General features: G+C 33.2%; 64 protein-coding genes (2 of these 64 cut by a window edge). 54 read left to right on the top strand and 10 right to left on the bottom strand.

Annotated features, from left to right (window positions below; all coding sequences use genetic code 11):
* Positions 1–520 carry the 5' portion of an ABC transporter permease gene (locus BMY18_RS10105; protein WP_092453606.1) on the bottom strand. 251 nt of this gene lie to the left of the window's left edge, so only the first 520 of its 771 coding nucleotides appear in the window; its start codon is at positions 518–520; its stop codon lies beyond the left edge, outside the window.
* Complete coding sequence (locus BMY18_RS10110) at positions 517–1,173, bottom strand: ABC transporter ATP-binding protein (protein WP_092453608.1); 657 nt, start codon at positions 1,171–1,173, stop codon at positions 517–519. The genes BMY18_RS10105 and BMY18_RS10110 overlap by 4 nt, the downstream gene beginning before the upstream one ends.
* 196 nt (positions 1,174–1,369) lie before the next feature.
* Here BMY18_RS10110 and epsC point away from each other — a divergent pair, with 196 nt between their 5' ends.
* The 3 genes from epsC (at position 1,370) to BMY18_RS10125 (ending at position 3,945) form a co-directional block, all read left to right on the top strand.
* The gene (epsC, locus tag BMY18_RS10115; RefSeq protein ID WP_092453610.1) at positions 1,370–2,317 is read left to right on the top strand and encodes a serine O-acetyltransferase EpsC; all 948 of its coding nucleotides are present in this window, start codon (positions 1,370–1,372) and stop codon (positions 2,315–2,317) included.
* Positions 2,318–2,419: 102 nt separating this feature from the next.
* Positions 2,420–3,193 (top strand): 4,5-DOPA-extradiol-dioxygenase, encoded by a 774-nt coding sequence (ygiD, locus tag BMY18_RS10120; RefSeq protein ID WP_092453612.1) that lies wholly within the window; start codon positions 2,420–2,422, stop codon positions 3,191–3,193.
* Positions 3,194–3,222: 29 nt separating this feature from the next.
* Complete coding sequence (locus BMY18_RS10125; RefSeq protein ID WP_092453614.1) at positions 3,223–3,945, top strand: flavin reductase; 723 nt, start codon at positions 3,223–3,225, stop codon at positions 3,943–3,945.
* Positions 3,946–4,177: 232 nt separating this feature from the next.
* Here BMY18_RS10125 and BMY18_RS10130 read toward each other — a convergent pair whose 3' ends face one another.
* Positions 4,178–4,351 (bottom strand): indolepyruvate ferredoxin oxidoreductase subunit alpha, encoded by a 174-nt coding sequence (locus tag BMY18_RS10130; protein ID WP_092453616.1) that lies wholly within the window; start codon positions 4,349–4,351, stop codon positions 4,178–4,180.
* Positions 4,352–4,579: 228 nt separating this feature from the next.
* On the opposite strand from BMY18_RS10130, the gene BMY18_RS10135 reads away from it, so the two are divergent.
* From BMY18_RS10135 to BMY18_RS10165, 7 genes are all read left to right on the top strand, one after another.
* Positions 4,580–5,155 carry a zinc dependent phospholipase C family protein gene (locus tag BMY18_RS10135; RefSeq protein WP_092453618.1) on the top strand — a complete coding sequence of 192 codons (576 nt, stop codon included), beginning with the start codon at positions 4,580–4,582 and terminating at the stop codon, positions 5,153–5,155.
* The gene (locus BMY18_RS10140) at positions 5,133–5,762 is read left to right on the top strand and encodes a TVP38/TMEM64 family protein (RefSeq protein ID WP_242941008.1); all 630 of its coding nucleotides are present in this window, start codon (positions 5,133–5,135) and stop codon (positions 5,760–5,762) included. Before BMY18_RS10135 ends, BMY18_RS10140 begins: the two co-directional genes overlap by 23 nt.
* A gap of 104 nt (positions 5,763–5,866) precedes the next feature.
* Positions 5,867–6,868: a glycosyltransferase gene (locus tag BMY18_RS10145; protein WP_092453620.1), complete on the top strand. Its 1,002-nt coding sequence runs from the start codon at positions 5,867–5,869 to the stop codon at positions 6,866–6,868.
* Between the two features lie 37 nt (positions 6,869–6,905).
* Complete coding sequence (locus BMY18_RS10150) at positions 6,906–8,072, top strand: glycosyltransferase (protein ID WP_092453622.1); 1,167 nt, start codon at positions 6,906–6,908, stop codon at positions 8,070–8,072.
* Between the two features lie 107 nt (positions 8,073–8,179).
* Entirely contained in the window at positions 8,180–8,737 is a 558-nt protein-coding gene (locus BMY18_RS10155) for a phosphatase PAP2 family protein (protein WP_242941009.1), read from the top strand.
* Between the two features lie 207 nt (positions 8,738–8,944).
* Entirely contained in the window at positions 8,945–9,997 is a 1,053-nt protein-coding gene (locus BMY18_RS10160; RefSeq protein WP_092453624.1) for an aldose epimerase family protein, read from the top strand.
* 20 nt (positions 9,998–10,017) lie between these two features.
* Positions 10,018–10,734 (top strand): gamma-glutamyl-gamma-aminobutyrate hydrolase family protein, encoded by a 717-nt coding sequence (locus BMY18_RS10165; protein ID WP_170841370.1) that lies wholly within the window; start codon positions 10,018–10,020, stop codon positions 10,732–10,734.
* 5 nt (positions 10,735–10,739) lie between these two features.
* Here BMY18_RS10165 and BMY18_RS10170 read toward each other — a convergent pair whose 3' ends face one another.
* Complete coding sequence (locus BMY18_RS10170; protein WP_092453628.1) at positions 10,740–11,108, bottom strand: metal-dependent transcriptional regulator; 369 nt, start codon at positions 11,106–11,108, stop codon at positions 10,740–10,742.
* A 240-nt stretch (positions 11,109–11,348) separates the two neighbouring features.
* Between BMY18_RS10170 and BMY18_RS10175 the strand changes: the two genes are divergently transcribed.
* The 7 genes from BMY18_RS10175 to BMY18_RS10210 all read left to right on the top strand — a co-directional run bounded on the left by BMY18_RS10175 (position 11,349) and on the right by BMY18_RS10210 (position 16,963).
* Positions 11,349–11,561, top strand: coding sequence for a FeoA family protein (locus BMY18_RS10175; RefSeq protein ID WP_092453630.1), 213 nt, complete (start codon positions 11,349–11,351; stop codon positions 11,559–11,561).
* Between the two features lie 423 nt (positions 11,562–11,984).
* Entirely contained in the window at positions 11,985–12,206 is a 222-nt protein-coding gene (locus BMY18_RS10180; protein ID WP_092453632.1) for a FeoA family protein, read from the top strand.
* 158 nt (positions 12,207–12,364) lie between these two features.
* Entirely contained in the window at positions 12,365–14,854 is a 2,490-nt protein-coding gene (gene feoB, locus BMY18_RS10185) for a ferrous iron transport protein B (protein WP_092453634.1), read from the top strand.
* Positions 14,855–14,972: 118 nt separating this feature from the next.
* A complete protein-coding gene (locus BMY18_RS10190) occupies positions 14,973–15,110 on the top strand; it encodes a FeoB-associated Cys-rich membrane protein (RefSeq protein ID WP_092453636.1) in 138 nt (45 codons plus the stop codon).
* Positions 15,111–15,163: 53 nt separating this feature from the next.
* Positions 15,164–15,595, top strand: a complete 432-nt coding sequence (locus BMY18_RS10195; RefSeq protein ID WP_242941010.1) for a transcriptional repressor — start codon at positions 15,164–15,166, stop codon at positions 15,593–15,595.
* Between the two features lie 173 nt (positions 15,596–15,768).
* Entirely contained in the window at positions 15,769–16,176 is a 408-nt protein-coding gene (locus tag BMY18_RS10200; RefSeq protein WP_092453638.1) for a flavodoxin family protein, read from the top strand.
* Positions 16,177–16,684: 508 nt separating this feature from the next.
* Positions 16,685–16,963 carry a DUF2325 domain-containing protein gene (locus tag BMY18_RS10210; RefSeq protein WP_092453642.1) on the top strand — a complete coding sequence of 93 codons (279 nt, stop codon included), beginning with the start codon at positions 16,685–16,687 and terminating at the stop codon, positions 16,961–16,963.
* A 96-nt stretch (positions 16,964–17,059) separates the two neighbouring features.
* On the opposite strand, the gene BMY18_RS10215 is transcribed toward BMY18_RS10210, so the two are convergent.
* Positions 17,060–18,448, bottom strand: a complete 1,389-nt coding sequence (locus BMY18_RS10215) for an MATE family efflux transporter (protein ID WP_242941011.1) — start codon at positions 18,446–18,448, stop codon at positions 17,060–17,062.
* Between the two features lie 377 nt (positions 18,449–18,825).
* Between BMY18_RS10215 and BMY18_RS10220 the strand changes: the two genes are divergently transcribed.
* Positions 18,826–20,394, top strand: a complete 1,569-nt coding sequence (locus tag BMY18_RS10220) for a glycoside hydrolase family 18 protein (RefSeq protein WP_207647443.1) — start codon at positions 18,826–18,828, stop codon at positions 20,392–20,394.
* Between the two features lie 112 nt (positions 20,395–20,506).
* Here the strand turns inward: BMY18_RS10220 and BMY18_RS10225 are convergent, their stop codons facing one another.
* Positions 20,507–22,177: a glycosyltransferase gene (locus BMY18_RS10225; RefSeq protein WP_092453648.1), complete on the bottom strand. Its 1,671-nt coding sequence runs from the start codon at positions 22,175–22,177 to the stop codon at positions 20,507–20,509.
* Between the two features lie 235 nt (positions 22,178–22,412).
* Between BMY18_RS10225 and BMY18_RS10230 the strand changes: the two genes are divergently transcribed.
* The 21 genes from BMY18_RS10230 (at position 22,413) to BMY18_RS10330 (ending at position 38,724) form a co-directional block, all read left to right on the top strand.
* Positions 22,413–22,700 carry a hypothetical protein gene (locus BMY18_RS10230; RefSeq protein ID WP_092453650.1) on the top strand — a complete coding sequence of 96 codons (288 nt, stop codon included), beginning with the start codon at positions 22,413–22,415 and terminating at the stop codon, positions 22,698–22,700.
* Between the two features lie 87 nt (positions 22,701–22,787).
* Positions 22,788–23,081: a peptidase associated/transthyretin-like domain-containing protein gene (locus tag BMY18_RS10235; RefSeq protein ID WP_092453652.1), complete on the top strand. Its 294-nt coding sequence runs from the start codon at positions 22,788–22,790 to the stop codon at positions 23,079–23,081.
* Positions 23,082–23,119: 38 nt separating this feature from the next.
* On the top strand, positions 23,120–24,760 hold the full coding sequence (locus tag BMY18_RS10240; RefSeq protein WP_092453654.1) for a motility associated factor glycosyltransferase family protein: 1,641 nt from the start codon (positions 23,120–23,122) through the stop codon (positions 24,758–24,760).
* A gap of 42 nt (positions 24,761–24,802) precedes the next feature.
* A complete protein-coding gene (locus BMY18_RS10245; RefSeq protein ID WP_092453656.1) occupies positions 24,803–25,360 on the top strand; it encodes a hypothetical protein in 558 nt (185 codons plus the stop codon).
* Entirely contained in the window at positions 25,317–25,643 is a 327-nt protein-coding gene (locus BMY18_RS10250) for a hypothetical protein (RefSeq protein ID WP_092453658.1), read from the top strand. Before BMY18_RS10245 ends, BMY18_RS10250 begins: the two co-directional genes overlap by 44 nt.
* Positions 25,640–25,939: a hypothetical protein gene (locus BMY18_RS10255; RefSeq protein ID WP_092453660.1), complete on the top strand. Its 300-nt coding sequence runs from the start codon at positions 25,640–25,642 to the stop codon at positions 25,937–25,939. The genes BMY18_RS10250 and BMY18_RS10255 overlap by 4 nt, the downstream gene beginning before the upstream one ends.
* Positions 25,940–25,950: 11 nt before the next feature.
* Positions 25,951–26,211 (top strand): hypothetical protein, encoded by a 261-nt coding sequence (locus BMY18_RS10260; RefSeq protein WP_092453662.1) that lies wholly within the window; start codon positions 25,951–25,953, stop codon positions 26,209–26,211.
* Between the two features lie 48 nt (positions 26,212–26,259).
* A complete protein-coding gene (locus BMY18_RS10265; RefSeq protein WP_092453664.1) occupies positions 26,260–27,240 on the top strand; it encodes an NAD-dependent 4,6-dehydratase LegB in 981 nt (326 codons plus the stop codon).
* A gap of 102 nt (positions 27,241–27,342) precedes the next feature.
* Positions 27,343–28,389: a sugar phosphate nucleotidyltransferase gene (locus tag BMY18_RS10270; protein WP_092453666.1), complete on the top strand. Its 1,047-nt coding sequence runs from the start codon at positions 27,343–27,345 to the stop codon at positions 28,387–28,389.
* Positions 28,386–29,051 (top strand): acetyltransferase, encoded by a 666-nt coding sequence (locus tag BMY18_RS10275; protein ID WP_092453668.1) that lies wholly within the window; start codon positions 28,386–28,388, stop codon positions 29,049–29,051. Before BMY18_RS10270 ends, BMY18_RS10275 begins: the two co-directional genes overlap by 4 nt.
* On the top strand, positions 29,026–30,021 hold the full coding sequence (gene neuB, locus BMY18_RS10280; protein ID WP_092453670.1) for an N-acetylneuraminate synthase: 996 nt from the start codon (positions 29,026–29,028) through the stop codon (positions 30,019–30,021). Before BMY18_RS10275 ends, neuB begins: the two co-directional genes overlap by 26 nt.
* Positions 30,018–31,172, top strand: coding sequence for a UDP-N-acetylglucosamine 2-epimerase (neuC, locus tag BMY18_RS10285; protein WP_092453672.1), 1,155 nt, complete (start codon positions 30,018–30,020; stop codon positions 31,170–31,172). The genes neuB and neuC overlap by 4 nt, the downstream gene beginning before the upstream one ends.
* A 9-nt stretch (positions 31,173–31,181) precedes the next feature.
* Positions 31,182–31,958, top strand: coding sequence for an acylneuraminate cytidylyltransferase family protein (locus BMY18_RS10290; protein ID WP_242941012.1), 777 nt, complete (start codon positions 31,182–31,184; stop codon positions 31,956–31,958).
* An 86-nt stretch (positions 31,959–32,044) separates the two neighbouring features.
* Positions 32,045–32,485 carry a MarR family winged helix-turn-helix transcriptional regulator gene (locus BMY18_RS10295; protein WP_092453675.1) on the top strand — a complete coding sequence of 147 codons (441 nt, stop codon included), beginning with the start codon at positions 32,045–32,047 and terminating at the stop codon, positions 32,483–32,485.
* A 117-nt stretch (positions 32,486–32,602) separates the two neighbouring features.
* Positions 32,603–34,063, top strand: a complete 1,461-nt coding sequence (locus tag BMY18_RS10300; RefSeq protein ID WP_092453677.1) for an MFS transporter — start codon at positions 32,603–32,605, stop codon at positions 34,061–34,063.
* 166 nt (positions 34,064–34,229) lie between these two features.
* Complete coding sequence (locus BMY18_RS10305; protein ID WP_092453679.1) at positions 34,230–35,045, top strand: hypothetical protein; 816 nt, start codon at positions 34,230–34,232, stop codon at positions 35,043–35,045.
* A 155-nt stretch (positions 35,046–35,200) separates the two neighbouring features.
* Positions 35,201–35,704 carry a GreA/GreB family elongation factor gene (locus BMY18_RS10310; protein WP_092453681.1) on the top strand — a complete coding sequence of 168 codons (504 nt, stop codon included), beginning with the start codon at positions 35,201–35,203 and terminating at the stop codon, positions 35,702–35,704.
* A 150-nt stretch (positions 35,705–35,854) separates the two neighbouring features.
* Entirely contained in the window at positions 35,855–36,316 is a 462-nt protein-coding gene (locus BMY18_RS10315) for a LytTR family DNA-binding domain-containing protein (protein WP_092453683.1), read from the top strand.
* Positions 36,313–37,068 carry a LiaF transmembrane domain-containing protein gene (locus BMY18_RS10320; RefSeq protein WP_092453685.1) on the top strand — a complete coding sequence of 252 codons (756 nt, stop codon included), beginning with the start codon at positions 36,313–36,315 and terminating at the stop codon, positions 37,066–37,068. The genes BMY18_RS10315 and BMY18_RS10320 overlap by 4 nt, the downstream gene beginning before the upstream one ends.
* Positions 37,069–37,209: 141 nt before the next feature.
* Positions 37,210–37,788, top strand: coding sequence for a DUF3793 family protein (locus tag BMY18_RS10325; RefSeq protein WP_092453687.1), 579 nt, complete (start codon positions 37,210–37,212; stop codon positions 37,786–37,788).
* A 153-nt stretch (positions 37,789–37,941) separates the two neighbouring features.
* A complete protein-coding gene (locus BMY18_RS10330) occupies positions 37,942–38,724 on the top strand; it encodes a hypothetical protein (RefSeq protein ID WP_092453689.1) in 783 nt (260 codons plus the stop codon).
* 168 nt (positions 38,725–38,892) lie between these two features.
* Here the strand turns inward: BMY18_RS10330 and BMY18_RS21040 are convergent, their stop codons facing one another.
* A complete protein-coding gene (locus BMY18_RS21040) occupies positions 38,893–39,063 on the bottom strand; it encodes a hypothetical protein (RefSeq protein WP_170841371.1) in 171 nt (56 codons plus the stop codon).
* Complete coding sequence (locus tag BMY18_RS10335) at positions 39,035–39,709, bottom strand: HD domain-containing protein (protein ID WP_092453691.1); 675 nt, start codon at positions 39,707–39,709, stop codon at positions 39,035–39,037. Before BMY18_RS10335 ends, BMY18_RS21040 begins: the two co-directional genes overlap by 29 nt.
* A 173-nt stretch (positions 39,710–39,882) precedes the next feature.
* On the opposite strand from BMY18_RS10335, the gene BMY18_RS10340 reads away from it, so the two are divergent.
* From BMY18_RS10340 to BMY18_RS10390, 11 genes are all read left to right on the top strand, one after another.
* Positions 39,883–40,698 carry an ArsA-related P-loop ATPase gene (locus BMY18_RS10340; RefSeq protein ID WP_092453693.1) on the top strand — a complete coding sequence of 272 codons (816 nt, stop codon included), beginning with the start codon at positions 39,883–39,885 and terminating at the stop codon, positions 40,696–40,698.
* A 244-nt stretch (positions 40,699–40,942) separates the two neighbouring features.
* Complete coding sequence (locus BMY18_RS10345) at positions 40,943–41,716, top strand: ABC transporter ATP-binding protein (protein ID WP_092453695.1); 774 nt, start codon at positions 40,943–40,945, stop codon at positions 41,714–41,716.
* Position 41,717: 1 nt separating this feature from the next.
* Positions 41,718–42,830: an ABC transporter permease gene (locus BMY18_RS10350; protein WP_170841372.1), complete on the top strand. Its 1,113-nt coding sequence runs from the start codon at positions 41,718–41,720 to the stop codon at positions 42,828–42,830.
* On the top strand, positions 42,827–44,080 hold the full coding sequence (locus BMY18_RS10355; RefSeq protein WP_092453699.1) for an ABC transporter permease: 1,254 nt from the start codon (positions 42,827–42,829) through the stop codon (positions 44,078–44,080). The genes BMY18_RS10350 and BMY18_RS10355 overlap by 4 nt, the downstream gene beginning before the upstream one ends.
* A 117-nt stretch (positions 44,081–44,197) precedes the next feature.
* Positions 44,198–45,334: a sensor histidine kinase gene (locus tag BMY18_RS10360; protein ID WP_092453701.1), complete on the top strand. Its 1,137-nt coding sequence runs from the start codon at positions 44,198–44,200 to the stop codon at positions 45,332–45,334.
* A 60-nt stretch (positions 45,335–45,394) separates the two neighbouring features.
* Positions 45,395–46,024: a response regulator gene (locus BMY18_RS10365; protein WP_092453703.1), complete on the top strand. Its 630-nt coding sequence runs from the start codon at positions 45,395–45,397 to the stop codon at positions 46,022–46,024.
* A 454-nt stretch (positions 46,025–46,478) separates the two neighbouring features.
* Positions 46,479–49,313, top strand: coding sequence for a cation-translocating P-type ATPase (locus BMY18_RS10370; protein ID WP_242941013.1), 2,835 nt, complete (start codon positions 46,479–46,481; stop codon positions 49,311–49,313).
* 1 nt (position 49,314) lies between these two features.
* The gene (locus BMY18_RS10375) at positions 49,315–49,965 is read left to right on the top strand and encodes a potassium channel family protein (RefSeq protein WP_092453707.1); all 651 of its coding nucleotides are present in this window, start codon (positions 49,315–49,317) and stop codon (positions 49,963–49,965) included.
* A 13-nt stretch (positions 49,966–49,978) separates the two neighbouring features.
* Positions 49,979–50,635, top strand: a complete 657-nt coding sequence (locus tag BMY18_RS10380) for a potassium channel family protein (RefSeq protein ID WP_092453709.1) — start codon at positions 49,979–49,981, stop codon at positions 50,633–50,635.
* 419 nt (positions 50,636–51,054) lie between these two features.
* Positions 51,055–51,858 carry an ATP-binding protein gene (locus tag BMY18_RS10385; protein WP_092453711.1) on the top strand — a complete coding sequence of 268 codons (804 nt, stop codon included), beginning with the start codon at positions 51,055–51,057 and terminating at the stop codon, positions 51,856–51,858.
* 11 nt (positions 51,859–51,869) lie between these two features.
* Complete coding sequence (locus BMY18_RS10390; protein WP_092453713.1) at positions 51,870–52,202, top strand: cupin domain-containing protein; 333 nt, start codon at positions 51,870–51,872, stop codon at positions 52,200–52,202.
* Between the two features lie 127 nt (positions 52,203–52,329).
* On the opposite strand, the gene BMY18_RS10395 is transcribed toward BMY18_RS10390, so the two are convergent.
* Positions 52,330–53,754, bottom strand: a complete 1,425-nt coding sequence (locus BMY18_RS10395) for a spore germination protein (protein ID WP_092453714.1) — start codon at positions 53,752–53,754, stop codon at positions 52,330–52,332.
* Between the two features lie 213 nt (positions 53,755–53,967).
* Between BMY18_RS10395 and BMY18_RS10400 the strand changes: the two genes are divergently transcribed.
* A complete protein-coding gene (locus BMY18_RS10400) occupies positions 53,968–54,495 on the top strand; it encodes a DUF3877 family protein (protein WP_170841373.1) in 528 nt (175 codons plus the stop codon).
* Positions 54,496–54,568: 73 nt separating this feature from the next.
* The gene (locus BMY18_RS10405; protein WP_092453718.1) at positions 54,569–55,693 is read left to right on the top strand and encodes a glycosyl hydrolase family 18 protein; all 1,125 of its coding nucleotides are present in this window, start codon (positions 54,569–54,571) and stop codon (positions 55,691–55,693) included.
* Positions 55,694–55,726: 33 nt separating this feature from the next.
* On the opposite strand, the gene BMY18_RS10410 is transcribed toward BMY18_RS10405, so the two are convergent.
* Positions 55,727–56,302 (bottom strand): manganese efflux pump MntP, encoded by a 576-nt coding sequence (locus BMY18_RS10410; RefSeq protein WP_092453720.1) that lies wholly within the window; start codon positions 56,300–56,302, stop codon positions 55,727–55,729.
* A gap of 278 nt (positions 56,303–56,580) precedes the next feature.
* Here BMY18_RS10410 and BMY18_RS10415 point away from each other — a divergent pair, with 278 nt between their 5' ends.
* Together BMY18_RS10415 and BMY18_RS10420 are read left to right on the top strand one after the other, a co-directional pair.
* Positions 56,581–57,009 (top strand): hypothetical protein, encoded by a 429-nt coding sequence (locus tag BMY18_RS10415; RefSeq protein WP_092453722.1) that lies wholly within the window; start codon positions 56,581–56,583, stop codon positions 57,007–57,009.
* Positions 57,010–57,151: 142 nt separating this feature from the next.
* Positions 57,152–57,671, top strand: partial view of an undecaprenyl diphosphate synthase family protein gene (locus BMY18_RS10420; protein ID WP_092453724.1) — the 5' portion only. 89 nt of this gene lie beyond the right edge of the window; the window shows 520 of its 609 coding nt (coding positions 1–520); the start codon lies at positions 57,152–57,154; its stop codon lies off the right edge, out of view.

Below are 57,671 nucleotides of genomic sequence, written 5' to 3' on the forward strand. Positions count from 1 at the left end.
TTTCAATAGAGGAGGGTAATATATCTGCGCCAAGCGAAAGCTTAGTTTCAACTTCTTCCCGTTTATTTTTGAAATCGGAGGATATTTGTTTATAACATAACCCTAACGCAACCATCGAATTGCTGATAATCATGCCACTGATAGGAATGATTTGATATGGTTCATATACAATTATCCTAGAGAGAACAAGGATTGTTAAAGTTACGATGGTACCTACTGCTATAGATAAAAAAGATATGATGATTCCATGGTTAATCGCTTTTCCTCTTTTTGCGGCATTATATGCAGCATTAAAGGTCATGAAAAGAAGTAAAAGAGTTGTGAAAATAGGGCTTTTAAAGCCAAAAATGTATTCTAAAACATATCCAACAGCAACAAGCTGAATTACAGCTCGAATTGCACTGATTAGGATTTCTTTTTCAAGCTTAAGTTTTTGCGAATAAGAAAAAACGAGTGTAATGATTACTAGACAAGACACAATAAGTAAAGATGTGATACTGATTGAATTTGGTCCGCTCATTTTAAGGCCTCCAATGATTTTATTTTGCCGCGTTCTATTGTTAAAAGTCTATTTGCGTATTTCCTACTTTGCTCAGAATCATGTGTTACAAATAAAACAGTAACGCCTTCTTTGTTTAGTGACTCTATAACAGTTTCTACTATTTTTGTATTGTCTTCATCAAGTGCAGATGTGATTTCATCTAAAAGTAGAATTTCAGGTTTAAACAGTAAACTTCTAATTAGGGCTATCCTTTGCTTTTCACCGCCAGAAAGATTTGCTACGTCTTTACTTAAAAAATCGGTAGTGATATGAAATAAAGAAAATAATTCATCAACACGATCTTTATCGAAGGCTAACTTTCTGATAGTAAAAGGAAATTTGATATTGTCCATTACGGTAATACCGAAAAGATAAGGCGTTTGGAAACAATACGTTATCGTTTTTCTTAATTCTGTAGGATTATAGTCAATAAATTTTTTATCGCGATATGTAATTTCCCCATTTGTAGGATTGATTAAGTGGCTGCAAAGTTTAAGAAATGTACTTTTACCACTTCCAGAAGGGCCAACAATTGAAATATAATCCCCTGGTTCTATTTTTACCGATATGTTTTCAAGAATAGTTTCACCATCATTTTCAAAAGATACGTTTTCAAGCTCAAGTAATGACAAGATATACACCTCCGTTTTTTGATTCTTACAAATATCAAATTATAGTATAACAGTTATTACTATTTGTATCAATAAATGCAAGGCGTGTTTTTAATACGACACCTATAGGCAAATAATAAAATCTAATGTATAATAAGAATAAATTTTATAAAAAATAGTGTGATTCAAAAATATAAATAAAGGTTGGTATTGGTAAATGAGTAGAGAGTTTGATGAAAATATGTCCCAACTAGTTTCGGAAATTACTGCAAATTATAAACAGAATCCTATTTTCTCATCTTTTGATTCTTCAAATTTAGCAAACAAAGTTGAAATTATCGAAATATTGAATGAGTTAAGACAATTGATATTTCCTGGATTTTTCGAGCAGAAAAAATTAGCAAGCGAAACAATTGGATATTATGTCGGGAATCTTTTGATGAGTATTCAGGAAAAATTGCATAGACAAATTAAATGTGTGCTTTTTTATAAGAATTATATAAATATGGAAATAGAAGATTCGATATTAGAGAAAAAAACAGATGAAATATGTCAATCCATTTTAAAATCATTACCTAAAATACAAGAATATATTACAACTGATGTGCAAGCAACCTATGATGGAGATCCAGCAGCTGTAGATATGGAAGAGATAATATTTTCATACCCCGGAATATTTGCGGTATGTATTTATAGAATAGCACATGAACTCTATAAATTATCAGTACCATATCTTCCAAGAATTATGACGGAATATGCACATAATGAAACAGGGATAGATATCAATGCGGGCGCCGAAATAGGAAAATATTTTTTTATTGATCATGGTACAGGTGTTGTTATTGGGGAAACTTGTATGATTGGGGATAATGTGAAAATATATCAAGGGGTAACCCTAGGTGCATTATCAACAAGAGAAGGACAAAATCTTCATGGAGTTAAAAGACATCCAACAATTGAAGATAATGTTACTATTTATTCAGGAGCCTCCATTTTAGGTGGGGAGACTGTCATTGGTAAGAATTCAGTTATTGGTGGTAATGCGTTTATTACAAAATCGGTTCCGGAGGATACTAGGGTAAGCGTTCAAAATCTTGAATTGAAATTTAAAAACAGTAAAGCCAAAGAATTTGATCAAGAATTCATATCGGATTGGGTTATATAATTATTTGATTGTCATATGCATGGCGTTGATTAATTTTAAGATAATAAGTTTTGATTTGAAATTTTTTAATTTTTACTATAATATAAAAAGGAAGTGAAGCAAATGATGCCAGTAATTTTTATAGGACATGGATCACCAATGAATGCGATAGAAGAAAATGAATATACAAAGGGTTGGAAGGAAATTGCTGATAATATTCCCCAACCTAAAGTGATTCTTTCTATATCGGCTCATTGGGTGACAGATGGAACAAAGGTATCGACAGTTGAAAATCCAAAAACTATTCATGATTTTTATGGGTTTCCAAAAGAGTTGTATGATGTGGAATATAAGGCAAAGGGAAGCTTAGAAAGTGCTATTAAAACAATAGAATTGTTAGATGGTATTGCTAGAGCAGATGATAGTTGGGGACTTGATCACGGTACATGGAGCGTGTTGAGGGTGATGTATCCCAACGCTGATATTCCAGTTTATCAAATGAGCATTGATATGAATGCGACATCCAAAGAGCTTTTTGAGATAGGGAAAAAACTAAAATCATTGCGGGATAGTGATATATTGATTTTAGGAAGCGGTAATATCGTACATAATCTGGGAATTATGGATTATTCAATGGAAGATGGTTTTGATTTGGCTATTGAATTTAATGATTATATTACTAAAAAAGTAGAGCAAAGAGATTTTGAAAGCATTTTCAATTATAAACAATTAGGGAATGCTGCTAGACTTTCAGTTCCTACAACAGAACACTTTAATCCACTACTGTATGTGCTAGGTGCAACCACTGATTTGGATAAAGTAACAATATTTAATAAGTCGTTTATGGCAGGAAGCCTTGCTATGACATCTTTTGTTTTTTCGGATATTGAAAAATAAACTAAAACTTAATGTGAGGTGGAATTACTATGAATGAAAATGCGTTTTATAACTTATCTTATGGAGTTTACATTATTGCAACATGGGATGGTGATCGCCCAACGGGTTGCATAGCCAATAGTGTTATGCAAATCACCGCATACCCTGCTGCGTTTGCAATCAGTATTAGTCATGACAACTATACCAATCAGTGTATTGAAAAGTCAGGAGGATTTGTGATTTCCGTATTGGGGGAGAAGGCAGAGCCATCAATGATTGGAACATTTGGCTTTCAAACGGGAAAAGATGTTAACAAATTCGATTCAGTAGACTATGATGTTCGTGGAGATATGCCTATTGTGAAGGCAAGTTGTGCCTATATTATTTGTAAAGTAATTAGTAAGATGGAGACAGATACACATACCGTTTTTATAGGTCAAGCTGTAGATGCAGATAATCTTATAGAGGATGAAGTTATGACGTATGCTTATTATCATAAGGTCATAAAAGGAAAAAGTCCTAAAAATGCTCCAACTTATAGAGCGGATGCGAAAGCAGCGGAAGCTGAAATAAAGGAAAATGTAGTAAAGGAAGATGTAGTAAAGGAAGATGTAGTAAAAGATGCAATAATAGAAGCGGCTAAGGTTGAAAAATATGTATGCAGCATATGTGGTTATGAGTATACAGGTGATGTTCCTTTCGAAGAATTACCGGCTGATTATACCTGCCCAATATGCAGACAGCCTAAAACAGTTTTTAATAAACAATCATAAATATTGGACTATAAAAATCATGCTGATGAAAAATAAATAATGAAAAGCGAATTATGAATTTATTAGTTCAAACAAATAAAATCCAAGAGAATATAAATTATTTTGCGATTTAATTGAGCAAGTAAAAATCTTTATAATTTACTTTGAGTATATAGCAATTTAATATGATGAGCAAAAAAACTAACGTATGAATAATATAAATTCACACGTTAGTTTTTTATATGTAACATTACTATTGGGCAGATATTGCATGAAAACCACATTCACCTTCACAAGCACCACAATCTAGACAAAGCTCTTCATCCACGCTATAAAATGCACCCACCATTGAAATCGCAGAAACTGGACAGGCACTTTTACAGGCACCGCACATTTCACAGGCATCACTATCAATTTTGTAAGACATTGTATTTCACCTCCACTTTTTTATATATTAAAAATACCATAGTAAAACGATATTATCAATGAGCCAAATCATAGAAAAATACCAATAAATTTGTGCATTTTTTATGCTAAATTACATTCTGATTTTTTTATATTACACAGAATGTACTAACTTTTTACACATCTAAGATAGAACTAAGGTTTAATATAAGATATGCTGAAAGAAATATTAGCATAGGAGGAAATGTAAATGAAAATAAGAACGCATTGTAATATGGCTCGTTTGGCTATGAATGAAATAGAAAAAAAATTAAATAGTTATAAACTGCCGCTATATAAAAAGATTATGTTTTATATAGGTACTATGGAACCAGATTTTAGTATTAAACAATTTAAGTATCCTCATTATTATGTAAAATCCTCAGAATACATTTACAAACAAATTGAAATTTTGAAGAACAAAGTAGAGATAAATGGTAGCTTTATGTATGAATTTGGTAAGGTGGTACATTATTTTAATGATTTTTGTTGCTATGTCCACAGAACAGGTGATGCGGGTAATCTGCAGGAGCATATGGTATATGAGAGAAAAATAAATCGATACTTATTAAAAAAACGAAAAGAAATACATATGGATATTAAGGATAGAGGAAATATTGAGACTTACAATAACATTGTTGACACAATTGAAACAATCCTAATTGAATATAAAACGGAAGAGCCAAGTTGTCAGTTAGATATTAATAAGTCAATAGAAATCAGTATAGTTTTATATAATTTCTTGAATAAAGGAAGAAATAGATATGTTCAAAATGTTTATAGTTAGCATATTTCATGGAAACGGAAGAATAAGTAGAGCGAGTCTATTGAATGGAATTACCATAATTGGTATGATTTTAACCTTTATATTTATAATATATGGAATTCAAAATCATTTATTTTCATCACAAGACTCGTTAAAACAATTTTTAGAATTCTTTGGAATTTGGGCACCAATCATATTCATCTTGTTTCAGATAGTCCAGGTAATATTTCCGATATTACCTGGAAGTATTGGATGCATAGCAGGTATTATTTTTTGGGGGCCAGTTGTAGGTACAATATACAATTATATTGGCATCTGCTTAGGTTCATTTGCTGCATTTTATTTATCAAGAAAGCTGGGTAGTGATTTCGTAAAATCGATTACAAAGCACAAATTATTTGGTAAATATAAATACTTGATTGAAGAAAATAGCAAATTTGATAAATGGTTTGCAATGGCAATATATTTTCCATTAGCACCAGATGATTTTTTATGCTATCTAGCAGGCCTTACAAAGATAACATACCGTAAATTTGCAAAAATAATTTTGCTTGGAAAGCCATTTGGAATTATAGCATATTCATTTGGATTAAATTTTATCGTTACAAAGTTGATAAGTATTATCTAATACGAGAAAAGGTTGAAAGAAAATCTTTCAGCCACAAGATTTGCGCCTGCGGCACAAACTTGTGATTGTGTCTTGCGAAGGCAAGTCACAAGATAAGGGGGATAATGAAAGTCTTATTATATCATGGTGGAATTCGTATTGTGAATAAAAGTGGCATCGGTGTGTCATACGAACATCAAAAGAAAGCCTTGTTCGTAAACCATATTCCTTTTACACTTAAATTTAAAAATGAATATGATATTGCTCAATTTAATACGATATTTCCAGATAGCGCAATTGCTGCATATATATTAAAAAGAAAAGGGAAAAAAATCATATATTATGGGCATTCAACAATGGAAGATTTTAAAAAATCATTTAGAGGTTCTGATTTCTTTGCTCCGTTGTTTAAAAAATGGATCAAATTCTGCTATGGTTTAGGGGATGTTATTATAACTCCAACAAATTATTCTAAAAAACTTTTGGAGAGTTATGGAATTGAAAAACCTATTTATGCTATCTCAAATGGAATTGATTTGGATTTCTATAAAAGAGAAAGTGGAAATGGAAGTAGGTTTAGAGAAAAATATGATATAAAAGATAATGAAAAAGTTATTATTTCGGTGGGACATTATATAGAGCGTAAGGGAATTATAGATTTTTTGAAATTGGCAGGAGAGATGCCCGAATATAAGTTTATCTGGTTTGGCCATACGAACCTAAGAATGATTCCTACGAAGATCAAGGAGGCTATTCATAATAAAACAACAAATGTTTTCTTCCCAGGGTATGTTTCAAATGAAGAACTTAGAGATGCTTATGTTGGTAGTGACTTATTTTTGTTTTTAACATATGAGGAGACAGAAGGAATTGTTTTATTAGAAGCAATGGCAATGAAAATACCTATAATTATTCGAGACATTCCAATATACCAACAAGAATTCATACATGGGAAGTCCCTATACAAAGGAACTAATATTGTAGAGTTTGAAAATTTAGCACAAAACATATTATGTAGTAATATTTTGAATATTACAAACAATGCTTATGAGCTTGTGAAAGAAAAAGAAATCAGTAATGTTGGAAACAAATTAAAAGATATTTACAAAAATGTATTGTTAATGTAGTGATAATATAATCTAATCGTGAAGGGATGTTTTGAAAATGAAAATATTAATTACAACAGATTTATATTTACCCACTCTGAATGGAGTGGTTACATCAATACTTAATTTAAAGCAAGAACTTATAAAAAGAGGTCATGAAGTACGTGTTTTAACGTTACAGCAAGACCAACAGGTAGAAGAGGAACCGGATACTTATTATATTAAATCGATAAGTGCAGGGAAGGTCTATCCACAGGCCAGAATTATGCGCAGTATAGGAAATAAGCAACTGAAGGATATTGTTAGTTGGAAACCAGAAATCATTCATTCACAATGTGAATTTAGCACCTATTTTTTAGCTAAGATTATTGCAAAGCGCGTAAATGCACCAATTGTGCATACATATCATACCGTTTATGAAGATTATACCCATTATTTTTCGAAAAGCGAGATTGTTGGATATAATGTAGTGAAATTATTTTCAAAAATCATTTTAAATCAAACGCAAATTGTAATTGCACCGACGGATAAGGTGAAAATACTATTGTGCAATTATAAAATAAGTAAACCTATATATACAGTTCCAACCGGAATAGATTTAAAAAAATATTTCGTACAGGTACCAATAAGTACAATTTTAGACAAGAAAGAGCAATTGGGAATCCCAGCAGAAAATCTAGTGTTAATCTATTTAGGCAGATTGGCCAAAGAAAAAAATCTCAATGAACTGATAGAATTTATGGATAACCTTGAAATAGATAAAATATCGTTACTTATTGTTGGAGATGGTCCAGAGCGCTATGCGTTAGAAAAATATGCACATAGTATTTCAAACTTCAAGAATATTATTTTCACAGGTAGAGTGAATCGGGATGATGTGAATGAATATTACCAGATGGCGGATATATTTGTAAGTGCATCTACAAGTGAGACACAAGGACTTACTTACATAGAAGCATTAGCAAATGGAGTTCCGCTATTATGCAGGAAAGATGACTGTTTAAATGAAGTATTATACAACTATGAAAATGGATTCCAATACTCCACTTTTATAGAATTCAAAGAATTTATAAAATATTTTATCGAACATAAAGAGTTAAAAATAAAATATAAAAAATGTTCAAGAGAGGTAGCACAAAGATACTCAAAAGAAAAATTTGCGGAAAGCGTTGAAAAAATATATGGGTTATCAATACTATACAAAAATAATTTGTCATATTTATAAATTAAATCATTAGGATATGTATATGTTATGATATAATTACAAATGAAACTGACTACTGCTATAATCATAGTGAAAATAAAATGAATGATGAAAGGTTGAAAGTGAGTATGAAAGTAAGTATGAATATAATTAGAAATTTTGATAATACGGTAATGGAATCAATTCGAACTCACATGAGATGCCGTTTTTTAGACTTTGTTATGCCATTTATAACGAAGCTTGGAAATGCAGCCATTATTTGGATTGTCGTAGCACTTGCTTTTTTGAATAGTGGAAGATATCATACCTATGGATTTGTGCTAATATGTTCCTTATTAGCATGTTTTTTGATAGGAAATCTCACCTTAAAACCGTTGGTGGAGAGAACTAGGCCTTGTGATATGAACACAGTTATATCATTATTGATTGCAAGACCTACTGATTTTTCTTTCCCATCCGGTCATACGATGTCATCTTTTGCAGCTGCGTGTGTGATATTTCAAGCAAATACAAACATGGGAGTTGCGGCATTTATATTAGCTTCTTTAATAGCATTTTCAAGACTATATTTGTATGTTCATTATCCATCTGATATATTGGCAGGAATTATTATCGGAGTGCTTATTAGTGTCGTTGTGATTTGGCTTTTTAATGTTAATTTAGGATATATAAATCATTCTCTATAACTCCGAATTTTGTTGTTTCGGTACTTACATTTGCCGATGAAATTGGGAAATAAAGGAACCGTTTATGTTGACACAGTTAGAAAAAGTGAATATAATAAACTAAACAATGGCGTCCCAACGGTCCCATTGTTTTTTGATATATTAAGAGTGGTGCATATTTTACTTAGAACGAAATAAACTTTAATCTAGAAAGGAAATTTTATACTTATGTTAATAGAAAATTTTGGAGATACGATATTAAACGAACCTGTAAAATTATATACATTAGAAAATCAAAATGGGGTGCAGTTAAAAGTAATGAATTTAGGGGCAACGATGGTCTCTCTTTTTGTAAAAGATAAGATGGGAAAGATGAGAGATGTGATCTTAGGATGTGACAATACGACAGAATATGAAAAGCAAACAAATTGTTTTGGTGCTACGATTGGTCGAAATGCCAATCGAATTGCCTTCGCGCAATGTGTTATAGATGGTCATACATATCAGATAGAGCAAAATGACAATAGAAATAATCTACATAGTGGCAGCAATGGTTTTCATAACGTGATCTGGGATGCGAAAGTAGAAGAAGATAGAAATGATACGATTACGTTTACTTATTATAGCAAAGATATGGAGCAGGGGTTCCCAGGGAATCTAGCTGCAAAAGTGATTTATTCACTTACCGACAGCGATGAACTCAAAATAGATTACTTTGGGGAAACTGATAAAACGACAGTCGCAAACTTTACCAATCATGCTTATTATAATCTTGGTGGTCATGATTCTGGTTCCATTGAAGGACATAAACTTTGTATTCATGCACAGGAATATACGCCTTTTAGCAGTGCAGAGGCAATCCCAACTGGAGCCTTCGAAAAGGTAGCGGGAACACCTCTGGATTTTCGCCAAGAAAAAACTATTGCACGCGATGCAAATGAAGATTTTATCCAATTGACATATGGAAATGGATATAATCATAATTATGTATTAGATACATTACCTGGAAAATTGAAGTTGGCAGCGCAGGTATTTTGTGAAGATAGCGGTATTGCAATGGATTTCTATACCGATACGGTGGGAATCCAATTTTATACGAGCGGTTATATGGAAAAGAATGTTGGGAAAAATGGCGTAATGTATGATTCTCATCATGGTTTCTGTCTAGAACCACAGTACCATCCAAACGCGGTGAATGAGAAAAATTTTCTATCACCGATTTTAAAGCCAGGCGAAATCTATCAGGCGCATACGAAAGTCTCGTTTTTCAATAGAGTGTAGTAAAATGGAAAGAAGGTATATTGAAATTGAAACCATTGATTGGAATAACTGCATATAACTATCAGGATAATGCCTCTTTTGTAACGAAATCAACTTATATCAATGCGATTCTTCTTTCTGGAGGAACGCCGATTCTAATACCTTATACGACAGATTTGATGGAATGTAGAAATATAGTTGAAAAATTGGATGGTTTGCTGCTTCCGGGTGGAATCGATATCTCCCCTCGTTTGTACAAAGAAGAACCACTTAAAGAAGCCGGCATGTCAATCCATAACATAGATTTGTATGAAATTCGATTAATTCTTGAGGCAAAGAAACAGGAAAAGCCAATTCTGGCTATTTGTCGAGGAATTCAAATTTTAAATGTGGCTTTGGGAGGAACACTTTATCAGGATATCGATGCACAGAAGGCTGCAACAATTTGCCATAATCAGAGTATTAGTATTCGAGATGAGATGACACACTCAGTGTCGCTTATTTCAGATAGCGTTCTTTATCGCTTGTATCAGCAAGACAAAATATATGTAAATAGCTACCATCATCAGGCTGTGAAAGATCTTGCAAAAACCTTACTTCCAACAGCCTATTCTTTGGATCACATATTAGAAGCCTGTGAATCGGAAGATGGGCGTATTATTGGGGTACAGTGGCATCCAGAGACGTTAATAAATACTGATAAAAATTCGAAAAAGTTATTTCAATACTTTGTAGAATTATGCCAAGAAAAATGTTGATCTATTTATAAATGAGCTTTTACATGTGTCTTAATCGCTTCGAAACTTTCTTTACTTATAACATGCTCCATGCGGCATGCATCTTCTGTTGCTATCTTAGCATCAACTCCTAAAAATTCTAACCATGCTGAAAGAAGATTATGTCTTTCATAAATCATATCTGCAATTCCCTTTCCTGAGTCGGTAAGAAAAATATATCCGGCTTCGGTAACTGTTATGTATCCATTTTCCCGAAGGCTTTTCATAGCGACGCTTACACTGGACTTTTTAAAGTCAAGCTCAGTTGCAATATCGATTGAGCGAACGGCAGGTAATCGTTGGCTCAATACCAAAATTGTCTCTAAATAATTTTCTGATGATTCATGTATACTCATACTATAATTCCTCTCTTCGCGTTGGATTTACGGTTAGTTGCATATAACTTAGTTAAGAAAGTATAACATATAGAGGAAAATATTTCAAATAAATAAGAATACAACTGATAAAAAATATCAATAAGGTTATTGACAACTAATCCGAGTTAGAATATACTAACTAACGTGAAGAAGTTAATGAAGTTATTATATATAGTCTCGACAGAAGTCGGGCCATTAGACCTAGAAAGAAGATGAGATATGATGCCTTTGACAATGGCGAAAACAGGTGAAGCTAATTTGATTAAAAAAGTTGGCGGTAAAGAAGAAACAAGAAGATTTTTAGAAAATTTAGGATTTGTAACTGGTGGGTTAGTAACTGTTATCTCAGAAATTAGAGGGAATATGATTGTTAATGTTAAAGATTCAAGGATAGCAATTGGGAAAGATATGGCCATTAAGATTATGATATGATTTGGGTGGTAGACCTTAGGTGTGTCGAGTGAATAAGAATTTCTAATTATCCATTTCGCCTTGCCTTTCCTTCAAGCAGTATATTTTTTACAAGCCTCAGAGATGATAAAAAGACTCGCTTCGCTCATTTTTTATCTGAGTCTTGACAAAATATAAGCACTGCTTTCAGCCGGTCTGCGGGGAAATGGATAATTAGAAATTTTTATTCACGGATACGTAATGAGATTTGGTTTGACGCTCAAATCATGATATTGGGGACGTTTAAATGCAGAGATTGAAATGGTAAGGGAAGAAACTTTTACTAAATTGGTGCGGTGGTAGTGGAATAGAGAGATTAGGAAAGTGAGGCGTTGAGAGAGATTAGGAAAGTGAGACATTGAGAGAGATTAGGCTAATATGAGAATGTAGAGAGATGAGGAAACTATGAGAACTTTGAAAGAGATTAAGTGCGGAGAAACTGTGAAGGTTGTTAAGTTGAATGGGGTTGGAGCGATTAAAAGACGTATTATGGATATGGGTATTACGAAGGGCACGGATGTGTTTGTTAGAAAAGTGGCTCCATTTGGTGATCCATTGGAAGTGACAGTGCGAGGATATGAGCTTTCACTTAGGAAAGCAGATGCTGAATTAATTGAGGTTGAATGATTTTTTTTTGCACATCGGTTAGTATAGACTAATTCAAGTAAGAAGAGACGAACTGTTAAAGCAAAAAGCGAAAAATTATAAATGTGAAAAAAATAAATACCATATTTCTAACCAAAATGAATAAAATGCCCATAAAGTAGGCGGATAGGAGTTTAGATATGTCAATTAAAATAGCACTTGCAGGAAATCCAAACTGCGGTAAAACAACATTATTCAATGCCTTGACTGGTTCAAATCAGTTTGTAGGAAACTGGCCAGGCGTTACAGTAGAGAAAAAAGAAGGTAAATTAAAGGGACATAAAGATGTCGTAATTATGGATTTGCCAGGAATTTATTCATTATCACCATATACATTAGAGGAAGTGGTAGCAAGAAATTATCTAATTACTGAAAAACCAGATGCAATACTTAATATTGTGGATGGTACAAATATCGAAAGAAATCTATATCTTTCAACCCAACTTATGGAGTTGGGAATACCAGTGATTATGGCTGTGAATATGATGGATATTATTGAGAAGAATGGTGACAAAATCTATATTGATAAGCTGAGCAAGAATCTTGGATGTGAGGTTGTAGAAATTTCAGCATTAAAAGGGAATGGTATTACACAAGCTGCTGAAAAAGCTGTTAAGCTTGCAAAGGATAAAGCAGCCACGCCTGCGGTTCATAAATTTTCACCAGAAGTAGAGCACGTATTAAACAGCATTAAGGACAAAATCGGCATTGAAGTAGCAGAAGAACAAAAAAGATTCTTTGCAATTAAACTTTTCGAACGAGATGAAAAGATTGCACAACAGCTTAATAATATCACAGATGTAACTGCTGAAATCGAAAAGATAGAAAAAGAGTTGGATGATGATTCTGAGAGCATTATTACAAACGAAAGATATACGTACATAACCTCTATTATAAAAGACTGTTATACAAAGATGAGTAAGAATAAGCTTACGCCTTCAGATAAAATCGATAGCGTTGTAACAAATAGATTTTTAGCACTTCCTATTTTTGCTTTCGTTATGTTTGTTGTATATTATATCTCAGTAACTTCGGTTGGTGCGATTGCAACAGATTGGGCAAATGATGGAGTGTTTGGAGATGGATGGCGTCTATTAGGAATTGGTTCTTCAGCCTATGAAGAAAATGTAGGAGAATATGATACATACCAGCAAGAAATTGATGGGTTCATCGTTGCAGCACAAGAAAAAGGCGTCAATGTTGATTCACTAAAAGAATTAATAGTATCAGATGATGCAAGTGAAATTGAATTAGAAAATGCGATTCTTACATTTTCACAAAATGAAACTGTATCAAATTTGAATGCAGATGTTGAAATTACAGATGAAGCAGGAGCTATTACAGAAACGGTAGTAGTCAACCTATCTGAATTTGAAAATGCGTTAGAAGTTGGGGAACCAGATCCGGCAGCATATGGAGTATGGATTCCAGGAATCCCCGGAGCATTAGAGTCAGGGCTTGATGCGGTTGGTTGTGCAGTTTGGCTAAAAGGACTTATTCTGGATGGAATTGTAGGTGGTGTTGGAGCAGTACTCGGATTCGTCCCTCAGATGTTGATTTTATTTGCATTCCTAGCATTCTTAGAAGCTTGCGGATATATGGCGAGAATTGCATTTATTATGGATAGAATATTTAGAAAATTTGGTTTGTCTGGAAAATCCTTTATTCCTATGTTGATCGGTAGTGGATGCGGCGTTCCAGGAATTATGGCATCACGTACAATTGAAAACGATCGTGATAGAAAAATGACCATCATGACAACAACATTTATACCTTGTGGAGCAAAGCTTCCAATTATCGCATTGATTGCAGGTGCTTTATTTAATGGAGCATGGTGGGTGGCACCTAGTGCATATTTCGTTGGAATTGGAGCGATTATTGTATCCGGTATTATCTTAAAGAAAACAAAAATGTTTGCAGGAGATCCAGCACCATTTGTTATGGAACTTCCATCCTATCATATGCCAACAGTTAGTAATATCCTTAGAAGCATGTGGGAACGTGGCTATTCATTTATTAAAAAAGCTGGGACAATTATTTTGGTTTCTACAATTTTGGTTTGGTTTACATCTAACTTTGGATTTATAGATGGTAAATTTGTTATGGTCGATGATTTGAGAGATGGATTTCTTGCTAATCTGGGTAGTATAATTGCTCCTATATTTGCACCACTCGGATGGGGAGATTGGAAATCAACGGTTGCAGCAATTACTGGTCTTGTGGCAAAAGAAAATGTAGTTGGTACATTTGGTGTATTATTTGGCTTTGCAGATGTCGCAGAAGATGGTTCTCAGATTTGGGGAACACTTGCAGGAAGTATGACAGCTGTTGCAGCTTATTCATTCCTTGTATTTAATCTTCTTTGTGCTCCTTGTTTCGCAGCTATGGGCGCAATTAAGAAAGAGATGAATAATGCTAAATGGTTCTGGTTTGCGATTGGATATCAGACAGGATTAGCTTATGTGGTAGCACTTTGTGTCTATCAAATAGGAACCTTGATTACCGTGGGAACATTTGGAGTTGGCACTTTAGTGGCATTTGCAATAGTAATTGTTTTCCTATATTTACTATTTAGACCATATAAAGATAGGAACGTACTTAAAATAAATGCCAAGGCTTTTGCAAAATAATTTACCAGAGCCTGCATTGATAGAAGGATGCAGGTTCTCACAAATATAACTTCTCGGAGTTAGCATCTACTGGTGCAAATGTAAATTGAAATTTGAAGATATTAGACGGAGGTATAGAATGGGAACATTTATTATAGGAATTATAGTTTTTGCGTTTGTAGCGCTTGCAGTTAGGAGTATGGTAAAAGATAAAAAAAGTGGAAAATCGATTCAGTGTGGTGGTGATTGTAAAGATTGCGGTGGACATTGTCATTAAAATGACATTGTCATTAATTTATATTTGAATTCAACAAGATTGGAGGTATTGTATTGACAGATAATGAAATGAATCAAAAAAGACGAGTTATTCTTGAGAAACTGAAAGAAAAAGGATGCAGAATAACGAAACAACGTATTATGATTATTGATATTATTCTGGAAAATGAATGCTCTTGTTGTAAAGAAATATATCATAAGGCATCAAAATTAGATGCTTGTATAGGGATCGCTACGGTGTATCGACTGGTGAATAGTTTGGAAGAATTAGGCGTAATCAATCGAAAGAATATGTATAAAGTAGCATATGCTAGAAACTGTTGTATGAAAGATATATGTACAATTGTATTAGATGATGATACTACATTTGATTTGTCCGCCCAAAAGTGGAATTCGGTTATTAAAGCAGGCCTAACCACGTATGGGTATCTTAAAGGTCAAAATATTGTGTCGGTTATAGTCAAGGAGATTGAGTGTGAAGGTTGAAATTTCTGATATAATGGAAAAAAATGTGTTTTGAGGTCAATCAGAAATCACTATAAAATGATGTCAATAAGAAATCGTTATAAAATGATTGACTTAACAAAATATATTGTGTACAATAAATTATATAATCATTGCAAGCAATCAAATTGTATACAACCAAAGGAGATAACAAAATGAAAATAGCAGTTAGATATTATTCTAAAACAGGAAATACTAAGAAATTGGCAGATGCAATTGCAAAAGTGGCAGGAGTAAAGGCTGAAACGGTGGATGTTAAGATAGATGAGGACATTGACATTTTATTTTTGGGTAGCTCTGTTTATGCAGCAGGAATCGATCCTAAGATCAAAGAATTTATTGAAACACTTAGCCCAAAAGTTAAAAAGGTAGTGAATTTTAGTACTGCAGCGATTCTAAAGTCAACCTATGGGCAAGTTAGTAAGTTATTAGTTGATCGAAAAATTCAGGTTGAACCAAGAGAATATCACTGTAGAGGTTCTTTTAGCTTATTACACAAAGGTCATCCAGATGCGAAAGACATATCTAATGTAGAAAAGTTTACAAGAGAGATATTGGGTTGATTATTTGTGCGAATTACATACCTTTTATGTAGAAGAAAAAGTTAATGAGAAGATTCCTCATTAACTTTTTTTGCTATGTATTAGCACATTGGATAGAAATTATAGGAGTGTAAAATATAACTTTTTTATGTTTTATGCAAAGGTGGATCGAGAGAAAGCAGAAGTGGATGCTTGTAAAGTTGAACATATTATAAGTCAAGAAACTTTTGAAGGAATAAAAAGGTGTTTGGAAAACAATATAGATGTTATTGATAAAATAAGTTGAATAAGGCTATTGAAAAAACAAGAAGAGCAGTGTATTATAGCATCAGGTTAGCGATGACTAACCTGATAAGGAGGTCTTATGAGCGCAGAAATAATTCAAATAGTAGTTATTCAAGAAGCACCAGACAGTGCTGCGAAACAACGTTGTAAGGATTTAGGAAAAGTATTGGCAGCTTCATAAGGGTAAGTGCAGATTCTTGATTTGAATAATTAAGGATAAAATATAAGAGAGGCAGGATTCTTTATGAGTGTAGTAATTATAGGAGGCCATGACAGAATGGTTTGTCAGTACAAAAAAATATGCAAAGAATATAAATGTAAAGCGAAAATATTTACTCAAATGGCAGGAAATTTAAAAGAGCAAATTGGAAGTCCAGATCTAATTATATTGTTTACAAACACTGTGTCACATAAGATGGTTCGTACTGCATTAGTTGAAGCGCAAAGGTGTAATTCAGAGGTCGTAAGATGTCATACGAGTAGTGGAAATGCATTGTTAGAGATATTGGAAGCGAAGTGTTAATATCTTAAAAATAATGAAACAATAGTATTTAACAAAAGTAAGGAGACAAAAATAAGGAAACAAAAGTAATGAAACAATGAGAATTATATTCGTAAATTAATCAAGTTCATTAAAATCTTGAAAAACGATACTTTTTCTCATCATTACAATTAGTGGGATTACCATCAGAACCCATACAATTGGTTCTGAAATAATGATACCCATATAACCTAACACTGGTGTCAAAAGGACTACTGTAAGAAATTTTCCAATGAGTTCAATTGCACTGGATATAATTGGTGTAAAATTATCTCCAATTCCTTGTAGTGAATTTCTTAAAATGACAATCACCACTGTTACAAAATATAGAAGTGTATTTACTTGCAGATATAGTGTACCCGTATGAATTACCTCTTCCGAATTGGTGGAGGTAATTGCTTTTATTAAGAAAGGGACAATTGTATAGGAGATTATAATCACGATAACACACCATATCCAAGAAAAGAAGATGGATTTTTTTATGCCAGTTCGTATACGATCGTATTTGCCTGCACCAAAATTTTGGCTACTAAAGGAAGCCATAGTCATTGCAAGAACTCCAAATGGTGTCATGAAAATATTCGTTAATTTTCTTGCTGCATAGTGAGCTATAATTGTATTTGTAGAAAATGTATTAATTGAGGTTTGTAAAATCAATGTTCCTAGTGAAACTAAAGAACTCATGAGCCCCATTGAAAAACCACATGCACAGAGTTGTTTCGCCAATCCAGATTGAAATGAAAAGCTGCTTTTAGTAAGATGCAGAATCGGATAATGTCTATAAATATATATAAAGCACAGGATAGCAGAAATCAATTGTGCAATTACGGTTGCTTCAGAAGCACCTTGGATACCCCTATGCATTCCACCGACAAAGGTATACACAAGGACTATATTTATGAATACAGAAATGATAAGGAAAATAAGAGGAGCTATGGTATCACCAATTGCTCTTAGTATACTTGCAAATACATTGTAGAGCATAGATGCAGTCATACCAATTATAAGCACTTTAATGTAAGCACTTCCGGCAGCAGATTCCTCAGGAGCAATATTCATAACCTTTAATATAGAAGGTAAAAAAGCCACGCTTAATACGGTGAATAGGATTGATGTTATGAGACCAAATAATAGTGATCCTCCAAACGATTTATTTAATCCATCATGATCCTTTGCACCATAATAACGTGATGCAATGATTGCAAATCCATTTGTAAGTCCTACTAAAAACCCTATGATCATGTCACCAATAGGGGTTACGGATCCAACAGCAGCAAGTGCGTTATCACCTAAGATATTTCCAATTATCCATGTATCAGTCACACCATATAATAATTGAATGAATTGTCCTAAAAGAATAGGAAGCGCAAATTGTAATATTACTTTATTAATACTGCCTTTGGTTAAGTCTTTCATATTAAGTCCTTTGTATTTACTAAACAGCCTAGATGAATGTTCGACCCCCATTATAGCACACGATATTTTTATTATGCAATAACATTTATAACGGATTAAATATTATTGAGATAAAGAGTTAGAAGATTGATTTTAAGTAGTAAATAAAACTATAATTAATAAATAAAAAAGCAGCTATAATTCAGCTACTTTTTTAACACTTACAGGATTAAAATGTAGTAAGTTCTGGCATATTTATCAGAAATTACCAGGCTTTAGGGGGGACCATATAATATACTTTGATTGTCAAATATGTTACAATTATGTAAACTAAATAAAATGTAAAATTAAAGGGAAGGAGAATTTGTTGAGGCTAGATCAATTATATTGTAAGTTAGAAACGGGCGTATACAATCACTTGCGAAAGCAATATGAGAGAGAGGTATTTCATGAAACAAAATTCGATTTATAAAAAAATATTTGCTATTTTTTTAATGATAGCTATGTTTGTTACTTATTCATCTACGACGATTTTTGCTGCGAAACCAGACAGAATTGTTCCTACAGCACCTAGTAATCTAATGGCAACATCGGTTACAAGTATTTCTGCAACATTGACCTGGAATGCTTCCACAGACAATATTGGAGTTAAGACATACCAAATATATAAAAATAATCTTTTGATTGGAAATTCTTCAACACCAACCTATGTTGTAAGCAATCTTACATATTCAACAAGCTTTCAGTTTTATGTAGTTGCAAAGGATGCAGCTGGAAATATATCAAAGCCAAGTAATATTCTTACTGTTACAACACTGGCGGCAACAATTGAACAACCAACAACAGCACCAACAACTGAGCCAACGACAGTTGTTCCTACTACAACGCAAGCACCAACAACAGCACCAACAACAGCACCAACAACAGCACCTACAACAGCACCTACAACTACACCAACGACATCTAAAACGAAAGTTGTTGGTTACTATGCGGCGTGGGCAGCATATTCAGGATTCACACCGGATAAGGTAGATGTAACTAAGTTGACACATATAAATTATGCATTTGCAAATATCGGTAGTGATTTAAAGATTGCGATGGGTTATCCAGATGTTGATCCAGGTAATTTTGCTAAGCTTAAAGCACTAAAACAGGCTAATCCATCATTGAAAACAATTATTTCTGTTGGAGGATGGAGCTGGTCAGGAAGATTTTCTGATGCAGCACTTACTGATGCTTCAAGAGTAGTATTTGCAGACAGTTGTGTTGATTTCATTATAAAGAACGGATTCGATGGAGTCGATATTGATTGGGAATACCCAGTAAGTGGAGGATTATATACGAATGTAAGAAGACCTGAGGATAAACAAAACTTTACTTTATTACTTCAAAAATTAAGAGAAAAATTGAACGCAAGAGGAGTGATTGACCATAAATCATATATTCTTACAATGGCAGGCGCTTCTGGACAATGGTATGTTAATAATACTGAATTGGGAATTTTACAACAATATCTCGATTATGCTAATATTATGACATATGATATTCATGGAACTTGGGATTCTTACACTGATTTTAATGCTCCATTATACGCAAATACGGATAGTACGATGCAAGATAAGTGGAGTGTGGATCAAAGTGTAAATGCATGGACAAAGGCAGGATTTCCAGCAAGTAAACTTGTGTTAGGCGTTCCTTTCTACGGTTATATATATAAAGAAGCAGCAAATGTAAATAATGGTTTGTATCAAAGATATTCAGGAGGTCAAAGTATAAGCTATGAAAATATAGCTGCAAATTACTTGAATGCACCTGGCTTTATAAGATATTTCCACGCAACTTCTATGGTGCCATGGCTATTTAATGGTTCAACTTTTATTACATATGAAGATCCGCAATCAATGGGCGCGAAGGCTCAGTATATTAAAACAAAAGCGTTGGGCGGAGCGGCAATATGGGAATTAAGTCAAGATCCAAATAGAGTATTGCTAAATGCACTTTATAAAGGAATGCAATAATATTTTAGTTTATTATAATAGAATTATATATGTAAAAACGAAGAGGCAACCATAACGGGGGCCTCTTTTAATTTGGTAACTGCAAATGAAATAAATATTTATTTTTGATTTTTTATAATAAATAGTTTGCTGCAATTTCGTTAATCAGGCTTATAATATTGCTTCTGCTAATGACTTGATTATCAAAAGTAATCAATGAAAAATAATCTATGCAACATTTTTTACATTCTATTATGACTTCATTCCAGTCATTTTCTTTTAAAAGATTTATCTTTAACAGCATGAATGTCTTATGACAGGCTATAACATAGAGATGAAAGCGTGTTAAGTCATCCAGATTTTCGAGGGTGTTGATTAGTTCTATAAATCCTTTTAATTGTAATAATCTTGATTCTTTTGTCTGGTATTCATATTGACCTGATAATGTAGTTGAGTCAGAGTATAAGCAGGAATCCCCACATATAAAAAGCGGAGTGATATCGCTTATAAAGTCATAATGATTGCAAAGATACATATCAAGAAATTCATGCGGATAATGTTTAAACGCTTCATTATTATTATAATTTTGATTAAAATAGAGGCTTAAATCCTCATTTATCACAGAACAATTGTATAGGATTCCTGACATATAGTTGTTGCGGAGAAAAAAATGTAATACGGCATTCTTACCAGCTTTAATATATGCATTTTGCAAACTATTTGGTGTATACCATCTAGTGTCTCCACTGCGAATAACACCTATTTCGGGATGTTTTATGAGAAGACCAAGATAATGAGGAAGCGATGAAAGAACAGTATAATCTTCATCACTCATTAATAATGCATGGTTCGCATTTGACATTAACAGCACTTTCCAATAATTCCCGATGAATTCATGATTAAAATCAAAATGGTTATATGAGATACGGATGTCTTTAGAAGCAATTCTTTCAATATTGAGATAATCCTCAGTTTCTATTGTACTGCCGTTATTGGATATAACAAATTCAATTTCAGTATCATATGTACTTGTAGTTAATTGTTGAACTTTTTCAAGAGCCAGATGGCCTCTATTGTATGTGGGTATACAAATACTCAAGATTGGTTTGTAAGCATGTTTGCATGCTATACGCTGATTGTGTATTTCTAATATAGATTGCTTTATCATGTCTATATCGACGTCAGGTGAATCACATAAGATGCTTTGTGGGATAGGTGCATTTACATTATATGAAAGGCTAGATAAAAAATCAGTAAAGGATGAATACAGTATGAACGCATGCGTTTTATTATAATATTTACGGATAACGGGTAATGATAAAATTGAGGCAAAAGCAAGAAGGCTATAGGTGTCTCCGGGTATCACATAAATACTACCATATCTGTTGCAATCAAAAACATCTTTCATCAAGGAAATATTCCATTCATGATAAATTAGAGTTGGCTCATAAAGTACTTTGAAATCGTCTTCTGATGAAGGAGACAGGGAAAAATCCAAAGGACCATTTATAAGGTTGTTGATTTTATCATAATAAAAGCAAGTATTCTCGTCTAATGGAATAAACAGAAATGGCAATTGGTCATATGGAGGCATCTCTATGGATATTTGGAAATGATTGATATTATTAACGTAATTATTTTGAAATGTTTCTGCTTGAGATGACCAGAATTTCAAGTCTAACAGATTTAATATTTCTTCTTGATTGAAGTTGTTATTATAGCACTCCATGAGTATGAAAATACTAGAAGCTGTGTCTGATGATAACGAATTTAATCCTTGTTGGTAACGTGCTTCGTAATTCATAATGACCTCTTTGATAAACCAAGATTAATATTGTGATATTATTAATCTTTATTCGTGAGGTATGTAACATATGTCTTATTAGACCATAAAATGATAGTTCGAAATAATATTTCATACTATAGACAAGATTAGATACCGTGACTAAATTCGATTCCGAATTGTCACATTATGCAATATTATTACATAATATATATATGAAATATCGATTTTGAAAATTTATTGAGGAGGCCCTATTATGGCTAATTATAAACCAGTGGCAAAATATATACTTGCAGCGTCAACTCACCAGGGAACCATCTTTCCTGCAAATCTTTCAACAGTACCATGGAGTATGCTGATATTACTTGGTACAGCAAGGCATAATGCTTCTATTTTACCCAGCGGTGGAGTATTAGTATGGGAAAATCATACTACTGCTTCAGGTTACACACCAAATCATGAGACTTTTGGAGATGTACATGGTAGGTATGGTGTGACTGTAAGATCAGATGTCGATCTTGTTATTAAGTACTTCGGCAAATAATTTTTGATTAATAGAAACTTATCTTATGCATGATGTATAAGATAAGTTTCTTAAAATAGATTATGATTTCAACTAGGAGGCTAAGTGATGTTACCTAGAATTATTCTGACAGGCTGTCAGATCATTTGTTCTGGAATTGTTACACTAGATGTTACCCTATCAGTAAATGCATTCATTTTTATAGCAGGTATTGTATATGATCCATCAGAACATCCGTTGCCAGACGCTGCAGTTGTAGTGTACATAATAGATAATACTACGACGCCACCAACGGAAAAAAGATTAGGAGTTACCTTTACGGTTGCAGATGGTTCCTATGGTATATCTCTGCCTAGAGTTAAGTACAAAGAATATAAATTGGTAGCTTATTCACCAGGATAATATATATGGTTTTCTAAATAGAGGTCTTGGAGGTCGTAATGAAAGAGTATAAAAAAGAGATTAATAAGTTAACAGATACGCTGGATGATTTGAAATTTGATTCAAAGATTTTTATATTTGGAATTGGTACTGGAGAATATATCGAAGAACTTAAAAAATTAATCTGTGTAGAGAATAAGGTGGTTATTTTTGAACCTAATAAAGCTATATACGAAAAGTACAATCCCAATATTGCCGATAATATTAAACTCCTATTATTTGATGAAATACAGGTTAAAAAGATATTAAATAGTAGCATCTATTTCGAAAACATTGATAACATATATTTTTATGCATTTGGAGACTATAGCAAGGTCTATAAAAAAGAATATGATTGCATGATTGAGTATTTGGATTGGGCGTTAATTAGTGCATCTGCACATATTAGTTTAGCAAAACGTTTTAAAAAAATATTTGCCCAGAACATGATAGCAAATATTAAGATATTAAATGAATGTACTCCGATAGACCATTATAAGTTTGCAAACTTAAATGTACCAGCGATTATCGTATCAGGGGGACCTTCCTTAGATCAGAATATAAAAGATATGCTTCAATATAAAGAAAAAGTTAAGAAGTGTTTTATTATTGCAGGGAACAGAACGGTAGGAGCATTGATGAAAAATGATATTATGCCGGATATGATTGTATCCATAGATCCGGTAGATGCGAATTATGATATGATGAAAGATTATTTGGATTTAAAGGTACCCTTGGTTTTCTACGAGTACAGTAATCGGTATTTGGTAAAAAATTATAAAGGGGATAAAATCTATATACCACTGCTATTTTCCCAGACAATTGAAGAACTCAATCAATTAAAAGGTGTTTACAGTGGAGGATCTGTAGCACATACATGTATTGATATCGCAAATATGATAGGCTGTTCACCTATTTTGCTTGTTGGTCAGGACCTAGCTTATACTTATGAAAAACATCATGCGGATTGCGCTTTTTATGATTATGATAAAACTTTAAATTATCAATCACAGATCAAGGTAAAAGATATCAATGGGGAACAGGTAAACACTTCACTGTCTTTGGAAAACTATAAAAAATCTCTGGAACAATATATTGATATGTATAAAGATAAAGAGCGAATCAAATTTATTAACTGTTCTTACGGTGCTGAAATTAAAGGTGCACCGCATCAGGAGCTTAAAAAAATATTTCAACGAAATATATTTGATAATATAAAAACCAAATGTATTCCTAATAAAGCAATCAATATCGATAGTAAAGAAACGATAAATAATATTTTGGATTACCTTGATGCGTGCCTGGAAAAGGCGGAGCAAGGACAGGAGTTATGTGAAATAATTATAGAGGAAAATAACGATAAATCTTTGGTAGAGGTAGATGCTCAGGATATAGATTTACAAAGAATCTTATATATTCTTGATATTATAAAGGACTTTGAAAACGCTCCCAATAGTAAATATTTAGGAGGATATTTTATCTTGTTTGTATTTGAAATGAAAGAAAAAATATTCCTTATATATGCGAAAGATTATGAGAAACAGACATCTGATCTACAGCATCAGATAAGAAAGTTTAAGATTTATTTTGAGAAAATGAAAGAAATGTTAGCTGAAGTAAAAAAAGTTATGCAAGAGACGGTACAGGAATTCTATGAATAGCATATAGTGTAGTAAAATAATAATTCTGGGTTGGAGGAAATTATGGAAATTAATAATAAAGACTATAAAGAAGTAAAAATAAAAAAGATGGTAGTAGACGGGAAAGAACTGGAAGGAAATATTATATATGCTGAAGATACAAAGGATAAACAGGAACTGCATGTAACTATTTATACGCAAGAAAGTGACGAGCAGCTAGGTGAAGCACAGGAAAGCGAAACACAGGAAAGCGTTGCACAAGAAAGTAAAATACAGGAAAGTGAACCACAGGAAAGCGAAACAATGGAAAGCGACGCACAAGAAAGTGAACCACAGGAAAGTGATGCACAGGAAAGCGACGCACAAGAAAGTGAACCACAGGAAAGTGATGCACAGGAAAGTGATGCACAGGAAAGTGATGCACAAGAAAGTGAACCACAGGAAAGTGTTGCACAAGAAAGTGAACCACAGGAAAGTGAACCACAGGAAAGTGAACCGCAGGAAAGTGATGCACAGTATATTGACACACAAGACATTTATACAGATCAAAAAAAAGGAAGGAGATTCAAATTTATATATGAATGGTTCCAAAACGTCATCGTTCATAATAGAAGGAGCTAGACTTCAACATTCTAAAAATAATCATTTTAACATTAAATTAGACAATTTAAAATTTCAAATTATAAAGGGAACTATTTATAATCAAAAAAAAGAGCGATGTGAAGGTGCTGTTGTTCAAGTAGTTCAAATCAGTTGTAGGGATAAATCAAAATGTTTACTCGGATATGTGTTTACCGACGAAAATGGAGAATATATATTTGCGCTTGAAGCAAAGTCTTGCATGATCTATGAACTAGCAATATATGCACCACTTATTGATGCGAAATGGAGGAACTTCAGTTGAGCTATTATACTGAGATAATTGTAACGCCAAAGGATTTGGTTAATCGAACGATTTTGCAAGCAAATATCACAGTTCAAAGATCAAATGATGTTCTATTATCGGCTACTGTTTATAGCGCACAAAGTAAACCGCTGGAGGGCGCAGTCGTGCAGGTGATTAAAATTTGCGGGAGAAATAGAATTAATATAGGCTATGTCATAACAAACCAAGATGGTGAATTTGCCATATCAGTAAAGAAAAGTAATTTGATCAAATATGAACTGGATATTTATGGACCTTTAATAGAGGCTGAATAAGGGCGACAGTTATGGAACAGGAACATAATGAATATTATATAGAAAAAGTTTTGATTCATGGATATATTCACTATAAGGAAGGTGGCCCGGTACAGGGAGCAATTGTTATTTTAGAGAAAATTCCTAGTGAATATAATGAAGAGTTACAGGAGGAACAAAAACAAGTTATCTATCTTGCTAATACCGTAACCAGTAGTAATGGAGAGTTTTGTTTCTTTGTAACAGACAGAACCAGTTATTATAAAATTAAAGTTTTTGATAACAATAATTGATGATTGGAATCGTGGCTTGCGAACTAAGTCACAGAAATGGGTAATAAAATGAAAAAAGTTCTGGTTACAGGAGCGGATGGATTTATAGGCAGTCATTTGACGGAAGCCTTGGTTAAAGAAGGTTATGATGTAAGAGCACTTACCTTTTATAATTCTTTCAATTCATGGGGATGGCTGGATTCGCTGCCTAACGACATAAAAAAGCAGATTGATATTCGATGTGGGGATATCAGAGACCCAAATGGTGTAAGAACTATAATGGAAGATGTTGAATCTGTATTTCATCTTGCAGCATTAATTGCAATACCTTTTAGTTATCATTCTCCAGATTCTTATGTAGATACAAATATAAAGGGTACCTTAAATGTTTTGCAGGCGGCTAGGGACTTGGATACAGGTAGGGTTTTAATTGCCTCTTCTTCTGAGGTCTATGGCAGTGCCCAATATGTTCCCATGGACGAGAAACATCCTTTTCAAGGACAGTCTCCCTATTCTGCGACTAAAATAGGAGCCGATAGATTAGCCGAATCATTTTATAAAAGCTTCTCACTTCCGGTTACCATTGTGCGTCCATTTAATACTTATGGACCGAGACAATCCGCAAGAGCTGTAATCCCAACGATTATCAGTCAGCTATTATCAGGAATAGAGGAGATACGTCTTGGAAGCTTAACCCCCACCAGAGATTTTAATTATGTGAAAGATACCGTTAAAGGATTTATAGAGATAGAAAAATCAGATAATGCAATAGGGGAAGAAATTAATATTGCAAATCAAGAAGAAGTTTCGATTGGCGAGCTGGCTAAAGAACTTATTAAACAGATTAATCCCAAAGCTAAAATAAAATGTGAAATGGAAAGAGTAAGACCTGGTAAAAGCGAAGTTACGAGGCTGATGGGTTCAAATCAAAAATTAAAATTGCTTACTGATTGGAGTCCTGACTATTCTCTTAGTGAAGGATTAAAAGAGACAATTGACTGGATAAGTAGGAACTTAGACAAATATAAATCAGATATTTATAACATCTAGTAATTGAGGTGATCCAATATAAAAACTGGTTCCGACATAAAGCATTAATACAAAAATTCCTCTGTTACTGGAAGTTTATAGCAATTTGAAAGAAGGATTGGTATGGAAGTTAGCAGATTTTTCATCACGCAGGATATACCAATTAGGGAGGCAATAAGACAATTAGATGAGACAGCAAAAAAGATTCTTATTGTTGTGGAAGATAAAAAGTTAATCGGTATTATTACAGATGGAGATGTTAGACGGTGGATATTAAAAAACGGAGATATTGCATTACCAGTCAGTTTGATAATGAACACTACACCTGTATTTTTAAAGAAGGAAGACCGCAGCAAGGGATTAGAACTGATGCGAGCGAATAGTATTGAAGGGCTGCCACTAGTCAATGTCAGTAATGAGGTTGTTGATGTTTTATTTTGGAATGACATTAACGATCATCAAACTCATACTGATAGAATACCTCAAATCCCAGTTGTTATTATGGCCGGTGGAAAGGGAACAAGATTATATCCGTATACAAAAATCATTCCGAAACCGCTTATACCAGTTGGTGATATTCCAATCGTAGAAAGAATTATAAATAAATTTATTGAATATGGATTCAAAGAATTTTACCTCACAATTAGTTATAAAAAAGAAATGATAAAGGCTTATTTCAATGGGGAGCTGCCGTATAAATTGCATTTATTGGAAGAGGATGAACCTATGGGAACAGCAGGGTCGCTTGCGCTTGTTGAAGGTAATGTCAAAGGCAGCTTTTTTGTTAGCAACTGTGATATTTTAGTGGATATTAATTATTCTGAGCTTCTTGTTCATCACAAAACACATCACCATAAACTGACCATTGTCACAGCGTTAAAAAGCTATGAGATACCTTATGGTGTAATTACTTTAGGCAAAAACGGATGCATAGAAAAATTAAGTGAAAAACCTAAATATGAATTATTGGTTAATACAGGATTATATGTATTGGAAGCAGAACTGTTAAAATATATTCCTCAAAATAAGCATTTTGATATGACTGATCTTATAAAAGAATGCATAAAAAATGGGGAGCAAGTTGGAGCATATCCGGTGATGGATAGTTCCTGGCTTGATATGGGGGAATTTAAGACGATGCAAAATATGGCAGAAAAATTTAAAATATGAAAAAGAAACTTGTACTCATTGGTGGCGGGGGTCATGCAGAGAGTATTATCGATTCTATAAATACTATGAAGTTATATAAGATTATAGGCATTATTGATAAGAAAGAAAAACTAGAAACCTGTGTTTTAGGGGTGAAAATCATAGGAGAGGATAAAGACCTAGCGTATTATTTTAATAAAGGGGTAAAGAATGCTGTAATAGCGATAGGAAGCATAGGAAACATTGAATTAAGACTGAAATTGTATGATATATGTAAAAATATAGGATATCAGTTTCCTAATATTATAGATAAAAGTGCAGTATTGTCTAATAATATAAAAATTGGTGAAGGAAACTTTATTGGAAAAGGCACAATCATAAATGCAAATGTTCAGATTGGAAATGGTTGCATTATAAATACAGGATCAATCATTGAACATGATTGTATCATAGAAGACTTCGTCCATATAGCGACTGGAAGTGTGTTATGCGGGAGTGTTGTAATAAAAAAGCATACCCATATAGGAGCACATTCTACAATCCTTCAAAAGGTGACAATAGGGGAAGGTACTTTGATCGGAGCGGGAAGTTTAGTCTTAAAAGAAATTCCGTCCTATAAAATGGCATTTGGAAGTCCGGTTAAGGAGGTTAAAACATTTGCGCAAAGTTATGATAATTGCTGAGGCAGGTGTGAACCATAATGGGGATATCAACCTAGCTAAAAAAATGGTAGATGCAGCCAGTGAAGCAGGAGCAGATGCTATTAAATTTCAAACCTTTAAAACACAATACCTGGTAGTTCAAACAGCAAAGAAAGCAAAATACCAAATTTTAAATACAGGAAATAATTCATCACAATTTGAGATGTTGAGAGAACTGGAATTAGATCAATCTTCATTTAAAGAGCTTTTTCAGTATTGTATAGGTAAAAATATTAAATTTATATCGTCGCCATTTGATTTAGAGAGTGTGGATTTCTTAAATGCAATTGGCTTAGATACATTTAAAATACCATCAGGAGAAATAACCAATTATCTTTATCTTAAAAAAATAGCTACTTTAAATAGAAAGATTATTCTATCAACAGGAATGGCAACGGTGGATGAAATTAAAGAAGCCTTAGATATACTGAAAGAAAACACAGAAAATATAATTTTGCTTCACTGTACTAGTGCTTATCCTGCTTCAATGCAGGAAGTAAATTTAAAAGCTATGTGTACTATGAAACAAATATTTCATAAAGAAGTCGGCTATTCAGATCATACATTAGGGATAGAAGTGGCGGTTGCGGCAGTTGCACTTGGAGCCTGTGTGATAGAAAAACATTTCACACTAGACAGATATTTACCAGGACCTGATCACACAATGAGTCTAGAACCTAATGAATTTAAAAAACTGGTAGAATCAATCAGAAATATAGAACAAGCATTGGGTGATGGAATCAAGAAACCAACCGTAACTGAATTGATCAATAGAGAATTTGTAAGAAAAAGTCTTGTAGCAGCTAAAGTTATCAGACAAGGAGAAGTCTTTTCGGAAGATAATCTATGCGCAAAACGTCCTGGAAATGGTATCTCTCCAATGCAATTGAACAGACTGGTGGGGTGTAATGCCAAAAGAAATTATGAAAAAGATGAGAGGATTGATGAGTGAAAAAATTATGTGTTGTAACTGGGAGTCGATCCGAATATGGTTTGTTAAAACCGATTCTAAAAAGAATAGAACAAGATAAAGATCTGAAGCTTCAAATCATCGCAACAGGAATGCATTTAGATTATAGATGTGGTTTAACTTATAAAGAAATTGAAAATGACGCTTTTCATATTAATGAAAAAATTGAAATGAATTTAGCGTCTGATACCGCTGTGGGAATATGCAAATCTATGGCGATTGGCATGATAAGTTTGGCAGAAGCTTACGACAGATTAAAACCTGATATAATCATTCTTTTAGGGGATAGATATGAGATCTTTGCAGCAGCGAGCGCGGCAATGATTAGTAAAATCCCTATCGCTCATATTCATGGGGGAGAAATCACACAAGGATCATACGATGATTGTATGAGGCATGCTATTAGTAAAATGAGTTATCTGCATTTTACAAGTACAAAAGAGTATAGGAAAAGAGTCATACAATTAGGGGAACAGCCAGATAGAGTATATGAAGTTGGGGCTCTTGGAATTGAAAATATCAAGGAAATGACTTTATTAACGCAGCAGGAATTAGAGGAAACATTAAACATACAAATAAAAATGCCACTGGCACTTGTTACTTTTCATGCGGCTACATTGGAGGGTAATACTGCCATTATGCAATTTAAGCCGTTATTAGACGCTTTGGATTATTTTACAGAACTTTCTGTTATCTTTACCAAAAGTAATACAGATACAGGAGGAAATATAATCAATGAACTAATCAATCAGTATACGATCAAGAACAGTAAGAAATCGGTCGCGTTTACATCGTTAGGCTCACTTAGGTATCTTAGTATAATGAGCCACAGCTCAGTCGTAATTGGAAATTCTTCAAGTGGAATCATAGAAGCTCCTTTTTTAAAAGTCCCGACAGTTGATATTGGAGATAGACAAAAAGGAAGGGTAAAGTCAAGTTCGGTGATAAGTAGTAATAATTCCGTGCAAGACATAATCGAAGCAATAGAAAAAGCCCTTAACTACAAAGCGGATAAGAAAGAAATAGTTACCTCATATGAAAACGAAGATACAAGTTATCGGATAATATCTGCTATAAAGCAAGCGTTACAGGAAGGTATAGACCTGAAAAAAACTTTTTATGATTTCAGATAGGAGTATAGTGTGAAAAATAGATTTTTCACCTGCAAATTTATGCTTGCAGACCAACGTTTGCAGGTTACTGGCAAGAGGGGGGAGTTTATTATGTATAATAATCAAACTTTTTTGGCGATTATACCTGCAAGAAGTGGATCGAAAGGAATTTTTAATAAAAATATAAAAATGATGAATCATAAGCCACTAATGGCACATACCATCGAAGCTTGTAGAAAAGCAAGTATATTTGATGAAATCATTGTTTCTACAGATTCCATGGACTATGCAAAGATAGCACAGGATTATGGAGCAAGTGTACCATTTTTAAGACCAACTGAATTAGCAACTGACGAAGCTACAACGATTGATGTCATCTTACATGTTTTGAAGGAGATGAGTGATTTGGGAAAAACCTTTGAATACTTTATGCTCCTGCAGCCGACTTCTCCTTTGAGAAATGAAACACATATTTTAGAAAGTGCAAAGCTTTTATTTGAAAAGAATGCGGATTCGGTTATAAGCATATGCAAACTGGAACATCCAACGAACTTGAATGTTAAATTTCATAATAACGGTTATTTGGATGTTCCTTATCAAGATAAGAAAATGGTAAGAAGACAAGAGATATCTCAGGAATATAGAATAAACGGAGCTATCTATTTAACTAACACTGCTTTTTTTCTAAATAATAATAATTTTTATTCTGGCAAAACATATCCATTTTTAATGGATGCTTTAAATTCTATAGATATTGACGAGGAATTTCAATTTAGTATAGCAGAATATATAATTAAATGTGGTTGACAAGTCAACTATATTTGACTATAATACGTTGACAAGTCAATCATAAATGTAAATTTAGGTGACTCTAAATTGAAGGAGGATAAATTTTGCAACCAGACGGTATCATGCATTTACTTAAGCTTAATAATAAAATTTTTAGATATACGCAAATATATCTTGATAAGGTACTGAAAGAATTTCAATTAAGCAGTGGTTCTTATCCCTACTTGCTTATACTAAAAGATAAGGATGGCATTAACCAAAATAGGATTAGTGAAGAATTAGGGTATGATAAGGCAATGACAACTAGAACATTAGCGAAGCTTATAAAAATAGGATATTTAGATAGAATAAGAGATGATGATGATTTTAGAGCCAATAAGATATTCTTGACAGAAAAAGGAAAGGCTGTTACTGTGAAAATTCTCGATAAACTTCATGAGTTAGAAAAGTTAATCACAACAGATTTGAATGAAGAAGAGAAGGTAAATACAATTGAATCGTTGAATAAGATATTATGTAATATCAAAAAAGTTAAGATAATTTGAGCTTTTAACGCTCAAATTAAAGAAATAGGCACAAAACATAAGCACAAAACATAAGCACAAAACATAGGCACAATACATAAGCACAATACATAAGTACAAAACACAAGGAGAATTTAGATGAATACAGGAAACGACAATGTAAATGAAAAAAGATGGTATATATTATTTGTAGTGGTAATGTTAACTTTTATGGCAACATTAGATGGTAGTATCGTAAATGTAGCCTTACCAGTTATGGCGAAATCTTTAAATGTAACATCAGCTAGTATTCAATTAGTAGTAACTAGTTATTTGATTGTAATTACAGCCTTTATATTAATTTTTGGAAGGTTGGGAGATATACTTGGTAAGACAAAGATATTCAAGTTTGGAATCGCTTTATTCACATTGGGCTCACTGTTTTGTGGTATAACAAGTTCATTGCCGATTCTGGTTTTAGCCAGAGTGATACAGGCAATCGGAGCGGCAGGCTGCATGGCCAATAGTCAAGGTATTATAACAGAAGCATTTCCAGCCAACGAAAGAGGACGAGCACTTGGATTGACAGGCACTTTTGTTGCGTTAGGATCATTAATTGGACCACCACTAGGCGGATTTATAGTTGGTGCTGCTAGTTGGGAATTCATTTTTTTAATTAATGTACCAATCGGTTTTATTACTTTGTTTTTAGCATTTAGAATTCTTCCAAAAGGACATGAAATAGCAAAGGGAAAATTGGATGGAGTAGGTGCACTGTTATTTATGCTTGTAGTAATTCCATTATTTGCGGCAATCGGTAAGGGCCAGGAAGTTGGATTTACGCAACTAGTAGTGTTGTTAGGCCTTTTAATAGCCGTTATTTCGTTTGTGGCTTTTATTATCGTGGAAAAGAAGCGAGAATCTCCATTATTAGAGTTAGATATTTTTAAAAATAAATTATTTTCACTTAGTATTTTTTGTGGGTTTATTTCATTCATATCGATATTTTGTGCAAATATTATTCAACCTTTTTATCTTCAAGATGTGTTAAATTACTCGCCATCAACTACGGGGCTAGTGCTCATGACCGCACCGTTGTTGTTAGCTGTTGTGGCTCCAATTAGCGGATATTTGTCCGACAAAATAGGATCTGAAATTTTGACATTTATTGGATTGGTCATTACGAGTCTGTCCCTGTTGTTAATGTCAACTTTAAATGAGCATTCGACCCTAATTAGTATGTTGGTTTTCATAGCTGCAATGGCTATCGGAAATGGTTTATTTCAGTCACCGAATAATTCATTGATTATGTCTACAGTGCCAAGGAATAAGCTTGGAATTGCAGGAAGTGTGAATGCACTTGTCAGAAATCTTGGAATGGTGTGTGGAATCGCTTTATCTACAACACTTTTATATAGCGGAATGAGCAAAAAAATTGGTTATAAGGTAACAGATTACGTAGTTGGAAGAAATGACGCATTTATTTATGGTATGCGAACTGTATATATAACAGCAGCAGTCATTTGCATGATTGGTGCGATTTTAACTGCCTTAAGATTATTTGGTAAAAAAGCAAAAATAGAAGATGCTATTGAATTAGAAAATATAGAAAATTTATAGGCACTATATGTGAAATGCGTAAATGGTTCCAGGTTGTAAAACCTAGGGACCATTTTCGTATATAAAAATATTTTATGCTATTTTTTCAAATGTAGTATAGATTAATACTTTTTTTGAGCTTTTTGGATATATTTATATAAATACATAATTACGAGGATATTATTAAATGAGTGATAAAATAGATATTGAAAGGTATTTCAGGCCTTCTAAACTACCAGTTCTTAATAATAGAAATATTAAGATGGAGATCTTTGATAACTACTATGGGGATGAGACTTCTGAAATTCCTACATTACCTGCGTATTTATTTAAAACACCAGAAGAGACGATTATTAATTATTATAGCGTTTTACGAGAGGCTGCCAATTCTGACGAAGAAAAATCAGCGGGATGTGGGACAATTGGGGAGGCAAAGGCACCTTATCCAATCGCATATCATTTTTTGTCATCGAAGTATCAGGAGAAGCTTTCATTTAAAGAGTATCTTAAGATATTTGAAAATATACTCCATATCAATTTGATAAAGTTTCAAGAAGTACCTGTATATGGGGATCCAGATGCTATGCGATATTTTGTAGAATTTGAAACCATCGAAGGATCTGAAAAAGGTGTCGCGTATTTTGCTTACTATTATGCATTTGTTGATATCGTCAAAGAAGGAACTCAGTATAAAATATCAAATATAGATCTATATCCCGAAAATTATCTATGTGCACCTTATCATGGATGGAATTACATAGCTGAAGAAGTAGTAGATATAAAATATGGAGAGTGGTGTTCGCTAGTGAAGATGCGAATACCAACGCAGCATGTTGGATTTACAAAGAACATTTATTTTAGGGGAACAGACGGAAACTATTATATGATACAATTCTATCAATTAACAAATGGAATGGATATAGAAATCGCACAATACAGAAGAAGAAGAAATGGAAAATGGGAATTGATAGAGCTTGATCCAAGAGAATGTATTGAGAAATGATACAGCAGATACGTATTTTGTTTAATATAGAAATTAAAGTTTATTTTTATATGTAGGGATTATTTCTTATGGTATAATTAATTGTATTTGGGTAGATAGGGAATAGTGTAAATATAATTAAGAAGTAATAAAAATCATCTATATAGGGGGATATTATGAATGATCAATTAACAAAAACAGATATAAAATTGATTGAAGAAGAAATCGAATATAGGAAACTAGAAGTAAGAAAAGAGGCCCTTGAGGCTGTAAAGGAAGCAAGGGCACAAGGCGATTTAAGTGATAATTTTGAATATTATGCTGCAAGAAGAGATAAAAATATAAACGAAGGTCGCATAAGATATTTGGAAAGAATGGTTAGGTCTGCAGTAATTATATCTGAGGAGTCATTGATAGATGAAGTCGGGCTGAGTAATACTGTTGAGATATATTTTGAAGAAGATGATATAACTGAAACATATAAATTGATGACAACAGTGCGGGGAAGCTCTTTAAATGGGCGGATAAGTGTAGAATCGCCGCTTGGAAAAGCGATTTTAGGGCATAAGATAAATGATAGGATTCTTATTAATGTCAATGATACCTATGGTTATTATATTGTAATTAAAAAGATCGAAAACACGGTAGATGATGGAACTGATAAGATTAGAAGTCATTAACAATATAATAATAATGAAGAATAGAATAGATTATTATTTATAGTACTATAAAATGAAAAAATACCACTTACATTGTAAAACTTACCACTTAGCAAATAGCTATTTACAAGTAATTATTTGTTGATATAATTGCATTATGGAGATGAGGAAATGAAGGTAAGAATTGAAATTGATGAGGATTTACAGGAAAACGAAGTGATTATTAGATGCAGTAAGTTGGATGAAAAAGTTAAAAAAATCCATGAAACACTTTTGGATATTACGAGGGAATCTAGATGTTTGGTATTATATAAAGAGAATACACAGTACTATCTCCCATTAGAGGATATTTTGTTCTTTGAGACAACAGATAACTGTATTAGTGCACATACAGCTGACAATATGTATCAAACCAAATATCGTCTTTATGAATTGGAAGAATTACTACCAGGATTTTTTATGAGAGTATCAAAGTCCACAATACTAAATCTAAATCATATTCATTCAATTGATCACAATCTTACTGCCTCCAGTGCTGTAATGTTTATGGGTACATATAAACAGGTGTATGTTTCCAGGTACTATTACAAACCTTTGAAATGTAGATTAGAAGAAAAGAGGATAAATTTATGAAAAAGAAAGATGTATTTTGGGGCCTACTTTTTGTGTTGGCTGCCATATTTATCATTGTAGACAGATTGGGATATTTCCCACCAATTGGTGTGTTCAAGATTGTTATTACGATTATTTTAATTATGATTATGTTAAAAAGTCTAATTCCCGTTAGATTTTCAGGTATTTTATTCCCGATTGCATTGTTATGCATTATATATGCCCAGCAGTGGAATATTACAGCACTTACGCCAGGTCCAGTATTGGTAACCGCATTGCTTGGAAGCATTGGACTATCGATGATATTTAAAAAAGAAGATTACTGGCGTACGCATGAGCATTGGCATCATAATAATTGGCGTCACGATGGTTGGCATCATAAAAAATGGTCTCAGGATAATGTTGGAGAGCAGTTTGAAAAAGTTATTAATGAACCGGATGGGAATGTTGTAAATTGTTCTGTTAGTTTTGGCTCAAGCATGAAATATATTAATACTGATAATTTTGAAAAAGCAAATATCAATTGTTCTTTTGGGGCAATGAAAGTGTATTTTGATAAAGCAGTCGTGAGTTCAGGCCATGCAGAAATATTTCTAGATATATCATTTAGTGGTGTAGAATTATATATTCCCAAGACATGGAATGTTGTATATGACGTAAATACAACTTTGGGTGGTATCGATGAAAAGAACAGAAAGACAGAATCGGATTCGCCGGTAGTTACGATTAAAGGAAGCATAAGCTTAAGCGGTGTTGAGATTATTTATATTTAGAAAATTGAAGAAGCAATTAATATAGACTACTCGGGTGAAGAAAGGAAGCAATTCCAATTCTTCACCCGATTTTTTTTAAGAGTATTAAATAGTTTAATTCAAAGCATACTATATTTATTATAAATTAGTGGAGGGATTAATTTGAATAAAATAGATATGCTACAATTGCCTGATTATTACAAACAAAATGATTTAGCATATTGCATTGCAATGCAATGTACCCCATTAATCTGTGGAGTCAAAATATCGAATCTTTTAATTGTAGAGAATAGAGATCTTGAGAATATTAATCATATATTTAAAAATACATTGATAGGAATTAATAAACTATATACGGATGAAAACAAGTCAATATTGCTATTATATAACGATAAAGAGCTAGAAAGTTATTTACATGAAAAATCCATTTCTCAATTTATGAAAGCACAAGGATATCATACATTAGGAATTGAAGACATACTTGATGAAATATCAAAACGTTTTAAATGTTTTAAAGATAACAAATGTAACTATGATGGTTTTCCACATGAACTAGGTATTATCCTTGGATATCCTATCTGGGATGTTATTGGATTTATTGAAAATAAAGGTAAAAATAGTTTGTACACGGGATATTGGAAAGTATATAAAAATTTGGAACAAGCGAATGAAACATTCTTAAAATATGAAAAGGCAAAAGAATTAGTTATGAAAAATATAATGAAAGGAATTCCGTTCTAAAATTCCTTTGAAAAATAATGATTTATAATAATTTGTTGTTTAGTTAATTATTTTGATGTGCTATAATTTGTGGAGTGATATTTAACCTAATAAGAAATAGATCATATAACTTATGTCCATTTGCACATAAAATAATTTAAGAGGTAAAATAATATGAGAGATAATCGGATAATAATTTTGAAAACAAGAAAGAGAATTAGTATTATACTTGTATTTGCTATGCTTATGGCACTTTTGATTTCAGGATGTTCTAAATCAAAGAGCAGCAATGCAACGCAAGAAGGTACAAAAGATTCAACAGAAGTTAGTGATTCAAGTCAGGGGACAAGTAGTACCAATGAAAGTGCTGCACAAAGTAGTATTGCGTCAACAGATAATGCTACTAATAAGATGAATAAAATAGGACTATACATACATGGACAAGATTTGAGTATACACAACTTGATTACAGAATATGTAAGTAATTGGGAAAAAGGCAAGGATATAGAGTGCTTTGAAGCTTTCACTACAAATGAAAAAACAGTAACAGGTAATGGTTTTAAAAATGCATGGGAACCTTATTGGAACAAGTATTCAGATGCGGCAGACTGTAAAATTGGATATTGTTTGACGTTCACGCTGAATTCTTCGGAGGTATTTACAAAGACAATTAAAGCACCTACAGATACGGCCCAGTATTTTAATTATATTGAACTCTATATTTATGACGATGTACATCAGACGCAAGGCGTATGGTACACGCATTTGAGTGAATCAGATATTAAGGATAATACATTTATGACTTCAATTAAATTAACAGCAGGAAGCAAAATTTCTGAAGTAAAAGATATCAAGCTTAGTGCATTTACTTATAGTAGTGCTAAGGATTTTGACCCTGTTACCGGAATGTATATTGGTAAGAATAGTTATGAAATCACAGTGACTAGAAGCAAATAATTAGAAGCAAATAATTAGAAGCAAATAATTAGAAGCAAGTGACTAGAAGAAAATAAGTAGAAAAAAATAAGTAGAAGCAAATAAGTACAATCAGAAAGGATAAACCGACAAGAAATTGGCCGGTTTATCCTTTTTAATTGATTGTTTTGCTCTACTTTAGTAATTGATTTATCCTTTTCTCGGATATTCAATTGGTTTTGCCTTGACGTCTCCAGTTTTAGCCTTACCTTGTATTTCGGGCACAGGGCTAGTTTCATTTTTAGGAAAATGTGTTTTGTTATTACTTTCTGTACCGTGTGGTTCTTTAGGGTCAGGTCTTCTCATTCCAGCTTTTGCCATGTGTTTTCCTTTCTTGTTCAAAGTTATCACATTTTCGGATAAATAATTGCATATTATCCTTTTCAGTACGTTCATTGGCGCCTGTTCTACCAAGCCTGTCACATAAGCCAAGTAATGCGATTTCTTTTATATCTGAATTCTGTTTGATCTCATTAATAGTTGCAAATGGTAAATCATTTATCACGAACAAAATTTGCATATGGTATTTGATAAGAGAGCAAACATTTTCAATAAATTGCATATTGTCGATAAATTCAGATAAAAAGTCTTTTGCAAGTTCGGCGCCAACCTTATCGTGGTCATAAGATGTTATTTTACCCTTTCGGATTCTGGTGGTAGGAGGTTTGCCAATATCGTGAAGAAATGCAGCCCACATAAAAATTTCAGCATCTTTGCTTTCACTTTTTTGTTTGGCAGCTTCATCAACAACCAATAAAGTATGGTTCCAAACATTGCCTTCAGGATGGTAAGTGGGAGACTGCTTTGTAGATTGCAAGTCTGAAAGCATACTGAATGGATATATCTCAAATTCAGGCTGGCTACATAATTGACTTAAAAATATCGAAGGAACATCATCATAAAGTAAATGATTGTTTATATTTTTGAATAATTCATTTAAATGTTCCCTTTTTATTTTGTCGTCCATAAAACCTCCTTGTATATTAGATAAATAGCATCCTAATGTTATTATGATTTATATAATATAAATTATACATGTAATTCCTCAATATAATTTATATTAAAAGAGTAGAAATTAGAATTGATTTCGTATCAACAACAAATAATAAAATGAAATGATATGAAAGGATAGATGTTTTTATGGATAATGTAAGAGCATTGCTGAAAGAAGACCACTATAATGTTCAGAAAGAAACAATAAATAATCATACTGCACTAGGGCTCAAAGACGTAATTGATGACCTCTTCAATTCTGGGAAAAAGTTTATTTTAACAATAGGTAAAGTGGGGGTTGGTAAAACGACAATAGCTGCAGCAATTGCGGTAGGGTTGGCAGAAAGAGGTAAAAAGGTACATCTGACAACTACTGATTCTGTTCCGCAATTAGAATACGGCATTAATGAAGTAAGTGGCATCACAATGAGCCATATTGAAATTGCATATGTAGAGGAAGATGCAAGGGCACCATCTACACAAGAAATTGCAGTGATTAGAGCCTTTGCACAGATTGTAGATAAGGCTAAAGAACAGGCTGAAGATCAGGTGTTAGTGATTGATACGGCGCCTACTGGGAATACACTTTTACGGCTTGAGTCAACTCAAAGTAATAACCTGGAAATGAAACGTTCCAAGGGTGATGTTTCAAAGGATATTTCAAAGTCAGCAAAAAAAATTTTGACAAGGTTGCGTAATGCTGATGAAACAGAAGTCATTATTGTAACACTGGCAGAAGCCACTTCAGTATATGAAGGAATGCGTCTTGAGGATGATTTAAGACGTGCTGATATCAATTCAAAATGGTGGGTAATTAATTCATCACTCCATAAATCGGGAATTACAAATGATATTTTATCCACAGAAGCAAGTAATGAAACACAGTGGATTAATAAGGTTGACACACAGGCAAGTGGAAACTATGCAATAATAGGTTGGAGTGTTGGTGAAATAAAGGGATAAAAATAGAAGAAGACCACTAAGCGATGTAGATTAGTGGTCTTCTTCTATTTTAGATCTATGACTAAAGTCATGCCCATTTATATCTTTATACACTATTGCGCTTAATTATAAACTGATATGATATTGTAAAATACATAAGAATTATGCAACGTGTTATTACATTGTAACTAATCGATTTTTTAAAGACGAATTAATAAAGAGATATTGTGCTTTGCGAAAGCAAGCCACAGGAATGGAGAGAATAATGGGCGAGATAGTATTAGAATTAGAGGGACTTACAAAAAAATATGAGAACAAAGCAGTTGTGGATCACATTTCATTAAAAATTGAAGAAGGTGAGATTTTCGGGCTGTTAGGGCCGAATGGTGCTGGGAAAAGTACTACAATGAATATGGTGTGTTCACTTGTAAAACCTACAGCTGGTAAGGTAGAGCTGTTTGGATATGACGCAAAAACAGATATGAAAAAAGTGAAATTAAAAATAGGATATATTCCACAGGAACTTGCAATTCATGGAAATCTAAAGGCATGGGAGAATGTGGAATTATTTACTTCACTTTATGGCATAAAAGGAAACGAATTGAAGAAGGCAGTTACTGAAGCTTTGGAATTCGTTGGCTTGGAGGACAAAAGAAATGGGTTTGTGAAGAACTTTTCTGGGGGTATGAAGAGAAGATTAAATATTGCCTGTGCAATTGGACATAAACCAAAACTTTTAATATTTGATGAACCAACAGTAGGAATTGATCCACAATCTAGGAACTTTATTTTGGAAAAAATAAAAGCCGCTAACAAAGAGGGAGCGACAGTTATTTATACAAGTCATTACATGGAAGAAATCGAAGCTATATGTACACGAATTGCAATTATGGATAATGGTAAGATTGTTGCCATTGGAACGAAGGAAGAATTAGTAGAAATGGTAACCTCGGATAAAAATTCCAATATGACATTAGAGGAAGTTTTCCTTACACTTACAGGAAAAAAACTTAGGGATTATGCAGAGGGAGGTATGTAATATGCCATTTATATTAATTAAAAATAATCTGAAGCTGATGCTTCGCAGTAAATGGATATTAGTACTGATGACAATACTCCCAGTAATAACAATTGTATTGCTTTCTAATGCATTTAAAGACATGATGGACACTGCTTATAAGATAGAACCATTTGAAGTTGGATATCATTTAAGCGATGGTAGTGCATATAAAGATATGATTCCACAGTTAAAGACCATATGTAAGGACAATAATATAATTTTACAGGAATATCAAAATGAAGATGCCACAGCGCTTTTAAAAAGGGAGACCGTAGCGGTATTTGTTGAAATCACAGATGATTCTTATGTAATCTATCAGTCGGATGATAAAAAAACAGAAGCTGCAGTCACTGAAAGTATTCTCTCTACTTTTTTTTATCAGGCATATGATGCTATGGTTGGGATGGCGTATCAGGCACAGAATGGTTTGGTGGAATTGCCATCAACTAGCAGTGTAAAGGTTAATCATGAAGTATTAGCTACGGATCCAGTACCATCTTCTACAGACTATTATGGAATAATTTATATTATATATTTTGCATGGTGTGGGATGATATCACTGTCAGCGGTTATAACGAGTGAACGAAAAAGTGCAATATCAAAAAGAATGCGTATATCTCATATGTCAAAAGTTAGTTACTATATAGGGAAATTAATTCCTTGTGCAATAGCCACTTTTCTTGAATCATGCATAGCATGGATTATATCGGTCGTTTTATTAGATATTCATTGGGGAAAAATTTGGGCATGTATCGGTATTATGATTCTTATTTCCCTAGCAGCATCGACTTTTGGAATGGTATTGTTCCAATTATTTAAAAACGCTGCAGTTAGCATTGTAGCAGGATTTATTATCATTTGGATCGCGGGATTATGGGGTGGATCCTTTCAGACCTATATATATGCAAATATACCGCAAAGAATAGTGAATATATCACCTTTATATTATATTAACCGTACCGTAGTGGAATTTTCTACAAAAGGCTATAGCGACTATGCTGGTAGATGTATATTGTATCTAGTTTCGATAATTGTTATATGTGGTATAGCAGGAATATTAATGATGGATAGGGAAATGGGGGAATCAGCATGAGTGGTTTATTTACAATGATGAAGATGAATCTAAAATTGCTGCTAAGAAACAAGGGATATTTGGCATTTCTTATAATACTACCTATAGTATCAGTATTAATGTTAAATATTAAGGGTGGGGGTGGCATAGATGGAGGAAATGATTCCTATAAAATTCACGATTTGAACAAACAAAATGAATCAATATTTATGGTCACTAATACAAAGCTTAATGTTAAAGTATATGATTGTAATAATTCGGAATTATCAAACTATGTAATAGAAGAACTTGCAAAGGCTGGTTCTTATCGGATATACAGATACATTGGTGAAGATATGAATATAGAGGAAGCAAGACAAGAAGCGCTTAATACCTCAAATCATAATGTTTTAGGTGCTGTTATATATATTCCGAGCAGCTTCGATACAGAGATTTTAAATGGTAACCCAAGTAATATGGTCGTATTTGAAGCTACTAGTGATGCGCGAATCAAACTGCTAGAGAGTAACTTAAATTCATTTTTGCAAAGTGTATCGAAATATGCAGCAATGACAGGTTATAACAAGACAGCTTTAAAAACATTATTGAACACATCGGTAGAAAATGAAATGAGTAAAGAGACCGTTGGAATTGAAGTTGGTAACACATTACAGTTAACGACGCAGCAACAAGACCAAAAAAGCAGCATTGGATATTCGTTGGCATTCTTAACGATAGGATTTCTATTTAGTGGTGTATTTATTGCAGCGACGGTGGTAGAGGAAAGACAGAACAGGGTTTATAATCGTATTGTATTATCAAAATCAAGTATTATTAATTATGGTTTAGTAAAATTAGGTTTGATACTTATTACAGTTATTATACAGACAAGTATTCTTGCAATCGGAATTAAATTAATTGTAAAAACAGATTATGGAATTCCATTTAGCAGTTATATCTTTTTTGTACTAGGGCTTGGACTTATTTTTAATCTATTTAGCGTGGTAATCGGTATTATAACGAATAATGTACTGACTTCTAATTATATTGCCTTCTTGGTTTGGTGCTTATCGGATCTTTTGGCAGGTTTATATTTCCCTTTGGAAGCAGCAGCTGGATGGTGGGGAAAGATATCATTGATGATGCCGCAACGTTGGGTACTCAAAGCAGCAGAAATGCTCATGGCCGGAAAAAGCGGCGTATACAGTATGTATATCCTTGTTGTAGTAAGCTATTTGATCGTTATTTCAAGTGTTGGATACATGGGTATAAAATTGAGGAAGAAAGAGTGACGCTTGATATCTTTTATTTGTGACAAAGGGAAAATAGTATGTTAAAATTTAAAAAAGAATTCAAATTATTATTTTTTCAAAGTGTTAGCGAAAGCGCAAATATTGAGGGGAACTACCATGAATGAAAATGCTAAAAAATACTATTTTTCAATTGTAAAAATGTGTTGTATTATAATTTTATTTCTATATTTCGTTAGCAGCAGTAAGAAATCACTCCATGAAATCAGTGTGGAGTGGTTTCTTCTTGCGATTACACTGGCGGCAACCGTATTCTATGAACTTGTAAACTCAAAGAAAGTTTATTTTTTATGTACGGAAACAGTCATAACACTTATTTTAATTGTATTTTTTAAAGATAGTGGAAATGGATTGTTTCTCTTACCCATGGTAATGTTAGATATCATTATTTTCTTAAAATTGAATTTCATGTTTAGCTTGATGGCTTTTATAGGAGTATTTCTAAATTTTCAAAATATTCTCCTATATAGTGCATACTGCGTATTTGTTATAATAATCTATTTCCAAAAGTATGTGGTAATAGAAAAATATAAAAAATGCCTGGAAGTTTTTGAACAGGAAGAATATCAACTGAAAGATTCAATCGCTTTCCGGGATAACAACTTTAAAAAAGAGATAGAAAAAAACAGCCTTTTCTTTGAGAATAGAATTTTAGAAGAGAAAACGCGACTTTCTCAGGCACTTCATGATAAATTAGGCCACAGTATTAATGGTTCCATTTATCAATTAGAAGCGTGTAAAATCTTGATAGATAAACAGCCAGATGAAAGTATAAAAATGGTTCAGGCAGTCATTGATAATTTGAGAACTAGCATGGATGAAATACGAACCATACTTAGGAGAGAGAAGCCAGATAAGAAGCAGATGGCACTTTTGCAATTGGTAGGATTATGCGAGGAATGCGAGAAAAAATATGGAATTCAGGCAGAAGTAAGATTTGATGGAGAAAATAAAGAAATTCCAGAGAATATGTGGGAAGTTATCCTTGATAATACGTTTGAAGCAGTTACAAATGCATTAAAATATTCCGCGTGTAACAGTATTTTAATCCAAATTACAATTTTGCACAAAGTAGTGCGATGTAGTATTAAGGATAATGGAATTGGCTGTAATACGATTAAAGAAGGAATGGGCATTCAGGGAATGAAAAATCGTGCTCGAAAAATAAATGGGTTTATTGATCTAAATGGAGAAGATGGATTCTGCATTAATATGATACTTCCCATTCAAGAATAGTGACAAGACGCAGAATGCTCAAAAGTATGAATCAAGATGATGAAATGAGGAGCCTTTTAAATGGACAAAATAAAAGTGATTATTGCAGATGATAGTGATTTCGTGAGAGACGGTATGCGCATTATACTAAGTGTAGATGAAGAGTTTGAAGTGTTAGGGTGTGCCAAAAATGGAAAAGAAGCCGTGGAATTATGTATGAAAGAAAAACCTGACGTCGTTTTAATGGATATACAAATGCCGGTGATGGATGGTATTGAAGCTACTAAGGAAATCGTAAAAAGAGGATTAGGAAAAGTACTAATATTAACGACATTCGATGCAGATGAACTTGTGGATAAAGCACTAAAAAACGGAGCAGGTGGTTATTTAATCAAGAATCATACACCAGAGCATTTAAAGCAAATGATAAAAGCCGTATATCATGGAGGTAATATTTTAGATGACCAGGTTTTTTCTAAATTCACGCAGATGGGAGTGAAATCGAGTACCAACTTTGATAGCAGTATTTTCACATCAAGGGAACTTGATATTATTGCATCTATTGCAGAAGGTCTCGCGAACAAAGAAATAGCAGAAAAATTATTTATTAGTGAAGGTACAGTGAAAAACCATATTAGTACCATTTTAGAAAAGGGAAATCTAGCGCACAGGACCCAAGTAGCAGTATATTATTTGACTGGGAAGAAGTAGTAAAGGAAGTCACAAGCAGTATTGCTGTGACTTTTTTTTTGGGGCTAAATATCGATGGACAAAAATAAACGAAAATGGAATTTTTATTAAGGAAAATTTAATATACTATACCACAAATATTTTAGCAGAAAAGTTCCTTAAGGACTATTTACCTACATTCAATAATAAAATAAATAAGAATGTTTACATTGGTCTTGTCATATATTCTTCTAATCCTAAATACAGCAATGATTATATTCCGGCTGTTGAAACAACAGTACTCAACCTATTATCATTTTGAAAGGATAGATTTAAGTATATGTAGTGAATCGTATTGTGAAATGGACGTTTATATGCCGATTACAACAGAATAAGGAGTATATTGTAATTAAGAAAATAAAGGACTATACTTTTATGTAATTATAAGAAAATACTATTAATTATTTCTATAACAGTGAAAGAAGGAATGGTGAAATTGAACAGTAATGATACTGCAGTAAAAGAGCTACAAAATATTTGCAGACTTACAGTTGATAAAGTTTTTGAGGTACTAGCGACATCACCGCAGGGACTAACACAAGTACAAGCCGAAGAGAAACAAAAAGAACAAGGTAAAAATTTAATAGATGAGAAAAAGAAAGAATCTTCGTTAATTGTCTTACTTAGTAATTTCACACATCTAATGGCCATATTATTATGGGGAGCAGGTGCTATTGCGATTATGGCAGGAATGCCACAACTGGGTATTGCAGTTTGGTTGGTAAATGTGATTAATGGATTGTTTAGCTTCTGGCAGGAACATCGTGCTGGAAAAGCGACAGATGCATTAAGAAATATGTTACCCTCTTATTCTCGTGTAATTCGTAATAATGAAGAGCTAAAGATCCTATCAGAGGATTTAGTGATTGGCGATATTATTTTATTAGAAGAAGGAGACAAGATTTCAGCAGATGCGCGTTTGATTGAATGTAGCGATTTACAAGTCGATCAATCAACGCTCACAGGTGAATCCAATCCCGTGCGTAAGACAAAAGATGCAGTTTTCAAAAATGACTTGACTAGAGCGGAAACACCAAATTTGATTTTTGCAGGTACAAGTATTTCAGAAGGTAATGGAAAAGCTGTAGTTATGGAAATTGGTATGAAAACAGAATTTGGTAAGATTGCAAATCTTACGCAAAACATGAAAACAGAAGATAGTCCGTTACAAAAGGAATTGGACCATTTAACAAAACAAATATCAATGATTGCAATTATTTTGGGCATATTCTTCTTTGTAGCAGCTGTGTTTTTTGTGAAGGAACCGATTGCATCGTCATTTATTTTTGCATTAGGTATGATTGTAGCTTTTATACCGGAAGGATTGCTTCCAACAGTCACGTTATCACTTGCGATGGCAGTACAAAGAATGTCTAAGCGAAATGCATTAGTAAAGAAACTTTCTTCCGTTGAAACATTAGGTAGTACAACCGTTATATGTACAGATAAAACCGGTACTTTAACACAGAATGAAATGACAGTAAGTTATTTGTGGCTAAAAGGAAAAGAATTTAATGTCACAGGTGTTGGATATAGTTCACAAGGAGATGTTTTAGAAGGTAGTAAAAAAGTCACTGCTAATGATGATGAAGACTTGAAACTTCTATTAACAGGAGTAGCGTTGTGTAGCAATGCACGACTACTTCCACCAAATGAAGAATCAATGCGTTATACAGTATTAGGGGATCCGACAGAAGCTTGCCTAGGAGTTGTCGCTGAAAAGGCAGGTATCAATGTAAAAAAACAAATGGAATTGACTCCTCGTTTAAGAGAATTACCATTTGAATCTCGCCGTAAGAGAATGACTACGATTCATCAATTGCAAGCCCCTGTCGAAGGCACTAGAGATATTGCCTATGTGAAAGGAGCCCCAAAAGAAGTAATGAAATTGTGTGAGACAATACGGATCAATCGTAGCGTTGAACCAATGAATGAGGATATGCGTAAAGAGATAATGGATGCAAATGATAGCTATGCGCGTAAAGGGTTACGTGTCTTAGCTGTTGCATATCGTTTATTACATAAAGAAGACAACATTCCAGTAGCAATGAGCGATTATACGCCGGAAATTATAGAACAAGAATTGGTTTTTGTAGGTTTGGTAGTAATGGCTGATCCTCCCCGTCCAGAAGTAGCAGACGCTGTTGCCCAGTGTCATCGCGCGGGTATCCGCGTTGTTATGATAACTGGAGATTATGGATTAACAGCAGAAAGTATTGCAAAACGTATCGGTATTGTAACAGGTCCTAATCCAAGAGTACTATCAGGCTTGGAATTAGAAGCACTTTCTGACGAAAAATTAAAAGAGTATTTAAAAGATGAAATTATTTTTGCACGCGTAGCGCCAGAACAAAAACTACGAGTTGTAACCAATTTACAGGAGATGGGTGAAATCGTTGCTGTAACAGGTGATGGCGTAAATGATTCCCCTGCCCTTAAAAAAGCAAATATAGGTATTGCTATGGGAATTGCTGGCACAGATGTCGCAAAAGAAGCGGCGGATATGATATTAACAGATGATAATTTTGCGTCTATTGTACATGCAATTGAAGAAGGACGTACCGTTTACAGTAATATTCGAAAATTTTTACTTTATATTTTGAATTCAAATGTTCCAGAGGCAATTCCATCAGCGCTGTTTCTATTTTCAAGAGGAGCAATACCTCTGCCACTAACGGTAATGCAAATTCTTACAATTGATTTGGGCACAGATATGATGCCGGCTTTAGGACTCGGAACAGAGAAGCCTGAAGAAGGAGTCATGGATCAACCGCCACGAAATCAAAATGAACCATTGTTAAGCAAAAAGTTAGTATTAAAAGCATTTCTTTGGTACGGAATATTAAGTTCTGTGCTTTCCACAGTTGCTTACTTTTTTGTTAATATGCAAAATGGCTGGCCGAACATTCCACTTGCAGGTGAATTGAATCCAGTATATATAAAAGCAACAGCAATGACACTCGCTGCAATTGTATTTTGCCAAATTGGTGCAGTATATAATTGTCGTACAGAAAAACAATCAGTATTTAAAGTTGGACTATTTAATAATAAACAAGTAAACTTAGGAATCGCAATTGAAATAATAATAATTTTATGTATAGTTTACTTGCCACCATTTCAATCAGTTTTTCATACTACGGCTTTAAAATTATCTGACTGGATGCTATTATGCGCTTGGCCACCACTGATCTTGTTTATTGAAGAAATTAGAAAAGCGATCGTTCGCAGAAAAATAGATAAAAATATAAAATCGAATGAAGGGGTGAATTGAGATGAAAATAATCGTTGTAGGGTTAGGAAGAATGGGAACAGGTTTGTCACTAAATCTTGCAAAAAAAGGACATCATGTAATAGTGATTGATAAAGATTCTGAAGCATTGGATAGTTTGGGAAATAATTTTAACGGAGAAAAAGTAGAAGGATTCGGGTTTGATAAAGATATTTTAAATAAAGCGAAGATTGAACGAGTGGATGCCGTAGTAGCTTGTACAGATAGTGATGAAGTAAATGCAGTGATTGCAAGAATGGCAAAAAACATTTATCGTGTACCGAAAGTAATTGCTCGACTTTATGATCCAAAGAAGGCGGATATTTATCGTCGTCTAGGAATTCAAACAATTTCTACTACGACATGGGGAATTGAAAGGGCAACAGAAATTATAACATTTAACCATTTAGATAGCGTTTATGAAATGGGAAATGGAATGGTTAACTTAGTTCGTATAGAGATTCCATCTTTATTAGTAGGTCATACTGTAAATGAGATCACAGTGCTTGGAGAAATTCATATAGTTTCAATTAATAGAGGTGGTAAAACATTTATACCATTGTTTGGATCCATCTTTGAAGCAGAAGATATTCTCTATATTTCAGTGATCGTTTCGGCTACTGATAAATTAAAATCTATGTTAGACCTGGTATAAAAGGAGGAATAATATGAAAGTCATTATTATAGGTGGAGATCAAGTAGGAGCTTATCTTGCCACATTATTATTATCAAATGGTCATGAAGTTCAATTAATTGAACAAAGTGAAAAAACATATAACAAACTATTAAAAGAGATGCCATCAGAATTACTTGTTTTAGGAAATGAATCTGACACAGAAATATTAAAAAAAGCAGGTATAGAATCAGCAGATGTCGTAGTAGCAGTTTCTAGAGCTGACGAAACTAATTTAGTGGTTTCTACACTTGCAAAGATGGAATTTCGAGTGCCACGTGTTGTTTCTATGGTTAATAATCCTAAAAATGCTTGGTTATACAATGGTCAAATGGGCGTTGATGTATGTGTAAATCAAGCCGAGATATTAGCAAAATTGGTAGTGGAAGATATGGATTTGAAAGATATGTTTACCGTTTTGAAACTTAACAGTGGAGAATATTCTATCGTTCAAATAAATGTTGTAGAAGAAGCAAAAGCTAACAATCAGTACATAAAGGATTTGTTGATTCCTAAAAAAACAGTATTGATTTCAATTACTCGTAATGGAACTGTACTGATACCAAAGGGAGATACACAAATATTAGTTGGTGATGAAATATTGGCACTAACAGATGAATCTAGCCGTAAAGTACTCAAAGAAATATTTTAGATAAAAGTATAAATCACTCGAAGAACTATTTTAGATAAAAGTAAAATAACTCGAAAAGCAAAACCAGTTTTAAAAGTAAAATTAGTCTAAAATTTAAAACCAATCGTAAAAATTGGGAATAGGAAAGAGAGGCTTTCGTGGTATAATAACTACGAAGACTTCTCTTTTTTCGCCTTATTGAGAAATGGATGAAAAATATTTGAATCTATCAATTTTTCCATACAAAATGTATCTGTGGATACAGAAAACAATTAGGATATTTGTTAAGATAACTATAGTAAGAAACAAATAACTTCGATATGAAGTGTAATAAAATGTTGAAAGAAAATAAAATACAAGGAGCCATGCATGCAATTATTCTTTCAACTATATATTTTAGCAATATTTCAATGTAAGATTGAAATAGGCATGGGTGTAAAATGATAAGAAAAATTATAAAAATAAACGAAGATTTATGTAATGGGTGCGGTTTGTGCGCGAATGCTTGCCATGAAGCAGCAATTGCGATAGTAGACGGAAAAGCAAAGTTGATTCGTGATGACTATTGTGATGGATTAGGCAACTGCCTCCCGGTATGTCCAACGAATGCAATCTTTTTTGAAGAAAGAGAAGCTTTGACGTATAATGAGGAAGAGGTCAAAAAGAACCAGGAAAGTAAAGGAATCGTTATGGAAGAGAACACAAATAAAGAAAATACAAATAAAGAAATCACTAATTATGTGAACCCTAATAAAGAAAAAGAGAGCTGCAGTGGTGGTGGATGCCCTGGAAGTATGGCAAGAGAGCTTCAAAGAGAACAAAGTGGTGTTAATGAAAATCAACAGGAATCGGTTGCTGAAACAAAACAAACGATAGCTAGTGAGTTAAGGCAATGGCCAGTGCAAATCAAACTTGTTCCAGTTAAAGCACCATATTTTGAAAATGCGAATCTACTTGTAGCCGCTGATTGCACAGCTTATGCTTATGCAAACTTTCATAATGAATTTATGAAGAACCATGTTACTGTTATAGGTTGCCCTAAACTGGATGATGGTGATTATTCTGAGAAACTTACGGAAATAATAAAAAACAATAATATCAAGAGTGTTAAGGTGTTACGCATGGAAGTTCCTTGCTGTGGTGGGATTGAATTTGCAGTTATGCAGGCATTGAAGAACAGTGGAAAAATGATTCCTTGGCAAGTCGTTACGATATCTTGTGATGGACAAATATTAGAAAGTTAAAGAGGAAAATTATGAGCGAAATAATGAAAAACATTGCAAAGTCTGAGATATTGAATTTGAAAGAGCAAGTATCATATATGGAAAATCAGGTGGTAAGTAAGACCTTGGTCCAGAATCAAAATGTAAATATGACCTTGTTTGCATTTGCAAAAAATGAAGAAATCAGTTCTCACGAATCAAAGGGTGATGCATTTGTATTGTGTTTAGATGGAACGGGAGAAATTACAATTGATGGTGAAAAATATATTTTGGTTGAAGGCCAGACAATTGTAATGCCCGCAGGACATCCACATGCGGTTTATGCAAAAGAACAGTTCAAAATGTTATTAGTTGTTACATTCTAGTTACATTCTAGAAAATCATCTAGATAGTTGGTTTTCAAAAAAAGAGAGATATAAAGGCAGGTAAACTGTCTTTATATCTCTTTTCCATTTGGCAAATGATAGACAACATTCCAAAGATTAGGTTAAGCTACTTTTTTTTCACCTGAACCGAAGCTGTTGGATAACGAAATAATATTCTTGATAAGGCCAACCAATTAAATGGAACCAAAGGCCAAAGATAGCTTTTATTTCCAAAAGATTTTGTCTTCGCCATTGATATAAATATTAGTATTACGCCAATTACAAAACCAGGTATTCCTAAAACTCCTGTAAATATTACTAGCAAAAGCCGGTATATACGAATTGCATCACTAAATTCCTGAGAAGATATACTAACGTTTGCAAGCAAAGTTGCTGCACCATAAAATAATGTCTCCAGATTCAACCATTTTAATTGAACAGCAATATTCCCAATGAGTAAGGCTCCAATTAGTCCTAAAGAGTTCGAATAACCACTTGCTGCAGTAGCTGACGAGTACTTGAATATATCAAGACCAATTTCTATTATGATTACATAAGTAAAGAGTTTTATCGCACTAGTATCTCCAGTTGTAATCACATGTAGCCAGGAGGGTAAGTTATGAACAAAGCCTCCAAGAAGTAAAAATAATGGCATTACAAATAGGCTTGCAAGAATACATGAAAATCGCAATAGGCGTAAATAATTTCCAATTAATAAGTTTTGATAGTAATCATCTGGATGCTGTGTAAATTGAAATATTGTGCATGGGAATATGAGCGCAGTTGGGCTATTATCAACCAGAACAACAATGTATCCTTCAAGAAGAAAACTGCATGCAACATCGGGTCGCTCTGTATATCGGGTCTGAGGAAGTGGCGTATACCATTTTTTAGTAACTAATAACTCCTCTAGACTTTTAGATCCCATAGTAAGTGCTGAGATATTTAATGAGTCAAGCTTGCTTTTTAACTGATTTAATAAAATGGGATCAACAAGTCCATCTACATATGCAACTGCGACATCTGTCTGGCTGTCTGAACCAACAGGCTTGATTTCGAAGGTTAGTTTCGGGTTACGTATTCTACGACGAATAAGTGCAGTGTTGGAAACAAGCGTTTCAATAAACCCATCTTTTGCACCTCGCATCACTTTTTCAGCATCTGGTTCTTGAATACTACGCATTGGATAAGAACGAGTATCAAGAATAATAGCAGTATCAAATCCGTCAACTAGAAGAAGAGATGGACCACTGAGCAAGTTCTTTGTGAGCTCATCAAAATCTTTACTTGTTTTTGCTTGGAAATATCCGAGCTTAGAAGCCATATATTTATTTAAATCTACGATAATATCATCACTACAATATTGCTCATTCTGTAAATCAGAAATCAATTTGATCAGTAGTTCACTATCACAAAAACCGTTTATTCCAATCCAAAAAGCGCGCGTTTTTCCAAGATATAAATCTCTTGTGATGATATCAAAACTTTTTTTGATTGGTAAAATCTTCTTAAGTTGATCAATGTTATCTGAAAGGGTTTTGGATAATTCCATTTTAGTCGTCCTCTACTTTGACATTTTAGCAGTATATATCAAATATAATGCTTTAATTATTATTCCTAAAACAGGAAAAATAATACACGGATTTATTTGATTTAAGAATATACACAAATAATTATCAGCTAATACACAATTTGTAGTATAATAACTTCAGAAATTCAGGATATGTCTTGCAAAAGAAAGCTACAGAAATGGAGAAATAGTAGAATGAATTATATGAATTTAGAAAAAAATATATGTGATACAGTGAAGGAAGGCCAGATAAAAATCGGATATGATGAAGGGGCAGTAAGATTATACTATCCGATTGAATCCATCGCGGAGCTATTAGAAACCGATAATACATCAATTCAAGATATGCAAGCGCTATTAATGGATTTCAACAAAGTATGCAGTGAAAGACTAGGAGATATTGAAATATCAAACAAAGAAGAGCGATTTTGTTTTATGATTCCAAAAGAAGGGACGAAGTACATTAATGAAAACTATAAAGACAATCTTTTTTTGCGAGAATTCATCGAAAATATTACAAAGCCAAATTGTACATTACAAGATATGATAAAGGTATTTCATCACTATTCCCAAGATATTTATTTTGAAGAAAATGACGAATTGGGATATATCATATATTTTAAGGATGGTACAATTGATGAGTATGTTTACTGCTTGAAGTTTGATGAATTTGGAGCAACCTATCATAGATTTACAAAGTTAGATTATCAAAAGTTGATCTAGTTGATTTATTTATTATATTCATATAAATATTGCTAACAGCATATATAATAAAAAACTAGTAAGGCGGATTTTGATGACGATACATGTTGTGAAAGCTAGTGATACAGTAGATAGTATCGCAAAAACATATGGAATCTCAACAGATAAAATCATATATGATAATCAGCTTATCTATCCGTTTAGACTCGCGGTGGGTCAAGCTCTTTTGATTTCCAATGGGAATGATAAACCAGTAAAACGTATTGATGTAAATGGATATGCATACCCATTTATCAGCAACTGGGTTTTAGAAGAAACGCTACCATATCTAACAGAACTTTCCGTATTTTCCTATGGATTTACACCAGAAGGAGATTTGATTCCGCCTCCGCTTGATACTACAGTTATGATTGATAAAGCGAAGGAGTTTAAAGTACTTCCAATCCTTACATTAACACCATTTGGATTGGATGGTAAATTTAATAATCAATTGATTAGTGCGCTTGTAAACGATCCAAAAGCACAGCAAAATCTAATTGATCAATTAATCAAAGAATTAAAGGAGAAAGGATATGGTGGAGTAGATATTGATTTCGAATATATTCTACCAACGGATAGAGATGCATTTACATCATTTGTAAAAAATGTCACACAAACTTTAAATAAATTATCTTATCAAGTATCTGTGGCACTTGCTCCGAAATCAGCAGTTTCGCAAAAGGGACTTTTATATGAGGGAAAAGACTATGGAGGATTAGGAGCGGCAGCAAATCATGTGCTCTTAATGACTTATGAGTGGGGATACACATATGGGCCACCGATGGCAGTCGCCCCAATTACTCAGATTCGTAAAGTGGTTGAATATGCAGTTACAGAAATCCCGGCAGAAAAGATCAATATTGGAATTCCTAATTATGGATACGATTGGCCATTACCATTTGAACAAGGAGTGACGAAGGCAAAAACAATTGGGAATGTTGAGGCTGTAAGATTAGCAATTGAACAGGGCGTAGAAATTATGTATGACGAAGTTGAACAATCACCATTTTTTAGATATTGGCAGGATAATATTCAGCATGAGGTATGGTTTGAGGATGTGCGTAGTTTACAAGCAAAATTTGATTTGATTAAGGAATTCAATCTTCGAGGGGCCGGATATTGGCATATTATGCAGCTGTTTCGTGCAAATTGGATATTGCTGAGAGATAACTTTTTGTGATTTTACATCAGGGGGGATGCCCCGCAGCATACTTTAAAAATTTATCAATCCTAAATGTTCAAAAAGTATTTTGGCGCCAATAAGAATTAAGATTAATCCACCTGCAAATTCAGCTTTGCTTTTGAAACGAGCTCCAAATTTGTTACCGATAAATACACCGATGATTGATAAAACAAATGTGATTATTCCAATTAGTATAATAGATGTCAATATATTTGTGTTTGGAATAAGCGCAAATGTAATGCCAATGGCAAGTGCATCAATGCTTGTAGCAATTGCAAGTATAAATAATTCTTTTATGTCAAGATTTTCATCAATGTCGCATTTTTCGTTATCTTTTTTTAGTGCTTCATGTATCATTTGCCCACCAATGAATGCAAGGAGAATAAAAGCAATCCAATGATCAAAATTTGTTATATATTGTTCAAATTGCTTACCTAAAAACCATCCAATTAATGGCATTAAACCCTGAAAACCGCCAAAGAATAGAGCAATAATAAATGTATGTTTGTAGTTTAGTTTTCGCATATTCAATCCCTTGCAAATTGATACAGCAAAAGCGTCCATTGAAAGACCTACAGCAATAAAAAATAATTCAACAAATCCCATTTTTTCAATCTCCTTTTCAGTTGGCATAACTTGTGAAATCTTATCATAGATGACGCCTAAAGTCAAGGTACAAGGCCATTTAAAAGAGCCACTGCTCCATAGGTGTTTACTTACCTATGGGAAGTGGCTCTTTTAGAAGTCTTATTTAAGAAATGAATTTTGATTTACCATTATAATATCAAATAATTTTATGTTGAAATTTTTATTGAGGAATAGAAAATCCATTTTATCATACACTAACTCTTATCGTGTATTTAGTAGATAGGAGGTTAGATGAATTGAATGGAAATACAGAAATGTTAAATTTTATTTATCAAAACTCAGAAATGGGTGTAAACACACTTGGCCAAATTGTTGAATTGGTGAAAGAACCTGGTTTTAAAAAACAGTTAACGTCTCAACTTGCCGAGTATGAAAAAATCAATACAGAGGCTAAGGAGATGTTAAATAAACATGGGTGCGAAGAAAAAGGAATTAATTCATTTGATAAAATAAAGACGTATCTTATGATTAATATTCAGACACTTACGGATAAGTCGGCTTCACATATTTCTGAAATGCTAATTATTGGTAGTAATATGGGTATGATTGATGCAATTAAAAATATTCATAGATATTTCGAAGCCGAAAAAGATATTGTTAAGTTGATGCAGCGGTTGTTGAAGTTTGAAGAAGAAAATATAAAGAAACTAACTGAATTTTTATGATTACAAAGAGCACTTGTGTGTGAAGTTTTCAATCTTACACACAAGTGCTCTTTTATGTTCAAAATTAAAAAACAATGGATTAATTACAACAATATGAGGTATACTCTAAACAATCAAAATAGGTAAGGAGATTTAATCGATTATGAGAATTCCAAAACATATAGGCGTTATCCCAGATGGTAATAGAAGATGGGCAAAGTCAAATGGTCTAAATAAGGAACAAGGGTATGGTTATGGTTTAGATCCTGGACTCAGACTGTTACGTGAAGCTATGAAATTCGGTATAGAGGAGATTACTTATTACGGATTTACAGTTGATAACTGTAAGCGGCCCAAAGAGCAATTTGAAGCATTTAGCGCTGCTTGTGTAGCTGCAGTTAAAATAATTGCCAATGAAAATGTTTCGTTGTTGGTAATTGGAGATACATCATCTGCGTGTTTCCCAAAGGAATTACTGCAATATACAAAGTGTGATAGAAGTAATTTAAAAGAAGGTCAAATCAAAGTGAACTTCCTTGTGAACTACGGTTGGGAATGGGATTTGAAAAATGGAGTCAAATCAAAGGAGATTTCAAGAATGAATATGATTATTAGATGGGGAGGCATGTGTAGATTATCAGGATTTTTACCAATACAATCGGTATATGCAGATCTCTATATAA

It is taken from the genome of [Clostridium] fimetarium (genome assembly GCF_900111235.1).
GTDB lineage: Bacteria > Bacillota > Clostridia > Lachnospirales > Lachnospiraceae > Clostridium_N > Clostridium_N fimetarium.

Bases quoted from the DNA above. Each gene is read 5' to 3' on its own strand.
- epsC (WP_092453610.1), top strand. From the start codon at position 1,370: ATGAGTAGAGAGTTTGATGAAAATATGTCCCAACTAGTTTCGGAAATT.
- ygiD (WP_092453612.1), top strand. From the start codon at position 2,420: ATGATGCCAGTAATTTTTATAGGACATGGATCACCAATGAATGCGATA.
- BMY18_RS10125 (WP_092453614.1), top strand. From the start codon at position 3,223: ATGAATGAAAATGCGTTTTATAACTTATCTTATGGAGTTTACATTATT.
- BMY18_RS10130 (WP_092453616.1), bottom strand. From the start codon at position 4,351: ATGTCTTACAAAATTGATAGTGATGCCTGTGAAATGTGCGGTGCCTGT.
- BMY18_RS10135 (WP_092453618.1), top strand. From the start codon at position 4,580: ATGAAAATAAGAACGCATTGTAATATGGCTCGTTTGGCTATGAATGAA.
- BMY18_RS10140 (WP_242941008.1), top strand. From the start codon at position 5,133: ATGTTCAAAATGTTTATAGTTAGCATATTTCATGGAAACGGAAGAATA.
- BMY18_RS10145 (WP_092453620.1), top strand. From the start codon at position 5,867: ATGAAAGTCTTATTATATCATGGTGGAATTCGTATTGTGAATAAAAGT.
- BMY18_RS10150 (WP_092453622.1), top strand. From the start codon at position 6,906: ATGAAAATATTAATTACAACAGATTTATATTTACCCACTCTGAATGGA.
- BMY18_RS10155 (WP_242941009.1), top strand. From the start codon at position 8,180: ATGAAAGTAAGTATGAATATAATTAGAAATTTTGATAATACGGTAATG.
- BMY18_RS10160 (WP_092453624.1), top strand. From the start codon at position 8,945: ATGTTAATAGAAAATTTTGGAGATACGATATTAAACGAACCTGTAAAA.
- BMY18_RS10170 (WP_092453628.1), bottom strand. From the start codon at position 11,108: ATGAGTATACATGAATCATCAGAAAATTATTTAGAGACAATTTTGGTA.
- BMY18_RS10175 (WP_092453630.1), top strand. From the start codon at position 11,349: ATGATGCCTTTGACAATGGCGAAAACAGGTGAAGCTAATTTGATTAAA.
- BMY18_RS10180 (WP_092453632.1), top strand. From the start codon at position 11,985: ATGAGAACTTTGAAAGAGATTAAGTGCGGAGAAACTGTGAAGGTTGTT.
- feoB (WP_092453634.1), top strand. From the start codon at position 12,365: ATGTCAATTAAAATAGCACTTGCAGGAAATCCAAACTGCGGTAAAACA.
- BMY18_RS10190 (WP_092453636.1), top strand. From the start codon at position 14,973: ATGGGAACATTTATTATAGGAATTATAGTTTTTGCGTTTGTAGCGCTT.
- BMY18_RS10200 (WP_092453638.1), top strand. From the start codon at position 15,769: ATGAAAATAGCAGTTAGATATTATTCTAAAACAGGAAATACTAAGAAA.
- BMY18_RS10210 (WP_092453642.1), top strand. From the start codon at position 16,685: ATGAGTGTAGTAATTATAGGAGGCCATGACAGAATGGTTTGTCAGTAC.
- BMY18_RS10215 (WP_242941011.1), bottom strand. From the start codon at position 18,448: ATGGGGGTCGAACATTCATCTAGGCTGTTTAGTAAATACAAAGGACTT.
- BMY18_RS10220 (WP_207647443.1), top strand. From the start codon at position 18,826: ATGAAACAAAATTCGATTTATAAAAAAATATTTGCTATTTTTTTAATG.
- BMY18_RS10225 (WP_092453648.1), bottom strand. From the start codon at position 22,177: ATGAATTACGAAGCACGTTACCAACAAGGATTAAATTCGTTATCATCA.
- BMY18_RS10230 (WP_092453650.1), top strand. From the start codon at position 22,413: ATGGCTAATTATAAACCAGTGGCAAAATATATACTTGCAGCGTCAACT.
- BMY18_RS10235 (WP_092453652.1), top strand. From the start codon at position 22,788: ATGTTACCTAGAATTATTCTGACAGGCTGTCAGATCATTTGTTCTGGA.
- BMY18_RS10240 (WP_092453654.1), top strand. From the start codon at position 23,120: ATGAAAGAGTATAAAAAAGAGATTAATAAGTTAACAGATACGCTGGAT.
- BMY18_RS10245 (WP_092453656.1), top strand. From the start codon at position 24,803: ATGGAAATTAATAATAAAGACTATAAAGAAGTAAAAATAAAAAAGATG.
- BMY18_RS10250 (WP_092453658.1), top strand. From the start codon at position 25,317: ATGAATGGTTCCAAAACGTCATCGTTCATAATAGAAGGAGCTAGACTT.
- BMY18_RS10260 (WP_092453662.1), top strand. From the start codon at position 25,951: ATGGAACAGGAACATAATGAATATTATATAGAAAAAGTTTTGATTCAT.
- BMY18_RS10265 (WP_092453664.1), top strand. From the start codon at position 26,260: ATGAAAAAAGTTCTGGTTACAGGAGCGGATGGATTTATAGGCAGTCAT.
- BMY18_RS10270 (WP_092453666.1), top strand. From the start codon at position 27,343: ATGGAAGTTAGCAGATTTTTCATCACGCAGGATATACCAATTAGGGAG.
- BMY18_RS10275 (WP_092453668.1), top strand. From the start codon at position 28,386: ATGAAAAAGAAACTTGTACTCATTGGTGGCGGGGGTCATGCAGAGAGT.
- BMY18_RS10300 (WP_092453677.1), top strand. From the start codon at position 32,603: ATGAATACAGGAAACGACAATGTAAATGAAAAAAGATGGTATATATTA.
- BMY18_RS10305 (WP_092453679.1), top strand. From the start codon at position 34,230: ATGAGTGATAAAATAGATATTGAAAGGTATTTCAGGCCTTCTAAACTA.
- BMY18_RS10310 (WP_092453681.1), top strand. From the start codon at position 35,201: ATGAATGATCAATTAACAAAAACAGATATAAAATTGATTGAAGAAGAA.
- BMY18_RS10315 (WP_092453683.1), top strand. From the start codon at position 35,855: ATGAAGGTAAGAATTGAAATTGATGAGGATTTACAGGAAAACGAAGTG.
- BMY18_RS10320 (WP_092453685.1), top strand. From the start codon at position 36,313: ATGAAAAAGAAAGATGTATTTTGGGGCCTACTTTTTGTGTTGGCTGCC.
- BMY18_RS10330 (WP_092453689.1), top strand. From the start codon at position 37,942: ATGAGAGATAATCGGATAATAATTTTGAAAACAAGAAAGAGAATTAGT.
- BMY18_RS21040 (WP_170841371.1), bottom strand. From the start codon at position 39,063: ATGGCAAAAGCTGGAATGAGAAGACCTGACCCTAAAGAACCACACGGT.
- BMY18_RS10335 (WP_092453691.1), bottom strand. From the start codon at position 39,709: ATGGACGACAAAATAAAAAGGGAACATTTAAATGAATTATTCAAAAAT.
- BMY18_RS10340 (WP_092453693.1), top strand. From the start codon at position 39,883: ATGGATAATGTAAGAGCATTGCTGAAAGAAGACCACTATAATGTTCAG.
- BMY18_RS10345 (WP_092453695.1), top strand. From the start codon at position 40,943: ATGGGCGAGATAGTATTAGAATTAGAGGGACTTACAAAAAAATATGAG.
- BMY18_RS10350 (WP_170841372.1), top strand. From the start codon at position 41,718: ATGCCATTTATATTAATTAAAAATAATCTGAAGCTGATGCTTCGCAGT.
- BMY18_RS10355 (WP_092453699.1), top strand. From the start codon at position 42,827: ATGAGTGGTTTATTTACAATGATGAAGATGAATCTAAAATTGCTGCTA.
- BMY18_RS10360 (WP_092453701.1), top strand. From the start codon at position 44,198: ATGAATGAAAATGCTAAAAAATACTATTTTTCAATTGTAAAAATGTGT.
- BMY18_RS10365 (WP_092453703.1), top strand. From the start codon at position 45,395: ATGGACAAAATAAAAGTGATTATTGCAGATGATAGTGATTTCGTGAGA.
- BMY18_RS10375 (WP_092453707.1), top strand. From the start codon at position 49,315: ATGAAAATAATCGTTGTAGGGTTAGGAAGAATGGGAACAGGTTTGTCA.
- BMY18_RS10380 (WP_092453709.1), top strand. From the start codon at position 49,979: ATGAAAGTCATTATTATAGGTGGAGATCAAGTAGGAGCTTATCTTGCC.
- BMY18_RS10385 (WP_092453711.1), top strand. From the start codon at position 51,055: ATGATAAGAAAAATTATAAAAATAAACGAAGATTTATGTAATGGGTGC.
- BMY18_RS10390 (WP_092453713.1), top strand. From the start codon at position 51,870: ATGAGCGAAATAATGAAAAACATTGCAAAGTCTGAGATATTGAATTTG.
- BMY18_RS10395 (WP_092453714.1), bottom strand. From the start codon at position 53,754: ATGGAATTATCCAAAACCCTTTCAGATAACATTGATCAACTTAAGAAG.
- BMY18_RS10400 (WP_170841373.1), top strand. From the start codon at position 53,968: ATGAATTATATGAATTTAGAAAAAAATATATGTGATACAGTGAAGGAA.
- BMY18_RS10405 (WP_092453718.1), top strand. From the start codon at position 54,569: ATGACGATACATGTTGTGAAAGCTAGTGATACAGTAGATAGTATCGCA.
- BMY18_RS10410 (WP_092453720.1), bottom strand. From the start codon at position 56,302: ATGGGATTTGTTGAATTATTTTTTATTGCTGTAGGTCTTTCAATGGAC.